The following is a 53820-nucleotide window of genomic DNA, read 5'->3' on the forward strand; positions in this document are numbered from 1 at the left end:
GCCGGTGATGCCCAGTTCAAAGGATACCAGCCTGGAAGCGCATTTTGTCCTTCAGCCGGTCTGATCAGACTGGCGCCGGTGGCAGCCGGATGCGCAACGCCCTGATCTGGACAACTGTTTTTTTGGTCGTAGCCGCTCCTCTGGTCGCAGCTGCCATGAGCCCGCTGCTGCAATGGCGCCAACCAGTCTATATTTTGGCCGGTTTTGCAGGTGTCATCGCACTGGCGCTTTTGCTTTTCCAACCTTTGCTGGCAGGTGGATACCTCCCGGGTTTACCCAGCCTTCGCGGCCGATCGTTGCACAGATGGGTCGGTGCAGGCCTGGTGATTGTGGTTATCGTTCATGTCGCGGGTCTTTGGATCACTAGCCCACCGGATGTGATCGATGTTCTTCTCTTCAGATCGCCGACGCCTTTCTCCCTTTGGGGTGTTGCCGCGATGTGGGCGGTGTTTGCCGCCGCGCTTGTTGCCGCTTTGCGAAAGCGCCTCCGTATTCGGCCAAAGGTTTGGAGGCGGGTGCATACGGCACTTGCCCTGGTGATTGTCGCTTGCAGTGTGGTCCACGCCTTGTTGATTGAAGGCACAATGGAGCCGGTTTCCAAGACGATCCTTTGCGTGCTGGTGCTGCTGGCAACCTTAAAAGCGGTGAAGGACCTGAAAATATGGACACTCCGGCGGCGCAGGCAGGCTTAACTCTCGTCCCTTTCTACTCAGAGGATCCGGTAGAGGGTGTCGTCTTTCCGGATCACGTGATGCATCAGTACGGCGCCCATGTGGACGGCAAAGAGGCCTAACAGGATCCATGCACTCCAGAAATGAATAGCTGAAAAAATCGGAGCGATATCAGGGCTTTTGCCGATAGGACTCCAAACCTGGATCAGGTTGAACCACTTCAGCGGAAAACCATGAGCGTTGGTCGCCAGAAACCCGGAGACCGGCATGATGATCAAAAATAGATAGAGCAGGCCATGGACCGTGTGGGCGGCGATTTGTTCGATGGCCGGGCCATCTTGCACCGGCGGTTTTATGATCAGGCGATTGCCCACTCTGACCAGCATCAGCCACAACACCAGAAAGCCGATGCTCTCGTGAACCAGATAGAAATTGAGAACAACTTCCTTTTTGGCAAAGTCGATCATCAAACCAAGCGGCCAGGTGAGTAGAACCAGAATGGCGATGGTCCAATGCAGCAGCCGTGACGGCGCCGCGTATCTAGTGTGTGTGCCAACGTCTGCCATTCCGTCCCCTCCAGCGCTGGGCGCCATTATATTCCCTCGAAATATACTTTCGGCTGATCACAAAAAATATTCAATCAAAACGGGCGTTGAGAGAAGCCAATCGGGCCGTGATGGCGTCTTACGCGCGCGTTAGATCCAGAATTTTGGAACTTCTTTGGTGGCTTCCCAATAGCCCTTCGCGTGTTGCCACATGGATTGGCTTTGGGCTTCATGCCAGCCGATGGCAAAGCCGATGGCCTGAGCGGCTGCAAGGGCTTCTTTGCCAGTCACCTTGCTGATTTCAGGAAGGCGCTCGGCCATGGCGACATCGTTGAGATAGCCAAAGATGTCTTGCAGCCGTTTCATCCGTTTCAGCAGCGGTTTCACGCTGGTCTTTGGATAAAGGCATTCGAAAAATTCAATGCCATACCGCATCTTTTTCATCGCCTTGCGCATGTCGTGACGCTCGGGGATGGAGAGTTCATCTATGCGTTTTCCGGGTCGGTTGACTTTGTTCCACTGTTTGGCGAGTGCCTTTGCCGCGAAAGTCTCAATCGGCTGTGCCAAAAGTGCAGTCTGGTCGAAATTCTCCGGATCGAGCCAGCCGCGCCCTTCTGTGTAGGCGGCAAGGTCCAAAAGGAAGACGTTGACTTCGGCCGAATTCAGATGGGCGACCAAAGCCGCCTTGGCGGTGGTGTCCCGGGTGGTGATCAAATCGGTCAGAAGGGCGTCAAAGGAAAGACCCTCTGGTGCTATGCTGGTCAGCGGCCGGACAATCTCGTCGATCAGGACATCCAAATCCCGCAACGCGCCGGCTTCTGCGGCAATGGTGCGGGCCAATTGATCAAGTGGAGCCATCGTTTCCGGATTGAGAGCCGGCCGGAACAGCCGGAAAGCGCTGCGCAGGCGGCGCAATCCGATGCGCAGCTGGTGCGGGCCTTCCGGATCATCGCTGGTCAAGATCGCCAGACGGTTTTCTGCAATTTGTGTGAGGCACGAACGGAGCACATCGCGGAATGCATGTTCAACAGTTATGCCTTTTTCAAAGGCCACGGCTTCAGCGAAATAGGGAACCTTTTTGTCGTCCGCATGGCCTTCGGAAAAGCGGTAACCGCGTTCGGCTTTGCTGAAAGGCGAAAAGCGGAAGGGGACGTCCTTTAACAGCTGTTTGGCTGCCTCAAAAAGCGCGGAACTTGGGCCGGACTTCAGCTCCATTTCCAATTCCACCAGTGGATGGCTTTCCGGACCTGCCAGAATGTTGCCCGTGTCGAATGCCAGTTCGATGTGCGTGCCGTCGGCTTCCCGGGTGAGCTGCCGGGTGGTGCGTTTCATCACTGTTTCAAAACACTCTGAAACGCCAGCGTCGCCGATGGTGCTGGTCAGCTTGTCGCGTACATCCGGATCTTCAATCACCGAAAAATCAAGTGCCCGGCCTTTGACGGGATGTTCCGCCTCGATGGGGGACGACAACCCGCCCATCACGCCTGTTCCGAGTTTGGCCGTTTGCAGCCAGCTGCGTCCGGATTTGCGCACTCTGAGTGAGATCTTAGCATTCCGAAGCGCCTGATCCGGCGTGTCGAAATAGATGGATTGCAGGGTCTTGGTGGCGGCTCGGGAAGCAGAAAAGCCTTCGATCACGCCGGATCGTTTCATGGCGTCCTGGGCGGCCGGATCCAGTTCGAGCTTAAGCTCGATCTCACGTGCTGATTTGCTCATGAAAAATACTTAGCCAATCCAAAATTGACTGTCTAGAAATAGCGCACAATTTGCGCCTTTCTTTCCTGGCTAAGCCTCTTCGGCATAACCCACTCGTTCAGCCACCGAGACCGCTGTCACTGGCCACCTCTTGGCCGAGCAGCCGTTGCAGGCGTTCGGTCACACGTGAAATCTTGTGCAGGTACCAGGGGACTGGCTTCTGGTTGAAGGCTATTTTGCGGATGTACGCCGGTACATGCCAGACCGCAGACGTGCCGGCCGGAAAAAACAGGCTGACCCCCGGCCGTCCTTCATAGACCCGGCCGGCATCATCGGTGATGGTCACTTCGCCTTCCAGAAACAGAACACTTTCATCCCAGCGGTACTGCCAGCGGAACGTACCGGCGGTGCAGGACCAGTGATTGGTATAGGCCCAGCCGCGTGTACCGGCAGAAAGGTTTGCGCAAAGAGCCTCTGGTGATCCGTCGAGGATCCAGTCTGGATTGATCGGTGCCGGTGTCAGAGCATCCTTGTCCATCCCGGCGATGGTAAATATCCCGCCGGTTGGGCCTATTGCTGTGCCATTTTCGTTGAGCGTGCTGGATGCAGTCATGGTGATCCCCGTTATTCGGTGCCGCCATAAAGCCTCGAACGTCTTGAAAGGCGATTAATTTCAGTCAGCTATAAACCGCAGCCAAAGGCCTGTGCGGCGGGAAAATGATCCAAGGGTTAGCCACTCGTAAAATTGCCGGGGCTCAAATGCCCTTGCAAATGAGACTTGTTGAGCGCCTCAATCCGCAAGCCAGTGGATATGTGAGGGACATTCCGCGTCTAACCGCTTGCATCGACAGAAGTGCGGTGATATTCACCCACCTCGGTGTCAGTTGCCCCTCTGGCGGAACTGGTAGACGCGCGGGATTCAAAATCCCGTTCCTTCGGGAGTGCCGGTTCGATTCCGGCGGGGGGCACCACTTAATTCTCAAACAAGAAATATGATCGAAACCTATGTTCACCTGGACATGGATAGTACCGGTCGTGACTGGCTTCCTATTTGAGATCAGGTGGATAATTGTCCTGATATTTTGTCCACGAACAGTCGGCTTAGTCCTTGTTTCGGGACATTTGGCGGCCACACGGCATATACGCCGACCGGTTCGACGGACCATTCAGGCAAGACCCGCTCCATAGTGCCGTTCGCCAGGTCCGCTTGCGCTAGAAAATCGGGCACGACTGCAAGGCCGGCACCACAAAAAGCAAGCCGGTACAATGCATGCGCATCATTTACAGTGATGTTGCCATTCGGTTTGACGGTTATAGGATCAGATCCAGTTTTCTTGAACTCCGTTTTTCTGGATCGCGCCGGTGCCAAAATAAGCCATTCCCAATCCACCAGTTGCTCCGGGGACTTTGGGCTTGGCTTTCGTTCTAGGTATTGTTTTGAAGCGACCAAATTGCGGGGCACATCATAAAGTTTCTTGGATATGAGAGAGCTATCCTTGAGCCACCCCATGCGAATAGCAATATCAAACCCGTCACCAATCAACTCCCGGCGCGTGTCCGAGAAATCCAGCGTCAAATTGACTTTCGGATAGGCAGCTGAGAAGGCCGCAATTCTGTCGACGAGCCCGGATTGCGCAAGGGTTGAAGGTATCGTGACGCGAAGATCGCCCGAGGGCGCTTGTCCAATATATGACACTGCCTGAAGGCCAGTTTCTGCCGCAGTGATCATGTCATGTGCCGCAGCCAGAAGCTGTTCGCCATCAGGGGTTAAAGCCAGTTTTCGCGTCGAGCGGTAGATCAGTGCGACACCAAGCTGTTTTTCCAGTTCTGAGACATGGTGGCTGACCACAGATGCAGACAAATTCAATGCCTGTGCAGCAGCTCGGAACGAGCCGTGATCGACTGTCTTGGCAAAGATTGCGATTGCACGAAGTTGGTCAATCATTATTCAATTATTCCAAACACTGAAATCTAATTGAGCAATCTAATCGAATTTAGATCGGGAATCTATCTTGTGTGACAGGCCGTATGCCGGTTCGGCTTCTCGGCGGCCAGTTCACGACAAGAGGAAAACCATGCGTCTTTTCAAATCTCTATTCGCCGCCATCGTATTGGCAACAATTTCACTGAGCGGTACCGCGATGGCCGATGACAAACAGGCCGTGCAAACCCTTTATGATTTTCTGAGCAATCCGGCATCGGAAGAGCATGTTGCCGCTTTCGAAGCCGCAGCATCTGAGGACTGGGCCAGTCTCGGCGACTATTCGGGCAAAACAAAATCCCGGGATGCGTTTGTCAAACAGGTCAGCGGCTTTGCAAAACTGATCCCGGACCTCAACTGGTCGGTTGAAGAAATGTTGCAGGACGGCAACCAGATTGCGGTACGCAGCCGCGCGACAGGAACACCGTCAGGCCCATTCTTTGGTGTGGATGGGAAAGGCAAGAGTTTCGATATTCTGGCGATCGACATCCATACAGTCGAAAACGGTCAGATTGCCCGGACCTTCCATGTTGAAGATTGGGCGGGAGCGCTCCGCCAATTGAGCAGCCAATAACAGTTTACTGCGGCAGAAGGCTCAGAAGAGCCTTCTGCTCCGTTCGGGGCTCTTATTTCCGCGATGATTGAGCGCGTTCCCCAAAACGTTTGATGACTTTTCTGGCCGCAGAGGCTATGGGGTCTCGCATGATCAGACGCCTTTACGACTGGACTTTGTCCCTTGCCGCCGGACCGCGCGCACCCGCTGCGCTTGGATCGGTTTCTTTTGTTGAAAGTTCGGTATTTCCGATCCCGCCGGATATTCTTTTGATCCCCATGGTAATCGCCCGGCGCGAGAAGGCCTGGTGGTATGCGCTGTTATGTACGCTAACATCGGTCGCGGGCGGAGTATTGGGTTATCTGATTGGCATGTTCCTGTTTGAGCAGGTGGCCGAGCCGATTCTCGCCTTTTATGGCAAGATGCATTACGTCGCCGAGTTCAAATCCATTTTTGCTGAATGGGGCTGGTGGTTCGTCTTCATCGCCGGTTTGACGCCATTTCCCTACAAGGTGATCACAATTGCATCGGGGGCAGCCGGTCTCAGTTTGCCGGTTTTTGTTGCGGCAAGCATTGTGTCCCGCGGTCTGCGGTTTTTCATAGTGTCCGGCTTGCTCTATTTCTTTGGCCCGCCGATCAAGGATTTCATTGAAAAGCGTCTGGGCCTTATGTTCACCCTTTTTGTGGTGCTTTTGGTCGGCGGATTTGTTCTGCTGAAGTTTATTTGAGGAACGAGAACAGAATGTCGAGCGAACGAATGGCTCAAGGATTGACCGCTTTGCTGCTCGCGGGCGGCCTGGTGGTGATTGCGACTGCCTGGGGATACCAGCTGATCGGCGGTTATGTGCCTTGCAAACTCTGCCTGGAGCAGCGTGTTCCCTATTACGTCGGTCTGCCAATGGCGGCGCTCGGGTTGCTCTTATTGTTCAGCGGCCGCAATGGCTTGGCAGCTCTGATTCTACTGGGTGTCGCTGTGGTGTTTGCCTATGGCGCCGGGCTTGGCATTTACCAAGCGGGGGCCGAATGGCAGTTCTGGGATGGCCCCAATGACTGCGGCGGTGGCAGCGCGGCGCCTGCATCCGCCGCCAACATGCTGCAAGCCTTGCAATCCACACGCGTGGTCAGCTGCACCGAAGCAAGCTGGCGCATGCTGGGGCTGTCGTTTGCCGGTTGGAATGCGGTCGCTTCAGCCGGTCTCGCTCTGCTTGCGCTTCTGGCGGCGGGCGTTTTGAAATTGCGTGGCAGCATGGCAAAGTCTCTGGCATGAGCGGATCAAAACACCACCAGGACAAACGGCGCGACGACGCGCTGAAAGCGATCGACCGGGTTCAGAGCGAAAGCGAAACCGTTGGCACATCGTCTTTTGTACGCATGGCGGAACGCGCCAAAGACCATATGAGCGCCGCGGACAAAGACGACGACGATCATATTGAGGTATGGGGCACCCGCATCGGCCGAGGCCTTGGTCTGATTTTTGCTGTTTGTCTGGTGATTTACCTCGTAGTCACCTACCTTTAAGTGGTGTGACCTAGAGTCAGTGCGAATTTTGGCTCCTGTGAGCCTGGAACAAGAATTATGGCCTCTATCCACCCGATCAGCCGCAGTCACTGGTCTGATCTCAAAGCGCCGGACCTGAAAGCATTTGAGGCGATGGCCAGTGAGACACTGGCAACCTTGCCGGATGATCTTCTGCTGCGCTGTGGGAACCTGCAGATCCAGCTTGCCGAATATGCGCCCGACGATGTGCTTGATGCCCTGTCGATTGAGGATCCGCACGACCTTCTGGGCTTGTTTGAAGGGCTGGGCTTGAACGAGGGCGAAGATCTCTCGCACACCGGACAGATGCCAAACCGAATCTGGCTGTTCCGCCGTCCGATCTTGGATTATTGGGCGGCGATGGATGAAACCCTCGGTGAGGTGGTCGCCCATGTCTTAATCCACGAGATCGGCCATCATTTTGGTCTGAGCGATCAGGACATGGAACGCATTGAGGCCGCAGCCGACCGGTAAGGGATAGGCTGCGGCCTCAACAATCAAAAGCGGTTCACCTTAACCGGCAGCTTCTGTTTTGGCGCGCTCAATAGATTCTTGGACCATCCGCTTAGCAGCTTCTGCGCCTTCAACGCCGGTGATCTTCACCCACTTGCCCGGCTCAAGATCTTTGTAGTGTTCGAAGAAGTGCTTCACCTGTTCGACGGTGATCTGCGGCAGGTCGGTGATGTCGGAGACGTTGTCATAACGTTTGGTGATCTTGTGGCTCGGAACCGCAATGACTTTCTCGTCCTGGCCGGATTCGTCTTCCATCAAGAGAACGCCGATCGGACGGCAGTTCATAATGGCACCTGGTACCACCGGGCGCTGGTTGACCACGACAACGTCGATCGGATCGCCATCGCCGCACAAGGTGTGCGGAACAAAGCCGTAGTTGCCCGGATAACGCATCGGTGTGTAGAGGAAGCGGTCGACATACATCGCACCGGCATCCTTATCCATTTCATATTTGATCGGTTCGCCACCGACCGGGACCTCAACGATAACGTTGATATCTTCCGGCGGGTTGTTGCCAATCGGCACGGCGTCTATGCGCATCTCTCTACTCCTAAAGGATCGTTGCGCCGTCTATCGCAATCCGCTGGCAGAAGTTCAAGTCTTTAGTTTTGCATTGCACCTAATTGATGACCGTGGCTGAATGGCTCCAGTTTCAGGTTAATCGATTGCGATTGGGACTAAGTCTATGAAGCGTTCAGTTCTTTTCCTTCTGGCATTGGGCCTAATCATAACCGTAGGCAGTAAGTCGGCGCACACGGCAGAAATCACCAGCGTCTACACCAAGATTGATCTGGAGGCTTGTCAGCTCCTCAGCGCGCCCTCTGATGAAGATGCTACGATCGGCGGCACTTGGACGTGTGCTGGTTATCATGGCCAGCCGGTTATGGTTGCCGAAGGTGACTTGCGGATGTTTGTGTCATTTGGACCCGATGCGGGCAACGAGCCGGCTGCAGTCCAAACTTTGCCGCGGTTCAATACCATTAATGAGACATTGGAGTGGCGGCTGCGCGGCGATGTGCCCTTTGCAACGATCTTGCGCTGGTTTCCGAGCAAGGACGATGGAAGCCAAGGCAGTGTCTTGATCGTCACGCAGTTACTGCCGGGGGGCGGCACATGTCAGATCGCTCGTATTGATGCCCAGGCCAACAAAAACGCCAATGTGATGGCCCGGCAAGCGGCCGACACTCTCGCTGGTCAGTTCAATTGCAGCGCCCCGCCAACCGTCTTGGGAAATCCTGGAAGCCTGGCGCAATAATCTCTTATGGATGACGTCAGGTGTTGCGGTTCGGCCAGACATAAATCGACAGCTCCAATCGCCGGCCTCCAACCCGGTGCCAGGATTTGCCAGACAACTGGCCGCCGATCGCTTGGTAAAACGCTTTTGCTGGATCATTGTCGCTTAGGACCTGAACAGCAATGCCGGAGGCTCTCCGGTCTGCGAAGATCTTCTGAATATGCTCAAAAAGCCGGCGGCCAAAGCCGAGACCTTGATATTCCGGCTTTAGGTAAAGCTCGTAGATTTCACCGTCCATTTTGGTGTTACGCAACCGGCAAGGCCCATAGGTCGCATAGCCAGCTGGCACATCGGCAATCGCCAGGATCTTGATGTTGACGCCCCGGGCAAGCGCACCGCGCCACCAACTTTCTCCGCGTCGTGAAATCATTCGTTGGAGTTCGAGGCCATGCAACACACCGCGATAGGCTCCGAGCCAGGCTTCATTGTGAATACCGGCTAGGGCTTTGCAATCCGCGGTTCTCGCCGCGCGCAGATCGATCAGATCGGTGGTCATCGTAGGAAAAAGGATACAACAAGCCATCCTAATAGGAAGGAAAAACCGAAGTTCAAAAGAACCAAGAATGGACTGAGCTGCTGATATGAAAAGGGCCGGCGTGTGGCCGGCCCTTCAGTTGCCTTGATGTTTGACTCAAAAAATCCGGCAGATCTGAGTTCGCCACGGGGGGCTGGGGGGCTATTGCATACCGCGGCGCCCGCAGATCGTACCCATCAAGGTATGATCTTAATATGGGTATGTATTTTGGCTGGCCAAGGGCTGGAATGCGGCGAAATCATGAAATTTTCTGTATTCTTTTTGGAAAAGTTACGTAGCGGCAGAAAGTTGATTGATCTGACCTGAATTAAACTGAAGTTCCGCTGATTTTGATCTTTCTGCAGCCTCGGACTTGCAAATCAGGGCAGACAGGCAGCATCATGACACTGAGATGACACTGAGATGACACTGAGATGACACTGAGATGACACCTGCCGTGGACCTTATCGGCCCGTTTAAGGGTTGTTGATCGGAGCAAAAGGAGGCGGAATGAGCGAAGCCGACGAAAGCGCGTCCGAGCGCAGCGGGAGCTTGAGCCCTCTTGTACATGGGCACAAAGCTCCTCCACCCAAACCGGTGGTGTCCTTCAACCGGCGCGAACTTGACACGATCTTGCGGCTTTACGGCCGGATGGTTGCTGATGGAGAATGGCGCGACTACGCCATCGACATATTGAAAGACCGGGCCGTTTTTTCAGTTTTCCGGCGCTCGTCCGAGATGCCGCTCTACCGCATTGAAAAAGATCCGAAACTGGCACGCCGCCAAGGGGCTTACTCGATCATTGCAGCGGGCGGTATGATTTTAAAACGCGGGCATGACCTTGCTCAGGTGCTCCGCGTTCTGGAAAAGAAAAAACACCTGCGGGTCGTCGACGCCTGATCTGGCTAATCGTCAAGCCTGAGCTCTAATTAAGCCTTTGGCGCTCGGCTGGATAAAGTGCGTTCTGCAAATAGTGAGGAACGCAGAATTGGCGGTCGAGTGTTAACTGATTTGCCTCCAGCCATTTCGACACGAGTTCGATGAGCCGTTCCGGATCCTTTTGATAAAGGGCGCGGCAAAGTTCCATATCGAGCTGACTTTTGGGGCTGTTCTGCGGGACTTCAATCATCGGTCATTTCACCGTTACAGTTTGACAACAGCTAGTGCCCCATTTTTTCATGTGCGGTGCAGTGCTGACAGGAAATAATCAGTATAGAGCTGGCCCGGTTCATAATTCTCAGTTATGGCCATGAAATTCGCCCGCAGGACGGAAAAGTGCCAACACAAAACACAAAAGGCCTGCACTGACAAAGACGGCAGGCAAACCAAATTGCGGTGCCAGATAACCGCCTGCAACCGGGCCGATGCCTTGACCAAGCGAGATTAGAAAAAACGTCAGCCCAAATCCGATGGAAGGCGTGTTGCGGAAGATCCGCATGCTCCACATTCCAAACAATGCTGTCGTGATGATGAAGCCGGCCCCGAAACTGGCAGCAGAATAGTAGATTCCGGACGGAATGCTCGCGGCCACAGGGAGGGTTGCGATCGCGCCGCCAATCAGGATCAGCAAAAGGCCGTAACTGGAACGCAAGCCCCACCGGTTAACCAGACCTCCGGCAAAACAACCGGTGATCCCTGCGGTGCCCAATACAATCCAAAACACTACAGCCGTCGCTGGATTTTCGGTTATCGCTAACAAGAGATCTACTGCGTAGGTCCAATAAATGGCTGTTACGATTCCAAACAACAAAGCGGCGGCAAAAAGAGGCCTGGCCGAGGGATTGAGCAGTTCTGATATTGGGACACCTGACATTTTTTCTTGCCTAGGGCTGTTTCGCGGCAGGATCGCCATATTCCAGATCGTGAAAAGGCCGGCGAGACCAGCAAAAATCAACCAGGCCAGCCGCCAGTCTTCACTCGCAAAAAGCGCCAGAGGGCCGGCCAAAGCGACCCCAAACCCGGTTCCTGAATTTATCCAGGCGTAAATCGCATTTTGCCGCTTGGTTTCGATGTGATGGACGATAACATCTGAAAACGGCGGGTAAGCAAGACCGGGACTCATACCGGCAACAAAAACTCCGATTGCTAGGATTTCAGGACTTTGTGAGATCCCGATCAGGGTCATTCCGGCGGTTGCCGAAAGCCCGCCGAGAAAAATTGGCAGGCGCGGCCCAACCATTGTTGAAAGCCAGGACCCGGCAAAAGTGGCAATCAGATATCCTGCATAGGATAATCCGGCGATAAGGCCGATGGTTTCGGTTGAAAGCGCAAATTCTTGCCGGATTTCCGGCAAGAAAAGGCCGAAGCAATAGCGGGCGAGCCCGTAAGTGGCAGCGACGATTGCCAAACCAGCAGCAGTCAGACCCAGGAGATTCGGTGGCTGGATGTTAGTTTCGGCGGGAAAGTTGGAAGTGAAGTGTTTCGTCACCGCTTGTCGCCTCGCAAAGGATTTTAAAATGGCCGTTTAGCGCCCGGTAGTGACGGTACTGTTCAGGTGTCAGCTTCAGGCAAAAGTTGGAAACGTGCAAGTTTCTTTGTCTGGTTGTGGTTGCGTATTCTTCCGCCAAAATAGCGGCTTGCGCTGTTTGGCCATCATGAAATTGGACAGGCAATAAAAAGAAACGATTTAGACTTGGGGTTTTTGTGCAGATCGCTTTTTCAAATGCAATTCGGGAAAACCTCAACATGGCGGGATGACTGTAAAAACTGCTTATCCGGTCTTGATGTGACTGTATGAGTAGTTGGCTTTCGGCCAAGAGATAATCACCTGGCCGTGCGATTGTCCGGAGCCATTCATTCACGACTGATGGATCATCATTGCCTTCCTGAAATCCAAGCATGGTAATCAGCGCAGGGGTTTCAGACCCAATTTGAAGTTCTGGCATCTGGAACTCTTCAAAGGCACTGGTAACAAATGTCAGAGGCGTTCCATTAAGAACCTGCTCTAAGACCGGCCTCATATGCTCAGCGGATTTTGGATTGATATCGACAGCTATATACTGATCGATCTTAACGTTCATTTCTTGTAGCGTTTTCAGTATGTAAGCGGTCTTGATTGGTTCAGGTCCAAGTTCAACATAGGTCAATGGCCGGGCGCTTGCCGTTTGGGCGATTTGGGAACAAATCTCCAAAAGAGCCTGCCGGAATGAATTGCCGCTGTTCGTGGCCTTTCCAAGCGAGTTGGAGGCCAGACCTTGTTCATTCAGTTGCCGCATAAGATCGAACACTTCGAACAAGTGATCCGAAGATCCACTGCCGGAGGCTTTTTCAGCATATTTTTCCCGATTTTCCTGAGTGAGGATCCGATCCGTACTGAACTCTGTATGCAGGGAAATTGCGGATCGAACTCTTTCGCAAAGCGGTGGCAAAACAATTGCCGGAGTTTCCAGATCGGGCTGTGGCGCAGAATAAGCTAACGACATTTGGAACCTTTTGGGCTTTGGATTACATCCTCCCGTAATAGGGGATTATGCCCATGCAGCTAAATTTATAATTGCAACTCCGTATAATATAATTTTATATTCAACCATAGATAGTGTTGTTGAATTTTGTTTCCTTTTTGTAGGTGGGGTTGGTGGGGTAAATGACTGCCGGACGATTTGACATCGAGCTTCTAGAGGCTTTTGTGGCCGTTGCCGATACTGGGAGTGTTACGCGCGCAGGGGCGCTCATCAACCGAACACAGCCTTGCGTGAGTTCTCAGCTGCGCCGGCTGGAAGACCGAATAGGGCGCCAACTCATAGAGCGGACGTCACGCATCATGGTTCTGACGCCACATGGCCGCATATTGTATGATCACGCCGCTCAAATTCTGAAATCCCACGAAGAAGCCCGCATGCGTCTGTCTGCGCCAGAGCTTACCGGAAAAGTGCATGTCGGTTTGCCTGAGTGGTTTGCAACAAGCAGATTGCAATCGTTGTTCTGCAGCTTCGTGAGGGTTCATTCAAACGTAAAGCTGGAATTGACGGTGGCAGACAGCGCGACGCTGCATGAGCGGCTGGCGACCAATGAAATCAATTTGGCGATTGCCCTTGTGCAATCAGGTTCCGCGGAAGCAAATGCTTGTGTCGAGGAGCTGCTTTACTGGGTGGCCAGTTTGGATTGCGTTTTGTCCGACCCGTTGCCGTTGATCTTGTTTCCTGAGCCGTGCCCCTTCCGCCAATTCGTTTTTACATCATTGGAAGCCGCTGGGCGGCGCTGGTATGAGCAAATCACCACAACCAGCGTTGCAGCTGCACAAATGGCAATCCTCTCGGGAACCGGAGTTGGCTGTTTGCCGGCGGGAGCGGTTCTTGACAGTTTCAAAGTCTTAAAGGAGCAAGCAGGGTTTCCGCCATTGCCGGCGACCCGCTTGGCGATTTACACGCAAGCTCAGAATTCCTCACCCATTGTGCATCACCTGAAGACTTATCTTGAGCAGTTTCTGGAGAGTTCTGTTTCCGGCCAGTCGGTCTTGAACTCCAGCACCCATCCCGATTTGCGGGTCGTGCAAGCTTAGCAACCGTCAAATGTCAAAACAAAAAAGCCCGGCGCAGTGGCCGGGCTTTCGCGTTTCTTTATGCAGAGCGCTTATTCGCGGTTGCCGAACAGCTGCAGCAGCATCAGGAACAGGTTGATGAAGTCCAGGTACAGGCGCAGGGCGCCCATGACGGACTTCTTGGTGGCAACTTCACCAGAGTCGCCTTCGTAGTACATTTCCTTGATCTGCTGGGTGTCGTAGGCCGTCAGGCCGGCAAACACCAGAACACCGATCACGGAGATGGCGAACTGCATCGCAGAGGAGGCCAAGAAGATGTTGACCAGGGACGCGATGACGATACCGATCAGGCCCATGAACAGGAATGAACCCCAAGCGGACAGGTCTTTCTTAGTGGTGTAACCGAAGATGCTCAGTGCACCGAAAGAAGCTGCCGAGATGAAAAACACGCGCGCGATCGAACCACCGGTGTACACCATGAAGATCGATGAGAGCGAGATGCCCATCATGGCGGAGTAGACCAGGAACATGGTCCGCGCAGCAGATGCGCTCATGGACTGGATGCGGAAGGACAGCCACATTACCATTCCAAGCGGAGCCAGCATGACAACCCATTTCAGCGGGCTGCCGAAGATGGCGGAGCCCAGCGGTGTCAGGCCAACAATGGCGCCGGCATCGTTGGTGACAACCGACATCATGTAGGTGCCAATGGCAAAGAAGCCGGTCAGCGCTACGCCGAAGGTCATGTAGTTGTAAACGCCCAGCATATAGGCGCGCAGGCCCTGGTCTATGCCGGCCTCGGCACGTGCGCCGGCAACCGAATAGGCGCCTTGAGATTGACGGTCAAAGGTCGACATGGTCGTGAGTTTCCCCTTTATTCATATTATGCGCATGATATTCCGCATGCAGCACAGCTCCCTCAACATATGGGAGAATACGGATCTTAGCACAAGATTGATTTCGTGAAAAAATCGTAATCTTTCTACGCCAGTCCGTATTTCCGCACCGTATGATTAAGAGAGTGCCTTATTTCATTTCTTTTAGGCGGGATTCAATCTGCCGGTCACATGTGCCTTGTTGCCAGCGGAAGATCTCTTCTGCCTTGAAATCCATCACTTCTTTTGTTGTGTCGCGCATGACTTCCGGTGTTACGCCGTCCTGAAACCATTGCAGGACACCATAATCCCCACCGGCATCGGTGAAGAAGGCCAGTGGTTTGCCATTTTCCATAATGCCAACCCGGCCAACACGAACATCCTCGACGGTCACGTCACGGGACTTGCCGTCGATTGTGAGCTTGGATTTCGAAACGCGCAGTTTTTTGCCTGCTGACTGCGGTGTGCCAACCCAGCCGCCGCCTTTCAAGCGGTTGCCCTTGTTTTCCACGGACAGGCAGGAGTTTTTATAGCTCGGGATAGACAAGCGTTTTGCTGAGACTTCAATCGCGTCTTTGCCCTTTTCCGAGATAGTATATTTCATCTCGTGTTCGCCCGTCCGGTAGACCCGGATTCCAACGGGTGTGAAACCGTTATCACCAATGCTACGGGTGAAAAAATCGAACTGGTTGGCATCATTGGTGCCAGCCCGGCGGTAGAGCCAGCGCTTTGGCAAACCATTTTCGAACACCAGCCAATCACTGACGACCAGGCCGCGTGCGCCCTCAGGCGTATTCAGCTGCCAGACACCGGTGTGAAACGGGCTCTCGGCCTGGGCAGCAGGTGCAGCCATTAGCAGAGATGCGGCAGCAAGCGCAGCGGCGGCAGTGGTCTTGAACAACGAACTCAAATGATTGACCGGCATATTGGTTAGCCCTCCCAGAAAAAAGACAGCTAATCGGATAGCCAAGATAGGCCGGACGCGCAAGGCTCATCGATCGTGAGCAAGCGCCTCCGTGTAGAGAATTTCATGAATTTTTTCTGACGGTTAACGATTATACCGCCAGTTCTAAAGATTCCTAAGGACAGGAGCTGGTTTCTCGCCAAGTACGCGCCATGTGCCGATCAGGCCAAATCCGACGGTCAAAACCAGCGCGATCAGGGCTGCGCTGAAGGCTGTGACCGGCAGCAGTGTGAACGAACCGCCCATGATCCCGGTAATCACATACCAAGCAGCGACCCCGCCCGCCAGAACCGCAAAAACGGCGGTGACAAAGCCCAATATTGCATATTCCAGTCCGTAAGCAACAATCAGCCGTGTCCGGGTCGCACCGATGGTTTTGAGGATCACAGCATCATAGATTCGGCTGCGGTGACCAGCTGCCAATGCGCCAGCAAGTACCAGGATGCTCGCGATCAATGTGATCGAAGAGGCACCGCGTATGGCCCAGGCGAGCTGCGCGACCAGATTGTTCACCTGAGTGATGGCATCCTTTACTCGGACGGTCGTGACAGTCGGATAGGCATTGGACACGGTTTTCAAGAGCGCCAGCTCAGTTTCGGCCGGTACAGCGTTTTCCCAGCCCAGTGTCATCAGGTGAGAGTGCGGTGCGCCGGCAAACGTATTCGGCGAGAACACCATGACGAAGTTGATGCCAAGCGATTGCCATTCGACATCCCGGAGATTGGCGATCGTGGCCGAGATCTCCCGTCCCAGAACGTTGACGGTAATGGTGTCTCCGATTTTCAAGCCGAGTTCCATGGCCGCTTCCGCATCAAAGGACAAGAGCGGCGGGCCTGCATAATCCTGTGGCCACCACTCGCCTTCGGCCAGCTTGGAATTGGCAGGCAGTTCTGCCTCATAAGTGATGCCGCGGTCGCCGCGCAAAACCCAATCTGAGCCTTCTTGTGCGGGAACAAATTCACTGCTGGCAATGCCGTTCAAAGTTGTGATGCGGCCGCGCAGCATCGGAACACTTTGAATTTCAGCGCCCGTTGTCTCGGATTGCAATAGCGTGTCAAAGGCGTCCCGCTCGTGGCTTTGAATGTCGACAAAAAAGAAGCTGGGTGCCTGACCGGCGATGGTTGCCGTGAGTTCCCGGCGCAGATTGCCGTCAATCAACGTTAGGGCGACGAGCAATGACAAGCCGAGGCCGAGCGACAGCACAACTGACGGCGTCAGGGCCCCGGGCCGGTGAATATTGGCAATCGCTAGGCGTAACTCTGTCGAGCGAACCTGTGGCAGCCGTTTGGCCAGCGCCATGATCGCTCGCGCAACGGCGACCAGCAGGATAAACGCACCGGCAGACGCGGCGATGTAGATCGTTGCAATTCGCTGGTCATGAGCTAGGAAAATGGCAATGGCGGCAAGCGTGAGCACGGTAACAGCGGTGGCCGACAAATAGCGTTTGCGCGGCCACTTGTTTCCGCCGGTGACAATGTCCCGGAAGAGGGCTGTCGGCGGGACATCATGTGCACGTCCGAGCGGCCAGAGGGCAAAGGCCAGAGCTGTCAGAAGGCCGTAGATCAGCCCAAGCGCCAATTCTCCCGGATAGATCGACACAGCCAATTTGACAGGCAGCACGTTCGCAAGAGCAGCCCCTGCTGCAAACGGGATGATGGCACCGATAACAAGGCCAATCCCTATGCCGATCAGGGCCAGGATCAGCATTTGGACCAGATAGACCTGGAAGACAAACCCGCCGGTCGCGCCGAGGCATTTGAAGCTGGCTATGACCTCCCGTTTGGTTTCCAGAAACGCCCGGACGGCATTTGCAACACCAACACCGCCGACGACAAGGGCGGTCAGGCCGACCAAGGTCAGAAATTGAGCGAACCGGTCGATGCTACGCTGAAGCCCGGGCGAGGCATTGGCCCGCGAGCGAACCCGCCAGCCGGCATCGGATTGAGTTTGTTCGGCGTCTTCGACAATCTGCCGAAGGGCATTGATGCTCGGGGCCGGATCCATGCGCACACGGTAATGCCAGCGCACAAGGCTGCCGGGCTGGACCAGATCCGTCGCTTCAATTGCTGCGGTAGAGATCATCAGGCGTGGACCGAAGTCCATGCCCCCGGCAAGTTTGTCCGGTTCACTGTCGATGACATCGGTGATTGTGACCGTGGAACGGCCGAGTTCGAGTTTATCGCCAACCTCTAGGTCGAGCCGGGCCAGAAGGGCCAATTCCGCAACGGCGCCCCAAGTTCCACCCTTTTGCGCCAAGGCATCTTGTAAGGTTTGTCCGGATTGCAATTCGAGGGCGCCATAGAGCGGATAAACGTCATCAACCGCCTTTAACTCGACCAGAGTTTGATCGGCGTTATCCGGGCGCCGGGCCATGGCCCGCAAAGTTGCCACTTCCGAGATGGAGCCAAGGCTGTTGATGTAGGCGCGTTCGTCGTCATTTACTTGACGGTGCACCAGCCGGAAAGAGAGATCGCCACCGAGAATGGCTTGGCCTTCCTGGGAAATCCCTTCTGTCAAGGCCCGGGAGACGGAGGTTACGCCGGAAATTGCCGCAACACCAAGCGCTATACAGGCGATGAAGATGTAAAAGCCTTTCAGTCCGCCGCGCAATTCACGCAGGGCGAAACGAAGGGCAAGGGAAAAGGTCTGATTGCCGCGGCTGGCCGGTCCGGAAACAAACCCGCTCATGCGGACACCTGTTCTTGTGTGTGCGGAAGATCGGCTGAGTGTTCTTCGATTTCGCCGGACCGGACGCGGATCACCCGGTCGCATTTCTCGGCAAGAGCTTGATCGTGGGTCACCAGAACAAGGGTGGTATTGCGCTTGCGCTGGGCTTCAAACATTAACTCCACGATTTGGGTGCCCGTGGATTCGTCCAGGTTGCCGGTCGGTTCGTCCGCGATCAAAATCTGCGGTTCGACGACAAGTGCCCTGGCAACAGCAACCCTCTGCTGTTCGCCACCGGACATTTGTGCCGGATAGTGATGCAGCCGATGGCCAAGCCCGACAGCGTCGAGTTCAGCCTTTGCCTTGGCGAAGGCTTCTGAGTCTCCCGCCAGCTCCAATGGAACGGCAACATTTTCAAGTGCCGTCATGTTTGGAACCAAATGGAAAGACTGGAAAATAATGCCGACATTGCGGCCGCGGAACCTTGCCAGCTGGTCTTCCGACAATCCGCCCAGTTCCGAATTGGCGACTTGAACAGAGCCTTCGTCCGCACGCTCCAGCCCCGCCATTACCATCAACAGAGTTGATTTACCGGACCCGGATGGCCCCACCAAACCCACGGAGGTGCTTTGATCGATCTCCAGATCAATTCCTTTGAGAATATGGACCCGGCCAGCGCCTTCGCCGAGGGTCAGGTGGACATTTTTCAAAGCAATTGCTGGTGCAGTTGTCATGTTTGGGCCTTTATAACGGTCATATGCTGGCCATTTTGGCCGTCACATGCCCTCGACAAGTGGTCACTTTGCGACCATATGGGCCTGATGTCGCACGTCTTCCAGTCAGGAAAGTGTAATAGAGTGTATCGATTCTTTCTTTATTTGATGATGTCCCTGGTTTTCGTTGCCGCAGGCACGGCGAAAGCTGCTGATCTCAAGCTGGTGGTTCTGGGCGATAGCCTGTCGGCCGGATATCAACTCTCGGCAGGCGATGGCTTTCCGGAACAATTACAGCGTGCCCTTGATCAGCGCGGCCATTCCGTCGAAGTCGTCAATGCCGGCGTTTCTGGAGACACATCTTCCGGGGGGCTTTCACGCCTCGACTGGTCGGTTGGCGATGATACCGACGCGGTGATCGTTGAATTGGGCGCCAATGACGCGCTTCGGGGTATCCAGCCGGAGGTCACCCGGAAAAACATTCAAGACATCGTCACGCGTCTCAAAGACAAAAAGATTGCTGTGCTTCTGGCCGGAATGCTGGCGCCACGAAATCTTGGTGATGCTTATGCGCAAGCCTTTGATTCCATCTATCCAGATGTGTCAAAGGAGCAGGGAGCTCTGCTTTATCCCTTTTTTCTAGATGGGGTCGCGCTCAATCCAGACCTCAACTTAGCGGACGGTATGCACCCGAATGTAAAGGGTGTTGCGGTCATCGTTGAAAACATCTTGCCTATGGTCGAAGAGCTGCTCTTGGAGGCAGGAAAGTCCTAAAGCGCCTGCCGCTTTTCGCCCAACAGACGAAATACAAAAGGAAAACCTGCATGGAAATGCGCACGCTCGGCCGCACGGATATCAAGGTCAGTGCTTTGTGCCTTGGCACAATGACGTTCGGTGAACAGAACACCGAGGCCGAAGGGCACGCTCAGATGGATTATGCGCTGGAAAAGGGCGTCAACTTCTTTGATACGGCAGAGCTCTATGCGATCCCGCCGAAAAAGGAAACGCGCGGGCGAACCGAACGCATCATCGGAACCTGGTTCAAAAAGACCGGCAACCGCGACAAGGTTGTTCTAGCCACCAAAGTGGTTGGCCGGACTGGTATGGACTGGTTCCGCGAGCACGGCAAAGGCGCGAGCTTGACCCGCACGGAAATCGAGTTTGCCGTCGACCGCAGCCTTAAAAATCTTCAGACCGACTACATCGATCTCTATCAGATCCACTGGCCGGATCGGAACATGAGCAATTTCGGCGCAAATCCGACCCGCTGGGCCGCTCCGGACCGGGTGGAAGGTGAAAACAGTATTGAAAGCACCCTGGAAGTCATGGCGGATCTGGTGAAGAGCGGTAAGGTGCGCCAGATCGGTATTTCCAATGAGAGTTCCTGGGGTGCGATGCGTTATGTCGCGGCATCCGAACATCTCGGCCTGCCACGGGTCGCTTCCATCCAGAACACCTACAACCTGGTGAACCGGACGTTTGAGACCGGACTGGCGGAGATTGCAGACCGCGAGGACGTCGGCCTTCTGGGCTATTCCGCGTTGGCGCAAGGGTATCTGAGCGGAAAATACAAAGGGGGAGCATTGCCGGCTGGCTCTCGCAAACGCCTGTTCGACCGCTTGCAGCGTTACGAGCATCCACGGGCCTTGGCCGCCTATGATGCTTATTTCGACTTGGCCAAGGAGGCGGGTCTTGATCCGGCTCAGATGGCGATTGCTTTTGCCAAGTCGCGGGACTTCATGACTTCTGTCATTTTGGGCGCGACTCGGATGGAGCAATTGGAAACGGACATTGGTGCGGCCGATGTGACGCTGAGCAGCGATGTTCTGGAAAAAATCGATGCCATTCACCAGGAATTTGGTAATCCGGCGCCATAGACGCGGCGGTTCTGATCCAGAGAATCAAACTGAAAACAATTCAGGCCGGACAGACGTTTCTGTCCGGCCTTTTTTTGTCTCTCCACATAAATACCGGTTAAAATCCAATATCTTGGTTTTTTGTCTTGCGAATTTCATGAAGTTGATTCCTCATGGGAGACATCAGCGTTTGGCGGAGGGACCACCTATGCCGCGGCTTTTTACAGGCCTTGAGATTCCGTCTGAGACGGCCCTCATGTTGTCCATGCTCCGGGGAGGCCTTCGGGGCGCCCGCTGGATCGATCCGGGAAATTATCACATCACCCTGCGTTTTATTGGCGACATCGACGATCGCACGGCTGACGAGGTTGTGGACGCCCTTGACCGGATCCATCGGGAGCCCGTGGAAATCCGGCTAGATAGCCTTGGATCTTTCGGCAATGGCAAACCGCACGCGGTCTGGGCCGGGGTTCAATTGACCTCGGCACTGGCAGAACTGCAGGCGGAGCAGGAGAGGATCCTGCAACGGCTGAATTTGCCAGCTGAACGGCGCAAGTATGTGCCGCACGTCACCCTTGCCCGGTGCAAATCATCGACCAACGAGGATGTCGCAAAGTGGCTGTGTGAGCGTGGCAGTTTTCAGGCACCGCCATTTGTTGCCGGCCGGTTTGTCCTTTTTTCTGCCAAATCCAGCGTTGGTGGCGGGCCATATCTTGTCGAAGAAGCCTATCCACTGGCGGCGTGAGTTGGGAAGGCCCGGATTGAATTTCGTTCGCAGTGTCGCGAGTGAAGTCTATTTGGTGTTGATGTTGTGGATTGCAATCTGAAGTATTTATATTGGTACTTTGGCGAATTCCTTTCAGTCAATTTGAAAATTTAGTATCTGTGTTTATGCAGATGCGTCTATCTGTAACTTCGGATCAAATGTATGACGTCAATAACAATTCTGAGGGGGTTATAACATTATTTAGCCAGCTAAGGTTGTTGTTATTTTCTGTTTCAATTCTTATTTCTGTCTTTGGACTATTGAAAATTGTCTCTTTTTTATTTTGGTGTCGTAAAGGAATATTAATTCAAATCAGGTGACCTGTGCCAACTGTGCGTGGATTGAATCCTTCAATCTGCAATTTAAAAAATGGTGCACCTATGAAGTTCATCGCTAATCTGTCAATCGCGGCACGCGTAGGCAGCCTGTCGGTCATCACAATCATTGCTATTGTCGCGTTGTTCTTTATCGCCCGGCACAGCCATGTTTTAGTTGGGGCGGAAAACGACAAGCTCGCCGAATACTCCCAAATGGATTTCTACGTATCGCAAGTTCTGGCGAGAGCTCAGGACATGCGGCGCGCCGAGAAAGAGTTTCTACTCAAAAAGGATCCAGCGCTTCAGGAAACTTACAACAAGAGTTTTGATGAAGCTGTTGAGTTCCTGAAGTCTATTGCGGAAAAACCAGAAGCTTCTGGTCAGATGGCGGCGATTGAGAACCTCGAAAAAACTCTCACAATGCACAAGGAAGAGTTCGACGTCCTTGTTGTTGATATGACCGAAATGGGTCTGAACGAGAAGGTGGGCCTTAAAGGGGAGTTGCGCTCCGCCGTTCATAATGTCGAAGAAAAACTCAAAGCGGCCAATCTTGACGCTCTGACGGTCAAGATGCTGATGATGCGCCGCCATGAAAAAGACTTCATGCTGCGCGGTGCCACCAAATACATCGATCGGATCGATAAGCGTCGTGCTGAATTTGCAAAAATGCTTCCCGAAAGCGGATTGTCTGATGCCGAGCAGAAGGAAATCAGCAGCCTTCTGGATACGTACCAAGCAGCCTTCAAAAAATTTGCTGAAAAATCAATCCGCATCCAAGAGGAAATTGCTCACGCGGATGAGACGTTTGAAAAGCTTACTCCAGATTGGGCAGCTCTGTCTGAGACGGCCTATCTTGGAAAAAAAGCGGCGAGCGAAGGTGTTGTCACGGCGCGTGATCTTTCCCGAAACGTTTTCCTTGTCGTTGGTGCAGTCGGACTGCTGCTTGCGATTGCTCTTGGCTGGGTAATCGGTCGCAGCATCACAGGTCCGATCAACTCGCTTACGACCGTCATGAGCGAACTGGCGGAAGGCAATAACAACGTCGAAGTTGGGTTTGCAGACCGCCAAAACGAAATCGGAAGCATTGCCCGCGCCGTTGAGGTCTTCCGCGCCAATGCGATCCGGACAGAACAGCTTGAGGCAGAACAGAAGGACCAGGAAGCCCGCGCTGAGGAAGAAAAACGGGCGATGATGCAAAATCTGGCAAGCCAGTTCGAAGCCTCTGTCGGCGCGATCGTCGAGCGGGTTTCCAATACAGCATCCAATCTGGATCAAAGCGCGCAGACAATGGCACGCGTATCGGAAAATACCAGCGAACGGGCTGAAAACGCAGCTCTTGCCTCGGCACAAACAACCGAAAACGTCTCGGTCGTGGCCTCCGCCGCAGAAGAAATGACGGCTTCGATTAGCGAGATCAATGAACAGATTATCCGTGCGTCTCACGCGTCAAAGAGCGCCGCACAAGATGTCTCCAGCACGGCGAGCCAAATGGAAGCTTTGGCAAATATGGCTGACCGGATTGGCGAAGTCGTTTCCATGATCTCTGACATTGCCGAGCAGACCAATTTGCTGGCCCTGAACGCAACCATCGAATCTGCCCGCGCCGGCGAAGCCGGTAAGGGCTTCGCGGTTGTGGCCAGCGAGGTAAAGGCTCTGGCGAATGAAACCGCCAAGGCAACGGAAAACATCTCCGAGCTGGTGACGGAAATCCAGGCAGAAACCAAAACAGCTGTTGGATCGATTGCGAAGATCGGCGATGTGATGCGCGATCTTGATCAATCCTCGACCGCCATTGCCTCTGCCATGGAAGAGCAAGGCGCGACCACTCAAAGCGTTGCGGAGAATGTCGCCCAGGCCGCCAATGGCACGCGGGATGTATCCGACAGCATTCAGGTTGTGAAAGACGCGTCGGTCGATTCAAGTGCAGCGACCCACGAAGTGCAATCGAGCATCGATGAACTGACGGAACAGTCGAACCTGTTGCGTGATGAGGTCAACCGGTTCCTCGGTCAGATCAGAGCAGCTTGATGTCTCAGACACGCCCGGCTCTTTTTTGCCGGGCGTGTCCTGTTTCCTTGAACGGCATCCATCAATTGCAATCTTGGACAACGCCGGAATGGCGGACCGTCTCTACACGCGTTCTGTGGACCCGGTACCGGATAGTTTTGGATGGTGTTTCATATATTGAGAGATGACCCGGTTTTAATTGCATCCATCGAGACGAATGTTCTGAACTTTTTGATGTTGCCGTTTTCAAAGAACATCCGGCGTGTGAAATCCTCGTAAGCGGGCATGCTTTCAACAATGACCACCAGAACAAAATCGACTTCACCGGTCACATAAAAACACTGCTGCACTTCAGGCGCTTCCCGAAAGGCAAGTTTTGCGGCATCAATTTCCTTTGGAATTTCGCTTGCAAGCTCGACTTCCACGAAAATTGTCAAAGGAAGGCCGACAGCCGCCGGTTTCACAACGGCAACGTTGGCTGTGATGACACCATCCGCCTCCATGCGGCGGATGCGCCGCTGCACGGATGGTGCCGAAAGATTTACCTGCTCACCAATTTTATGCTGGGGTGTTTTGTTGTCCTTCTGCAAAACACCCAATATGGCTCGGTCATGGCTGTCCAGATTGTTCATGTGAAATAATCTTGCATCTAAGCGCTAGAATTCCAGCGCATATTTCATCGGTAGCAAGTTATTCTCTCATTCAGGTTCTGTAAATCGGGATGAAGAAGAGAGATCAAACGATGGTCCAGTTTGAAAACCGCTTGCGCGCTCTTCGGCACGAGTTTCACCAAAACCCTGAACTGGGGTTTCAGGAACACTGGACCAAAGCCCGTATTGCGCAACATTTGCGGGGTCTCGGCATTGAAACGCACGAAGGCATCGGTGTTGTTGGGGTTCTGCGCGCAGGCAAAGGCAATAAGGCGATCGGCCTTCGGGCGGATTTTGATGCTCTGCCTATCTCAGAGGCTAACACTTTTGCGCACCGGTCGCTGAATGACGGTTTAATGCACGCTTGCGGCCACGACGGTCATACAGCCATGCTCCTGGGAGCCGCGGAACTGCTTGCAAAAGCCCAAGATTTTGACGGTACGGTTGTGCTCCTTTTTCAGCCGAATGAAGAACATGGCCTCGGGGCCAAGGCGATGATTGACGAAGGCGTCCTGACCCGGTTTCCGATAGAGGAAGTTTATGGGGCTCACAATCTGCCAGGAGAGCCGGTGGGCCGTATTTCAACCCGGCCGGGTTTCATCTGTGCCAGCGAGAGTCTTTTTGAAATCGAAATCAGGGGAACAGGCGGACACGCTTCCATGCCTCAGGCTGGCCGGGAGACCTTGACGCCGGGCGCGGAGTTGGTTCTTGCCCTGCAAACGATTGTTTCGCGCAAACTGCCGCCATCGTCGGGCGCTGTCGTGTCGGTGACTGAGTTCATCAGCGATGGGCAGCGCAATGTCCTGCCTGGACATACACGGATCAAAGGTGAGGTCCGGGCCCGGTCATCGGATGACCGCAGCCAGGCAGAATACCACCTGCGCCAGATAGCCGCCGGCATTGGGACAAGCCACGAAGTCGACATCTCTGTTGAATTTCGAACGGAGTTCATTGAAGCAGTCAATGACTATGATGTGGCCACCAGGGTTGCTGAAGTGGCCCGGTCATTGGGATTGGAAACGGACGGCAACCGGCCGCCAATGAGCTTTTCTGAGGACTTTGCTTATTTCGCTGATGCCGTGCCGGGATGTTTTCTTTTGATGGGCAACGGCACAGAAGGGGCGCACGGGCGGCCGCTTCACTCAGCGGATTATGACTTTAATGATGACCTGCTCCCCATCGGAGCAAGTTTCTGGGCAGAACTGGTGCGCCAGCGCCTGCCACTCAACGGCTGACCGGAGATTATGGATGACCAATGTGATCTCACACCGTTCCGGAAAACCGTCCTTCGGGCCAGCTGCTGAAACCGTGCTCCCCAGAGATGCCTATTCAGTTGCTTTTGAAGAAATTGTTCAGTGGCAGGGATATCAGCCGACCCCCCTCCATTCCTTGCCAGCATTAGCAAACGATCTTGGCCTGGGTGCCGTCTACTACAAGGACGAAGGACCCAGGTTTGGTTTGGGCAGTTTCAAGGCTCTCGGCGGCGCCTATGCTGCACTTCGGGTTTTGCAGCGGGAAGTGGCGCGACGGACAGGAAAGGATGTTTCCCTGGTGGACATCCGGGAAGGGCGCTGGTCAGAAGAAGTTGCTCACATCACATTGGCTTCCGCAACGGATGGGAACCATGGCCGGTCACTGGCTTGGGGGTGCCAAAGGTTTGGCGCACCTTGCCGCATCTACATCCACGCCGAGGTCAGCGAAGGCCGGGCTCAATCCATGCGTGAGTTGGGCGCCGAAGTGATCCGGATTGAAGGCGATTATGATGAGTCCGTGGAATTGTGCCGCAAGGAAGCCGCCGAAAACGGCTGGTTCGTTGTCTCAGATACATCGTGGCCTGGCTATACGGATCCGCCACACGATGTCATGTCCGGCTATGGTGTGATGGTTAATGAGATCGTCGAGGAGCTGAAACAACCCCCAACCCATGTATTTTTGCAGGGCGGCGTTGGCGGTCTTGCGGGCTCGGTCGCCGCAAGATTGCGCCAGCACTATGGGTCAGAAACACCTCGTGTTTGTGTTGTCGAGCCAAAACTGGCGGCCTGCTTATATGAAAGTGCCGGTCAAGGAAAGCCGACCTCGGTAGACCTTCATGAGGAGACTGTTATGGCCGGCCTGTCATGCGGTGTTCCATCGCCCATAGCGTGGGAAATTCTTTGGAGCGAAGCGTCCGACTTTGTGGTGATCGATGATGCCCTTGTGGCTCCGGCAATGCGCCGGTTGGCACGTCCGGCATCGGGAGACCCGCTAATTGAGGCAGGTGAGAGCGGTGTTGCCGGTCTGGCTGCGATACTGGCTGCGCGCGACGAAGTTGATGTCTGGAAGCGCCTTGGGTTGAATGCCCGGTCACGAGTGCTTCTCATTGGTTCAGAAGGTGTGACGGACGAGGAGATCTACGCAAAGATCATGGCTGGCGCCTGATTGCTTGCAGCCATTGGCGCAAGAGGCTCTAGATGACGCCTTGTGAGCTGCCCAAAATGCTGCGCTCCATCTCAGGGGCTGTGACCTTAAGTCTTAAGAACTTTACGGTAGACATCCAGTGTCTTGGCGCACATGGTTTCGACCGTGAAATTCTCACTGGCGTGGACAAGTCCCCGGCCGGTCAGCGCCAATCGGTCTTCCGGCGTTTTATCAAGGGAGGTTTGGATCGCAGCCGCCAGGGCGTCGCTATCCCCCGGCGGAACCCGCCAGCCAGTCCTTTCTTTTTCTGTGACATCTGGTGGTGCCAGAACCGTTTCCGGGACAGCTCCGAGGTCTGAGACGATCACTGGAACGCGTGCGGCTTGCGCTTCCACGGCCGCACGGCCAAAAGCCTCCGGTTCAATCGAGGCAACCACAGATACATCAGCCAGCGCCATAGCCGCTGGCACATCGGCGCAATGCCCGACCAGCCGGACTTGATCCTGCAGATTCCAATCGGCAATCAGCTTTTTGAGTTCTGCCACATAGCTGTCCCGGCCCTGAGCATCGCCCGCCAATATCGCAATTGGCGCGGAGTTGCCGCTCGCCTTAAGCGAGCCCATTGCTTCGATCAGCACCTTTTGGCCTTTCCAGTAAGTCAGTCTGGCCATGTTTAGGACAATTGGCCGTCCAGTCGGGACACCCCAGCTGTCTTTCAAGGCTTGGCGGCGCAGGGCGCTGACGTTTTCTGGCGCAAGGCCTTTCAAGTCAGAGCCGCGGTGAATCACCGTGATCCGGTCGCGGGCGAACGGATGACGCTCCTTGATCAAGTTGGCGATGTAATTGGAGTTGGCGATCACCGCATCGCCGCGGGCCATGATCGAATTGTAGAGACCCTTGACGATGTTCGTTTGATTGTAACTGCCGTGATACGTGGTCACAAAGGGGATGTGGGTGCGCCGCGCGGCAAACAGTGAAGACCAGGCTGGGGCCCGGCTGCGGGCATGAATGATGTCGACATTCTGCTCTTTGATCAGACCAGCGAGCAGCCCGGCGTTTTTCCAGAGGGTCACCGGGTTTTTCGATTTCACCGGAAGTGTGAAATGAACGGCGCCAACATCTTCCAGATCCCGCACCATTTGCCCGCCTTGACTGGCGACGAGAGCTTTGCCTCCAGCGTCCACAAGCGCGCGGGCAATGTCGACGGTTGTGCGTTCTGCGCCGCCCGAGTTGAGGTCAGGGATCACTTGCAGGACGGTTGGGGCGGCAGACGAGGACACCAGAGGGACTCCGGACAGGCTTTCAAATGACGGGAAGCTGTGTCAAAGGACAGCAGCAAGAGAAATCAGAACAAGAGCCATAATATGGGGACGCAGGAACCGCAATTCATTGAAGCGGGAAAAAAGGGTTGCACGCGGAAAATCGCCGTTTTGAAAGATGCTGGCCGTCAGCCGGGCCTGATGTGGCTCTCTGGTTTCAAATCGGACATGACCGGCACAAAGGCCGAGGAACTTTCGAAGTTTGCCAGGACCAGCGGGCAGGAAGCGGTGCGGTTCGATTACTCCGGGCATGGGCGATCAGACGGCCGATTTGAAGACGTCTGTGTCTCTGACTGGTTGGAAGAAGCAGAAGCGGTCTTCGACACCTGCCTGGATGGAGACACAATACTGGTTGGCTCATCGATGGGCGGCTGGATCGCTCTTTTGTTGGCACTCGCCCGCAAAGACACAAAACGGATCAAGGGCCTGGTGCTGATCGCGCCAGCTGTCGACTTCACCGAAGAGCTGATGTGGAAACAAAGGTTCTCCGATGAGATCCGGGATACGATCTTGAAAGAGGGGCGCTGGGAGCAACCGTCAGAGTACAGCGACGATCGCTATGTCATCACCGCCAAACTGATCGAAGATGGCCGAAAGCATCTGCTCTTTGGCCAATCTCTTCAAATCGGTGCGCCCATCACGATCCTGCAAGGGGCGCTGGACCCGGATGTCCCGCTGGCCCATGCCGAACGGCTGGTCGAAGCTCTGCCGCAGGACGATGTCACCTTTTCTGTTGTGCCAGATGGCGATCATCGCCTCTCCCGGCCACAGGATATCGATCTGCTGCTTCGATCCGTTGCCAATATGTTGGATCAATAGGGCTCTTAGACTGGCAGTGTTTCCTTGCCTTGTTTTTGAACCCGGTACCAAGCCCAAAAGAGGCGTGCGGCAACGGCCCGGTTTGGCGCCCAGTTTGAGGCGATCTTGTCGAGTGTTTTTGGATCCGGTCTCTCGCCCAACTCCAACGCACCGCCGACCGCGACTTGAAGGGCTAGGTCACCGCTCGGGAATATGTCGGGATGACCGGCGCAAAACAGCAAAAAGATATCGGCTGTCCAGCGCCCTATTCCTTTGATTTCGCAAAGTCTGCTGTGCGCATGCTCGGGAGGTGCTGTGGCAAGGCTTTTTAAATCCAATCCGCTGGCGCAGGCGCTGCTGACAGCTCTCAAAGTCCGGATTTTGGGCCGTGACAAGCCCGCACCAGCAAGATCTTCATCCGAAAACTCAGACAGTTGAGGAGCAGTCAACGGGCTCACCAGGCTTTGGAGCCGGGCAAAGATTGCGCTGGCGCTGGCAACAGAGACCTGTTACCCGGTGATGATCTGCGTCAGACCTTCAAAATCGGCGGCGCGGCGCCGGAGCGGTAACGGCCCTGCCAATTCGGCGATCGGTCGCAAGCGTGGATCGGTATCCAGAAGCTGTGCAAGTCCGCGGTTCAGGTCATCTTCTGTGTGAATTGGCATCATGTCGGAAAATCGTGACCGTCCAGTCTTGCGCGCAGATGCGGGAGTGATAGGAACGATTAGCCGTAAAAGACAAGCAGCCCCTAATCAACCGTTCGCAATCCTTCATGTCCGAGCCCGTTTTCCGTTTCGCCCCTTCTCCGAATGGGCATTTGCATCTCGGCCATGCTCTGTCGGCGCTGCTCAATGCCCGGGCGGCAGTGGCACTTCAAGGGCGGTTTTTGGTGCGGGTGGAGGATATTGACCAGACTCGCTGCACGCCCGACCTTGAGCGCGACATGTTTGAGGATCTGGAATGGCTGGGTGTCCCGCTCGATGAGCCGGTTTTGCGGCAGTCCGAGGCTTTTCCGTTGTATCGGAACGCTTTGGAGCGGCTTCAGGACCTAGGTGTTGTTTATCCAGCTTATTTAACCCGCGCCGAAATCAAACGGTTCGTTGCTGACTATGAGAAGGACGGTGCGGTTTGGCCGAGGGATCCTGATGGAGCTCCGATCTATCCCGGAGATGATGCGGTTCTAAGCCCCAAAGAGCAGCAGGATCGGGCGCAAAGTGATGCGGCCTTTGCCTTGCGGTTGAATATGAAAGCAGCCCTAGCGCGGATAGAGACACCGCTCACCTGGCAGGAGTACGGTGCGGAAGGTCCGGCACTCTTTCATGCGCCGAAGCCGGTTCCAGTGGATGCGCTTGCCTGGGGGGATGTTGTCCTGGCCCGCAAGGATACGCCGACCAGTTATCACTTATCCGTTGTTGTCGACGATGCACGGCAGGGAATTACTGATGTGCTTCGAGGCCAGGATCTATACGCGGCCACCAGCGTGCACCGGGTCTTGCAAAGCCTTTTGGGTCTACCGGAGCCGCGTTACCGCCATCACCGGCTGATCCTTGGTGAGGATGGCCGAAAGCTCTCCAAATCCAATCAAGACACCAGCCTGCGCTCCTTGCGGGAAGCAGGTATCTCCCATGCGGACTTGCGCCGCCGGATCGGGCTTTAGAGCATGCCGCATTTAATTGGATTCTAAAGCATATACTCCAGGAACCAGATCCACAGACTGGTTGTCAGCACCGCCAGACCTGTCGTGACCGTGATTGCGTTGGCGGACATGGCATGACCTGTGCCGTATTTATTGGCAAAGACGTACGCGTTGATCCCGGTCGGGCAGGCAGCCGTCAATGTTGCGACCGCGACCCAAAGCGGCGGTAAGGCAAACACATATTGAGCCAATGTGAAAACAATGGCCGGCATGATGAAGATCTTGATCGCTGACAACATCAATCCCGGCAAGATATTGCCGCGCATGCCGTATTGAACCAGGCTCATGCCCAACGAAATCAGTGCCAGAGGCAGCGCCGTTGCGCCGATCCGGTTCAAAAGGTCGCTTGCAAGGTCTGGCAGCTCCAGGCCTGTCATCCGCCATAAGAACGCCGCGATAATTGTGATGACCAGCGGATTGCGGATCAGACTTGCCGCCGCGCGCTTGATCAAGGTGCTGACGGGTGGGCTGTCACCGCCGCTGTCATGCGCTGCTGCCCGTTCCATGACGATCGCCATGGCGACCGTCATGACAGCCAGGTGAATGGAGACAATCAGAAGGAGCGGTACGAGGCCTTCATCGCCATACACTGCGGCAATCAAGGGCATGCCAACCAGAATGGTGTTTGCAAAAGCTGACGAAATCGCGCCAATCGCTCCAGCCCTGGCGTCTCGGCCGAATCCCTTGCGGATCACCAGCGTTCCCAGGATCCAGACACAGGCCACACCCAAAAAATAGCTCGCCCACAGGTCCAGTGGCAAACCGTCTGATAGATCCGCGGTTGTTAGGGTGCGGAATATCAATAATGGAATTGCAACAACATAAATAAATTCCCCCAGAGCAGTGCCAACAGTTTGGTTTAGAATCTTGGCTTTGGCCAAAACATATCCAAAACCAATCAGTAAGAAGACAGGGGCAACGATGGTCAGAGTCTGGAAAAACATGTCATTGTGAAGGCTGGAGGGCGTCAGGATGGACACCAGGTGGCGGGCAAGGTAAGCACACTTGTCATACTGGTGTGCTGAGGCTGGTCACGCAAGCCTCGAAAGCTGCCGTCTCAACATAAGGTCACGCTGAATGGCAGAGCACGATGAGGACAATGTCAATCTTGCCCTCTTGGCGCATGACTTGCGCACCCCGCTCGGTGCGATGCGCTTGGCTGCAGAACTCATTGGGAATGGGCCTTTAAATGAGACGCAAAAGGATCAACTCGATACGCTGCTGAAGGCGGTCGACGCTTTGGACCAGATGACCGGTGAGTTGATTGTTCAGGCAGAGCCTGATCAACACACCAAAGACAAAGCTGTCCCCATTTCATCTGTTGTCTGTGAATGCGCCGATCTTTTCCAAATGGCGGCGGCAAACAAAGGTTTGAAACTAAAAATTAGGCTTCAGGAGCCGGCCGCGAATGCTCTGACTTTGCATAGCGGGCCACTGCGCCGCGCAATCTCTGCACTGTTGGACAATGCAATCAAGTATACGCACGCAGGCCGGGTGACTGTCGAACTGGTTTCGTGTCCGGAACCTGCAAACACAAAAAAGATCTCCGCAAAAAAGCAGAATGGCGGAGAGAGTTCCTTTTGGGTCAGTATTGCAATTACCGATACCGGGCCTGGAATTGATCCAAATGAACGGGTGAACGTGTTTCAGCCTTTCGTTCGCGGAAAAGAAGTGTCCGGTCAAGCGTCTGGGTCGGGTCTAGGGCTTTGGGGAACAATGCAAACGGTCCGGGAAATGGACGGAGCTCTTTCCTTGAGTACCCCGGCAATCGGCGGTTGCCGGTTCGACATTCAAATCCCTGTTGATTACCCGCCAGCCGCGATGGTTGACGGCGAAGACCTGGTTGCTTCTGCCGGGGACGAAGAAATTGTTTTGCCGGAACACGTCCTTATTGTGGACGATAATGACACGAATTGCCGTCTTTTGGCAGCCCTTTTGGAGTGTTATGGGGTGTCTTCTGACATTGCCAATTCGGGTGAGCAAGCAATCAGTTGCGTCGATGATAAGGACTATGATGCGGTGCTGTTGGATCTCAACATGCCCGGCATGAGCGGTGTTGAAACGGCTCAAGCACTGCAGGCCATGCGGCCGGCGCAGGAATTACCTCTCATCGCGGTAACTGCGGCCCTGGAAGCCTTTGGGGACAAGCGTTTGCGCGAAGCCGGTTTTCTAGAAGTTTTGGCCAAGCCACTTTCTCCATCAGCCCTACATGAAGCTTTGGTTCAGGCCCGGCGGAGCAAAAACGTATTTTGGATCTGAGGGCCTGACCTTGGGCTTCTAGTGGATCGAATCCGACATTTGAATCCCGTTTGCGGATGGGCCCTTTTCAAATGTCATATTCAAAAGATCCACTAGAAACAAAGGCTTGGATAGTGGTCTTTAAGACACCAGCATTTGCAAATTTGTGTGCGTCACGGGGATGAAAATGTTGGACTCAAACCACTATTGCATCAGTCTTCGGCAAAACTGGCCGCCAGCTCGAGTGCATCTTCCAAACGGTCGTTGCCCCAAAAGAGTTCTCCATTTGGCAGAACAAAACTTGGTGCGCCAAAGATGCCTTTGTCTTCTGCTTCGCTGACGGCTGCCCGCAACTTGTCTTTGATCTCGGCCGAGTGCGCTGCTTCCAGGATCTGTTTTGCCGGTGCGCCGGCCTCCAGAAGGAGTCCGGCGAGAAATGCTTCATCGGAAATGTCTTCGCCGGTTCCAAAACCGGCTATGAAAACGGCGCGGGTAAAATCCCCAATCCATGGCTGTGTGCGGCCTGCAAGGGCGATGCGGGCGGCTAGAAGTCCTGACTGCGGAAACGGTTCGGGCCTCACAAGGGGCAAGTAGTATCGCTCGCATTGGCGTTCCATATCCCGCCACATATAGCGGCCCTTGGCCGGGTTGAGGTTAAACGGCGAGGTGTCCCAACCCTGCTTCTTGAAGATCGGTCCAAGCAGGAATGGCCGCCAGGATACGGTCACACCACAGTCGCGCGCGAGCGTTTCGATCCGCATGGCAGACAGGTAGCTGTAGGTAGATCCAAACTCGTACCAGAACTCAAGGACAGGCTGTTTGGCCGCTGGCAGCGGAATAACATTGGAGGGTGCGTCAGGTGTTTCTTGCATAACGGCTGATCGGTTTCGAAGGATGTGCCGATTAAGAAACCGGCAGGAAGGGATTGGACGGGCAGCAGGGATGCGCTAAAGAGCGGCCATGAGCGATTTATCTCCGCCAAACCATACTGTGAAGTCTGTCTCACGCAAAGCGGCTGTCTGGTGCATTGCGCACCCGTTTGTTGCTGTTCTGGCGTACATCCTGGTTGTCTCCCTGTTCTTTTTGACCTTTCCTAAAACCGATCTTTGGATCAGCGGTTTGTTTTTTAGCCAAACAGACGGGTTTTGGGCGCAGCACGATCCTTTCTTGCAAAAAGTCAGGCATCTGGGACCGTTTTTGGTTCGGGTAATCGCTATTTGCGCGGTTGCCGTTCTGGTCATCAAGTTGCTGCTGCCAGGGCGGGCACCGATTTTGCCGTTGCGTCAGCCGCTGTTCTTGATTTCGACGCTGATCCTCGGGCCGGGAATTCTGGTCAATTCCATCCTGAAGAACAATTGGGGACGGCCACGACCGCGCTCGATTGAGGAGTTCGGCGGCGAATTGCCCTTTCAACCAGTCTGGAAAATCACAGACTACTGCGAGCGGAATTGCTCATTTGTATCCGGCGAAGGGTCTGCGGGCATCTGGCTCGTATCGATAGCGTTTCTTGTGCCCGCAAGCTGGCGAAAGGCCGTTTTGGCGTTTGTACTACCGCTGTGCTTGGTCCTGTCCATCAATCGTGTGGCCTTTGGCGGGCACTTCTTTTCAGACACAATGCTGTCCTGGGGGCTGACGTTTCTGGTTGTGCTCAGCGTTTATTGGCTGCTCTACCTGAAAAAAACACCTCTGGTGTCTGACCGGGGGCTCGATGAGTGGTTTACGTTGACCGGTCGGCGGTTCCACCGGATTTTCAGACGGCTTTTTGTACGCGCGCGTTTAAAAGTGCGATCTGCTATCCAGACTGCATCTGAGAAGTAGGCGAAGCCTGCACCGCTTATTTATTCCGGGGCCGGGTGCGTTTGAGGATGCGGGCAAAGCGAAGGGGTGACCGATCTTCGATCCACGTGAAGACACCGTTTAAATGCGGCGTTGATTTTCTCCGCTTCCGCAACAGGCGGGCGGCAGTCCGGCTGCTGCCGATGATGACGACACCTCCAAGCGCCAAAAGCGGCACGCCGGTTGGAATCGGCAACCAGACGGTCGCCAACCCAAGCAAGATTAGAAATGCGGCCAGAGACCACCACAAGAGTTTCATGAATGCGCCAAGTCCTGAAGCTATAGGCTCCTGATTAGCGCAGATAATGAGACGGATTTATGAAGCCGTCAGTGGCATGTTTCACATGTGCTTTGTAATCGTTGTGAGCAAGGAGTGGCTGCCCTGATCAATCAGCTGGTAAACCTGCTCAAACCCATCCTCGCCGCCATAATAAGGATCGGGTACATCCTTCGCTGGATCGTTCAAGAACAATCGAAGGCCCGGGTGGTCGAGTTGAGATCGGGAAGAGAGGGTTTCCAAATTCTCTGTGTCCATCGCGAGGATCAGGTCAAACCTATTAAAGTCCTCTGCAATCACTTGGCGTGCTCTTTGGCGGGAGATGTCGATCCCGTATTTGGCGGCAACTTCAATTGATCTTGGGTCCGGCGGGTTGCCAGCGTGCCAAGCGCCGGTACCGGCAGAATCAATATGAATATGGTCTGTAAGGCCAGCTTTATGAACAGCATCCCGAAACACCCCTTCGGCGAGCGGGGAGCGGCAGATGTTACCAAGGCATACGAATAGCACTGAAGTCATGGGCTAGGGTTCGGACTCATAAATGAGATGGTATTGGCGATAGTTCGCGAGGAAGTGGCCGCTGGCCGGGTCCATACCCTAGACAAAGCGGCCCTTTGCCGAACTGTCAAGACGCTGTGAGCTTAACGGAACTGTGTGCCGCCAGTGTTTCGGGATATAGTCCGCTCCGTGTCCAGATTAGGCGAATGCCGTGAGATCGGTATCAAGGATGCTGGCAAACAGCAGGTAGGACTTTTGCGGGAGAGTGAGATGGCGGAGCGGTTGAAGCCGGAAGATCGTGCTGCAGGATTGCAGGAACTTCCAAATTGGCACTTAGTGCCGGGGCGGGAGGCGATCTCCCGATCTTTCAAGTTTAAGGACTTTCAGGAAGCCTTCGCCTTCATGACAGTTGTGGCCTTTGCGGCGGAGAAAGTGAACCATCATCCTGAGTGGTCAAACGTCTATCGGACAGTTGACATCGTGCTGGCGACCCATGACGTAGGCGGCCTCAGTCAGCTGGATATGGAATTGGCCCGAAAAATCGATGTCATCTCGGGCCGGTTCAAGTGAAGTTATCCAGCGCCTTAGTTATGTGTGGAACTTTTCTGTGCCGACCCCAATAAGTCTATTTGATCTGGTTGGTTTGTAAGCCGGTCGATCCGAATTGGCTGTCCCAGGAAACTTGGGGTGTTGTTCAATAGCTGCCAGTCGGTTCTATTTCGCCGAAACCTTTTGTAAGCGGAACTGGTGACCGGTTTCTGTACGGGCTGCTTCGATCAAGGTGTGCCCATGTTCCTGGCAGAAATGGGGAATATCTATTTCGGCCATCGGATCTGTGGTCAGAATTGTCAGTTCTTCACCGGGGCTGAGTTTTGAGAGCGCTTTTTTGGTCTTGAGGACCGGAAGCGGGCATTTTAGGCCCATCAGATCGAGCAGATTACGTGTCACCTTAGTGTCCATTTTTCAAACAGGCATTTCTCTCAAAGATAAACAGTCAACGATGACTGGAAAAATTGCAGGAATTCCTGAATTTCTAGTGTGCATGTTCCGGTTTCTAGACGCTCAGCGTTCGGGCGTTTCTCCACTTAAGCCTTCTTAAAGGTCTGAGCAATTTACTTATAGGCAAAATTACCAAAGGGAAGGCTCTCATGAGGAACCTTTGCATCGCTCTTTGTCTTTTGTGTGCTTTAGCGGTTCTGCCGGGCAAGGCTCAGTCTGACCCCGTTGGTCTTACGCTCGTCACTCAGAGTTTCGCGCCACTGCAGTTTGCCAAGGATAATGAGCCGGCAGGTTATGTCGCCGATTTTTTGCTTGAGGCTCTTAACCGGGTCAATAATGACGGCCGTCCTGTAGACGTCGAGGCTTTTGAATTCCTGCCGTGGAAGCGGGCCATGCTCATGGCTGAAACGCAGCCCAATACCCTGTTTTTTTCCTTGTCCCGAACACCTGAGCGGGAAGACAAATTCATTTGGTTGGGTGAAGTCTCTCCCTACGGCCAGTACCTCTATCAATTGAAGAGGCAGCCTCCCATTCAAACCGCAGGTTTGAAGGATCTTTTGAAAAAAGACTACCGCATCGGTGTGCAAAGGGGCAGCAGCCAACACAGCTATTTTCAGGATTTGGGCGTGCGGGATGCCTCGACGCTGGTCCATATGACCAGCTACCAGCAGGGCATTGATATGCTGTACCTCGGCCGGATTGATCTTTTGCCGTTGACCGGCTTCCTGTCAAAGGGAACGGTCTGCGCGCGCGGGCATGACGGCACTCAGTTGCAGCCGGTGGTTTACATCAAAGAGCTCGCCAAGCCGCTCTGGGCCGTATTCAGCAAAGGGACTGATCCAGAACTTGTTGCTGCAGTCCAAGAGGAAATGAAGAACCTGCGCGAGGAGGGGTTTTGGGAACAGCGCTTCAATCACCATGTTGGGCTTTGGCAAGAGATTGCCTGCGATGCAGTTGCAATCACTGAGCCGGAAATGGTTTCTGCTGACTAACAGGTTTTTCGATTGTAGGTTCTGCATCAAAGGCGCGTTTCCGCGTTGTCACTCCCTAATATGGTTTTGGAATGTTTGATCATGACTACTGAGCTGCCGTCTTCAATAGATGTTCTCGACTTCTGGTGGGACGCGGGGGCGTCCAAATGGTTCGCCAAGGACGATAAATTCGATGCACGCTGCCGGGACATGTTTCTGCCGGCGATCGAAGCCGCACAGCGCGGGGACCTCGCCAGCTGGACGGAAACGCCAGACGGTGCCCTTGCTGTAATCCTGCTGCTCGATCAGTTCACTCGAAATGTTTTCAGAGGATCTGGACGGGCTTTCGAGGCTGATTCAAAAGCTGTCGAAATCGCCAGGGCTTCGGTTGAGAGGGGATTTGACCGTGCATTTCCCAAAGAAGCCCGGGTGTTTTTCTATCTGCCGTTTGAGCATTCGGAGGATATGGCGGACCAGGAGCTGTCCGTCGACCTTTGTAAAGCGCTGGGCGATATGAGCTATTATCATTATGCGCTCATTCATATGGATGTGATCCGCCGGTTCGGCCGGTTTCCGCACCGCAACAAGGTTCTGGGCCGTCAATCGACCGAGGCGGAAATTGCGTTTCTGGAAAATGGCGGTTTTTCAGCCTAACAGGCAGCCCATCGGTCAGGTTTAGAGCGGCAGCACTTAGTGTGCTGCCGTTTTTTTATGCGTGTTTGCGGCGCACAAAAAATTTGCATATTTTTTAATCGCCTTAATGTTGGCTGGCTATTTTTTGGGCAAATTCCATGCCTGGAAATCGATCAATCCAATTGCTGATACTGGGCCTCTGAACGGTGTTCCGGGTTTCGAACGCGCAGAATTCTGCCATTCCTCATCAAAGAATCCGAAGTTGGCACGGTCCTTGAAAAGAAAGGGGCGACACTGGTTCGTGCGCCGGTCGCCTGGCGCAAGAAAGATCCGAACCCTTCCAGAGGGGATCAAGGACACGAACGGACTGGTAGCTGAGCTTCTTCGCCGGGAAGGGGCGCTACAGAGGGGAATGGAACGAGCAATGAAAATAGTGATGGCCATCATCAAGCCGTTCAAGCTCGACGAAGTGCGCGATGCATTGACCGGCATCGGCATCCAGGGGCTGACGGTCACGGAAGTCAAAGGCTATGGCCGCCAAAAGGGCCACACCGAGATCTACCGCGGCACTGAATACGCGGTCAGCTTTTTGCCGAAGCTGAAAATCGAAGTCGCTGTTGATGCCGGATCTGTCGACAAGGTTGTCGAAATGATCTCCGGGGCAGCCAAAACCGGTCAGATCGGCGACGGCAAGATCTTCGTCTATTCGATCGACCAGGTCGTTCGCATCCGCACCGGCGAAACCGACGCCGAAGCTCTGTGATTTAGGTAAGGAAACGTAACCATGAAAAAACTAGTCGCTAAGGGCGCGGCGTCCCTGGCTCTTCTGAGCCTCAGCGCTTTGCCGGTACTGGCCCAGGATGCAGAAGCTGCGCCGGCCGTCTCTCCGGAAGTCGCTTATATCTTCAACACTCTCCTGTTCCTGATGGGCGGATTCCTGGTCATGTGGATGGCTGCCGGCTTTGCAATGCTGGAAGCAGGCCTTGTCCGCTCCAAGAACGTCTCCATGCAGTGTCTGAAGAACATTACTCTCTACTCCATCGCGGGTCTGATGTTCTGGATCACCGGATACAACCTGATGTACACCGGCGTTGACGGCGGTTTCATGGGGTCCTTCGGCCCGTATTCCTTCGACCCGGTCGGTGGCGATGCACTCGATACCGGGTACTCAACCGCGTCTGACTGGTTCTTCCAGATGGTGTTTGTGGCAACTGCGGCGTCGATCGTCTCCGGAACTCTCGCTGAGCGGATCAAGCTGTGGCCGTTCCTTGGCTTTACCGTTGTTCTGACAGGCTTCATCTACCCGATCGCAGGTTCCTGGCAGTGGGGTGCTGGCTGGCTCTCCGAAATGGGCTTCTCCGATTTCGCCGGCTCTACGCTCGTTCACTCCGTTGGCGGGTGGGCAGCTCTTGCTGGTGCGCTGATCCTGGGTGCCCGTAAAGGCAAATACGGTTCTGACGGTGTTGTGCACCCGATGCCGGGCTCTTCCATGCCGCTGGCAACACTCGGTACTTTCATCCTGTGGCTCGGCTGGTTCGGCTTCAACGGTGCATCCCAGCTCGCAATGGGCACCATCAGCGACGTGACAGACATCTCCCGCATCTTCGCCAACACCAACATGGCAGCAGCTGCCGGTGTGATTGCGGTCGTTGTCCTGACCCAGGTTCTCTACAAGAAGGTCGACGTGACCATGGCGCTCAACGGTGCGCTTGCAGGTCTTGTCTCCATCACTGCTGAGCCGCTGGCTCCAAGCATCTGGCAGGCCGTCTTCATCGGTGCCATCGGTGGCGTAATCGTGGTCTTCACAGTTCCGCTGCTCGACAAGCTGAAAATCGACGACGTTGTTGGCGCCATCCCGGTTCACCTGATTGCAGGTATCTGGGGCACGCTGATCGTACCGCTGTCCAACGGTGACACCTCTTACGTCACGCAGATCATCGGTATCGTTGCCTACGGTGTCTTCACCTTCGTGATCTCCGGCATCGTCTGGTACGCCCTGAAAGCCGCTGTCGGCATCCGGGTATCCGACGAAGAAGAAGCTCTGGGTCTCGACAAGGTCGAAGTTGGCGTCGAAGCCTACCCGGAATTCGGAACCGGTTCCCAGCGCCTCTAAGGCAGGCGCTGGCCAAAGATATCTCCCAGGCGGTCTATTGGCTCGGACCGCAAACTTGGAACCCCGGGGTTTATTCCCCGGGGCTTTTTTGTCTTTTCTAAAGGAGTTTCTTCTTTAGGCTAAAAATTAGGCAAGTGACCGCAAATCAATCACCGTGTTCCGGCTGCGGTGTCAGCGTGGTCTTACTAATTGACGCAAATATCCGCAGAAATCTGCGTAATTTTCGATCAAATGCCTGTTTGGCATCCATTTTGAAAGCAGAGATCCCCGAAAAGCACAAACAAAGGGCTGTTTGCCTAATTGGGGGTCACATATGGATACGCCATCCGTTGGCGGGGACGTCTTTTTTGTTCTCGTCGGAGCCATTCTCGTTTTCGCCATGCATGGCGGGTTTGCCTTCCTCGAAGTCGGGACTGTCCGGCACAAAAACCAGGTGAACGCCCTGGTGAAAATCCTGGTCGACTTTGCAATCTCGACCGTTGCCTATTTCTTCGTCGGCTTCACCTTTGCCTATGGCACGAGCTTGTTTGTCGATGCTGCGACCCTATCCGGCGGTGGGGAAGGTTTTGAGCTTCAGGGCCTTACTCTGGTGAAGTTCTTCTTCCTGACCACATTTGCGGCGGCCATCCCGGCGATTATCTCCGGCGGCATTGCCGAACGCATGAAGTTTCTGCCGCAATGTCTTGCAACAGCTGCTCTGGTCGGCATCGCCTATCCGCTGTTCGAAGGCATGATCTGGAACGGAAATTTCGGTTTCCAGGGGTGGCTTGAAGCGTCTTTCGGGGCGGGTTTCCACGACTTTGCCGGATCCGTGGTTGTTCACGGCGTTGGCGGCTGGATCGCGCTCGCAGCTGTTCTTTTGCTCGGTGCGCGCCGGGGCCGGTATGACAAAAACGGCCGCCCGATTGGCATTCCGCCGTCGTCCATTCCGTGGCTGGCCATGGGCTCCTGGATGCTCTGTGTCGGCTGGTTCGGCTTTAACGTTATGACGGCGGCATCGCTTGAATCTGCTTCCGGTCTTGTGGCGATCAACTCGCTGATGGCCATGGTCGGCGGTATCTTGACCGCGCTGATTGCCGGGCGGAATGACCCTGGTTTTGTTCACAACGGAGCTTTGGCAGGGCTGGTCGCAGTCTGCGCCGGCTCTGACGTCATGCACCCGGTTGGCAGTTTGATCGTCGGCGGTGTGGCCGGTGTCATCTTCGTCAAGGGCTTCGAGTTCTGCCAGAACAAACTGAAGATTGATGACGTGCTCGGCGTCTGGCCGTTGCATGGTATCTGTGGTGCCTGGGGCGGGATCGCTGCCGGTATCTTCGGCTTGGAAGCCCTTGGCGGTATGGGTGGTGTCGCTCTGCCATCTCAGATCATTGGTACGATTGTCGGTCTGGCCTATGCGTTCGCAGTTGGTTTCGTTGTCTACGGGATCTTGAAGGCTGCGACCGGACTGCGCTTGTCCGCAGAAGAAGAACACATGGGGGCTGACCTTGCGATTCATCGCATCAGCGCCAACCCGGAAAGCGACCTTGGTCGCTGATTTCCGGTTTGAAAACAAGAACAGCCACCCTCAGTTATGTTGAGGGTGGCAAATGCTTTATAAGCGAATTCAGTCGATCAATGCCTTCAAAGCTCTCGCTTTTTTCCGCAAGGATTGTTCAACCTTGAGATCGGTTGCTGCGAGCCCCGCCAAAGCCGAGCCAACCGCACCTTTGGCCAGCAAAAGCGTTCCCACTTGAACCCGGCCCCGCCACAATGCGCCGATCATCGGATGTCCTGGAATTGCAAGGGAATCCGCTTTGATGAAGCCGGGTGTCTCTAGGTTTTTTCGGAGCGCAATGATTGCGATCTGAGACCCTGGAGAGGACCGCGCAAAGGTCTCGTCAAAAGCGATCTTCCAGGAAAAAATCCGGCCGTTTTCCAAAAACAGAACAAGTGCAGCAACTAGCGTGTCGCCCGCCCACAATTGATCGATGCGCACTCTGTTCCGGGCTGACAGGTTTTGGATAGCTTCCCGTGAAAAAGTGGCAGTTTCCGGAGTGTTGGCGAGCGCCGTTCCTGCCCGGCCTTTCCATCCTTTGGCTTCCAGCTCTAGAAATGCTTCAAAACCGGCAATCGTTTCCTTGCCCAAAAGATGCCGGACGGCAATCGGTCCATGATCTTCCAAACGGCGTAACTGACGCTGCATTTCCTTGCGCCGTTTGCCATGAAACGCAGCTTCATACTGAGTTGCCCCAAGGTCTCCGGAGCCATGTCCGGCCCGTTCCACCAATTGGCTCCATCCAGCGGTCCAGTCATCGGCTTTTAAGGCGAGTTGGGCAAGTCGGCTGGTCTTGGGCAGAAATGGCAAGGCGAGTGTATTTGAAGAGCCGGCCGCTGATTTTAGGAAGAGGGCAATTGCATCTGCTGGAGCGTCCGGATGGAGGAGCGGTGTCCCGAGCGGGGCATAATGCGATGTCCAGGCAGTATTGATCGGCATGGCCAAACCGGCTGGCCGCCGTCCAATCGGGGCTGTTAGCAGCCAGTCTCCGCTTGACCTGTCCCGTACCACAATGAGTTGGACGCTTTTGGCTGGAAAAGCGCGAAGATAGGGCTGCAGAAAACTCGGTGTGAAAAAAGGATTGGGATCGCATGCAACCCCAGCAAGGCCCTGCCATTGGTCAAGCGGTAAGTTCGCCGCCAATGGATCCAACCAGACAGCTTCAAGCTGATCCTGTTTTTCGGAAAGACCGGTCAAACGGCAGGGTTCCTAGGGTGAAACAACAAGGGGACAATAAAGGTCGTGATATTGAGCTTGTATTTTGCAGCCAATGCAAGCGCTGTGGTTTCAAATAAAATTGCACAACTCGTTGCGATTGCAGCCCCGGCCAAGCCAAGCCACGGGATCATGATCAGATTGAGCACAACATTCAGGACAAATGTCGCTCCATAAATGCCAGCGCAGGTTTTTTGTAAGCCGGTCATGGTCAGCAGGGCATCGGCGGGACCAATCGAGGCCCGGGCCAGTACACCAATCATCAGAAGGGCAATCAGCCAAAACCCGTCTTCAAAACCGGCGCCGAACAGGCGTAGCAATAAGGGGGCAATCAGCAGCAAGCCTGCACCAGCAGCCAAAGAGGGCCAGAACGTCCAGCTGACCGCTTGGCGGACATAGGCAGCAAGGCCGTCCATGTCACCGCTGTGCAGGTAACGCGAAAAGCGGTGCGCGGAGGCCGCACGCACAGCAAAATAGACAAAATGCACCAGTGCTAAAGTTTTGGAGGCTGCAAAATAAACAGCGACCTGATCCGGGTCCTCAAAGAAGCTGACCATGATCACATCTGCGCTTGTGATCAGCTGCAAAAAGCCATCAACCGCAAGCATCGGCAATGAAACCAGGAACCAGAGTTTCAGATCCGTGGTCTTGGCTTTGTCCGGCAAGGAAGGCTTCAAGCGAACGTTGAGGTGCATATGCTGATAAAGCGCGACCAGAAGAGCGGAAAGAACCGCAGCATAGGCGGCCGTCAACGCGGTCGCACCCAAGCCAAAGGCGATCACAATCACCAGAATGATCAAAAGTGCCGCTGGCCGCCAGATATAGGTCGGCAGCATGGCGAGGAATGGCCAATCGTGACTGCGTGCAATGCCATCCTGGGCCATGGCATATGCAAAAAAGGGCAGAGCGAGCAGCGTCACTGACAGCGGTGCCACATAGGACGCATCAATCACCGGACGGAATAGCGCAATCGCGGCGATTCCGAGCGCGGCTATTCCTGTGCCGGCAATGAGAGCAGACAACCGGCTGGTGCGAATGAACCCGCGCAGGCTGGCGGGATCCTCGGCTTGCCGGTACTTGGGGATGAACTTGCTTGCAGAGGCCGAAAAACCGCCACAGGCCATCACGCCAAGGATTATGACGACAGTCCAAGCCACGGCGAATATTCCGTAGTCATGCGCGCCAAGCAACCGGGCAAGAACAACTTGAGACAGATAGGCGAGCGCAGCTCCACCGACGCGGATCGCGAATGTGAACAAGGCCATCAATTGGGCGGCCTGATTGTCCGATCCATTGGCGCCAAGAAGACCGGCAATCCGTTTTGCCACGTCTTCGAGGCGCGCTGCCAAGGGAAAATTTAGCAGGCGGGTAGGTGTCGGATTGTCCGGAGACTGCACGAAAAGGTCCTTTATGCGTATTCTTCCGTATTTATGACATGGGGACATTAACATTCCGTGGCTTCCTGCCGCTCTTGAACTGGCTGCCGAGCGGGAAATTGCATTCGAATTGGCGACAGCTTGACGTGCTGGCTTGCCATATCCCACAAGAAGGCACTAACAAGGCGGACAAACTGGACAAGCCGCCGGAGCCGTGCCCTGACCTTAGTTGCTGAAAACCTGACCATCGACCGCGGCGGGCGCCGGGTGTTTGAAAATCTTTCATTTTCGCTGGATCAAGGAACCGCCCTTGTGGTGACCGGCGCCAACGGCATCGGCAAATCGTCTCTGCTGCGCACGCTTGCCGGGCTTGTTCCGTTGGCTAGTGGGGCGATCCGGTTGACTGGAGGCGACAATGACAAGCCCGCACACGAGCACGCGCATTATTTCGGCCACCAGGATGCAGTGAAACCCGCTCTGTCTGTTCTGGAGAACTTGGAATTCTGGCAGAGTTATACCGCGCCTGCGTTTGTCAGCGGGTTTGACGCAGATCTGAAAAAGCCCATTCAGGCGCTGGAGTTCCTTGGAATTGGTCACACGGCCCATCTGCCGGCTGCTTATTTGTCTGCCGGTCAAAAGCGGCGTTTGTCTCTGTCCCGGCTGTTGGTCACCCCCCGGCCGATCTGGTTGATGGATGAACCCACATCCGCACTCGACAACAAGTCGGAACAACAGCTTCTGGATCTTATGAACGGGCATCTGGCTTCAGGCGGACAGATCGTGACTGCTACTCATACCAAATTGGCCCTTGCCAAAACTCAGGTGCTGCATCTGGAAGCCGCCAAGCTGACCGAGCAGACCTTTGAGGAGACCCTGACATGAGCGGATGGGCAACGGAACTGTTTCAGCGGGACTTGCGTCTTTCCGTCCGGGTTGGCGGCAGCGCCCTTGTTGGGGTTTTGTTTTTTCTCGCTGTAGTGACTGTCATTCCTTTTGGTGTTGGCCCGGACCTTAACCTCTTGGCGCGGATCGGGCCGGCAATTCTCTGGATTGGCGCCTTGCTGGCGACACTTCTCGGATTGGACCGGCTGTTTCAAGCGGATCGGGATGACGGTACGCTCGATCTCATGCTGATGGCCGGGCGCCCGCTGGAGATGGTTGTCCTGATCAAGTGCCTCGCCCATTGGGTGGCCACCGGCCTGCCGCTGGTTGTTGCGGCGCCATTGCTTGGCATCTTTTTGAACCTGGACCCGGTTTCCATGGCGGCGGTCACCGCAACGCTTTTGGTCGGAACACCGGCCTTGACGCTGATCGGCGCTATTGGGGCTTCGCTGACCGTCTCGATGCGCCGCGGCGGATTGCTGCTGGCTGTGCTGGTGGTGCCGCTCGCCATTCCGGTGCTGATCTTTGGGGTCAGCTCTGCTGATGCTGCGATCCATGATCCAGTGCCGTTTCTGACACCATTCTTGATCTTGTGCGCCCTGTCGCTGATCGCGGCGGTGATTGGGCCGATTGCATCAGCAACGGCTCTGCGATTCGCTTCCGATTGAGGGGCGCCTCATAGAAACGAAACCAACGTATCTCATATTTGTGATGGCGTGGTCTTTCTGCGACTTGACCAAACGCAATGCGTATTGTGACGCGCTTGTGCATTGAAGCAGGCACGTCACTAGATTAGAACGGTTCCATGGCTTTCTGGGATTACGCAAACCCGACGCGCTTTTTGAGACTGGTGCAGATCGTACTGCCCTGGCTCATCGGTCTGTGCGTCCTGTTCTTCGCCGCTGGGCTCTACATGAGTTTCTACATGGCGCCCGAGGACTATCAGCAAGGTGACACCGTACGGATCATGTACATTCATGTTCCGGCCGCCTGGCTTTGCATGATGTGTTATACGGTGATGTCGATTTCATCGATTGGCACTTTGGTCTGGAAACATCCGCTGGCGGATGTGTCGGCCAAGAGCGCTGCTCCGATCGGTGCGGCTTTCACCTTCATGGCTCTGGTGACAGGGTCCCTCTGGGGCAAGCCCATGTGGGGCACCTATTGGGTCTGGGACGCCCGGCTGACGTCGGTGCTGGTTCTGCTCATTATGTATCTGGGTCTGATGACCCTGTGGCGGACCATGGATGATCCGATCAAGGCCGGAAAAGCAGCTGCGGTTCTAACCCTGGTGGGCGCCTTGAACCTGCCGGTGATCAAATTCTCCGTTGATTGGTGGAACACACTTCATCAGCCGGCGAGTGTCGTTCGCATGGATGGTCCGACCATTCACCCTGACATTCTTTGGCCGTTGCTGGTGATGGCGACCGCTTTCACGCTGCTGTTCTTCGTCATTCACTTTATGGCGATGCGCAATGAAATCCTGCGCCGGCGCGTGCGTGCCATGCGGATGCGCGCCGCCAGCGCAACACATCCAGGCCCCGCCGGGGCCGCGCAACCTGCGGAGTGACGTTATGGATCTTGGACCACACGCCGGATTTATCATCGCCTCCTACGGTCTATGCCTGTTGACGGTGGTGGCACTAATTGCTTGGGTGCGCATTGACAAAGCCGCCCAGGAAAAAGCGCTCAAGGATCTTGCAGATCAAGGAATTACCCGAGCACGTCCGGAACACGGGAGCACTTTGTCCTCATGAGTTCCATGGAAAATGAAACAAGCACGGCTCCGAAAAAACGCGGGTTTCCGGTTCTTGTGCTCTTGCCGCTGATCGTTTTTGTCAGCCTCGCATTCCTGTTTTTGTTTCAGCTTCTGATGGGCGGGGACCCGAGCAAGATCCCGTCTGCCTTGATCAACAAACCGGCCCCGGAATTCGCGCTGCCGCACTTGGAAGACCTGTCAAAGGACGGTGTGCAAATGCCGGGGTTCTCCCGGGATGATCTGATCGGCCAGGTGTCTGTGGTCAATATCTTTTCCTCCTGGTGCGGTCCGTGCCGCCAGGAACATCCGCTGCTTGAAGATCTGGCCAAATTGGACGGCTTTCAGCTGATCGGCATCAATTATAAGGACAAGCCGGAAAACGCCCGCCGGTTCCTCGGCAGCCTTGGCAATCCGTATGACCGGATCGGTGTCGACAACACCGGACGTGCGGCCATTGACTGGGGTGTTTACGGCGTGCCGGAAACCTTCATCGTCGATAAGACCGGCACCATCCGTTACAAGTTCATCGGTCCGCTGGATCCGACAAACTACGAGACGGGATTTTTGCCTGAGCTTCGGAAGATTATCGCTGAGGGCTAATTTTCCGAAGAATAATCACCGGAATACGGGCTTTATTCACAAACACGCGAAAACAGCGGAAATCTGCCAGTATCACCGGCACGTGACTCGCGATTTACAAGGCTCCCGACTATTTTGATTGAAACAGTTACGGGACATCAGTCAATGGCGGGCAGCTACACCCGGGTGGCAACACAGGCTATCCGAGCGGGTATTTTTGTAATCTGCGGGATAATTTCTACTGGCGCATTTGTTGATGATGCGACGGCAGAACCGCGGAAGGTGATAGAACTCTTTACCAGTCAGGGATGCTCTTCCTGCCCACCTGCAGATCGGCTCGCTGAACAGCTCGTCAAAGAAGACGACAGCGTGCTCACCTTGTTGATGCCTGTGGACTACTGGGACTATCTCGGTTGGAAGGATACACTTGCAAGTCCGGTTCATTCCCAACGCCAGCGGGCCTATGCGCAAAGACGCGGAGACCGGTCTGTTTATACGCCGCAAATGGTCATCAACGGTGAAGAGCATGTGGTTGGCAGCCGGGAAAGCCATGTGCGCGCAGCACTTGATCGAGCGGCCCCGCTGTCCACAGACGTCTCTCTAAAAATATCCGATATGGCCGTGGAAGCGCGGGTTGGTGGTGCGCTGCCAAAAGGCGCCAAAATGGCAACGGTCTATTTTCTGCGGGTTCGGGATGAAGCCACGGTCGAGATTGGCCGGGGTGAAAACGCTGGCCGTGAGATCAAATACGTCAACGTGGTTCGTGACCTCGTCCCGATGGGCATGTGGTCCGGTGGAGACGAAACCTTCCGCATGGCGAAGTCGAAACTGAACCTGTCAGACGATGCCAGGTGCATCATTCTTGTTCAGGTGGAAGGCAATGATGGCCCGGGCCGGATCATCGGTGCGGCTGCCATGGATTGGAAAAAGGGTTTTTAGAACCATTTGCCGTTTCTCGGCGAGGCTTTTCCTTTGAAATCCCGGTTTGCCGGTTGCCTTGACAGCAAAACCTGCTACCCCTTGCAGCGCTCTGCACACCATCAGGCCGCCATGGCCTTAGGGGGGTCTTAATGGCGGATGGTTTCCGGCTCCGGATTGCCTTTTTCAGCATTGTTATCGGTATCATTGTTCTTGGCCTGAAGTTCGGCGCCTATTGGTTGACCGGGTCGGTTGCGCTCTATTCCGACGCTCTTGAAACCATCGTCAACATAGCGTCTTCGGTCGCGGCCCTTGCTGCCATCTGGTTTGCCTCAAAACCTGCAGACAGTAACCATCCTTATGGCCACGACAAGGCAGAGTATTTTGCCGCCGTTTTGGTGGGGGTGATGATTGTTCTGGCTGCACTTTCGATTTTCCGTGCTGCCTGGCTGGGGTTTGTTCAAGGTGAGAGCCCGGATTTTTCCTTGCCCGGCATCGGTATGAACGTGCTGGCCGCTGCCATCAATGGCTTGTGGGCCGCCTATCTTGTCCGATTTGGCCGCAAGGCTCGCTCACCAGCGCTTGTCGCCGATGGTAAACACCTCTTCACCGATGTCATCAGTTCGCTGGGTGTGTTGGTTGGTGTCGTTCTGGTCCTCTTGACCGGCTGGAATGTTCTCGACTCGGTGCTCGCGGTTTTGGTCGGCCTGACAGTGTTGTGGTCTGGCTGGGGCTTGGTCAAGGAATCGGTCGGCGGCCTGATGGATGAAGCCGCGTCTGCCGATGTTCTTGATAAAATCCGGGCTCAGATCTCGGAGCAGGGCGAAGGCGCGCTGGAAGCGCATGACCTTCGAACCCGCATTGCCGGAAGAACGACCTTCATCGATTTTCATCTTGTCGTGCCGGGAACGATGACGGTTGAGTCGGCCCATTCCATTTGTGACCGGATCGAAGAAGCGATCAGCGAAGATGTGCCTGGCGCCCGCATCACCATTCATGTTGAACCTGAGCACAAAGCCAAACATTCCGGCATTGTTGTGCTTTAGAGCATGTTGGACCAAATTGCTTTCAATTGAACCGCGAATAGGTCTAGGTTCGGCGCTTCGGAAAATTTGGATGTCCCATTGATGCTTTCCTGGCAGCGTTTGCGCGCTCAATTCGTTGATCATTTTGTTCTGATTAGTGGCGCGCTTTTCATGAGCCTGCCCGTCTATGCGCTTTTTGCTGCGACCACGCATGCGCCGGGTACACGGGTGATGCCACGCCTGGATCTTGGCTCCCATGTTTTGGACAACTACGGCGCATTTTTAACCGCGAGCTCCGGATTTTCAGGCGATATCACAGCCATTGGCATGTTATGGAATTCCTTTGTGTTCGGGGTCGGTTTTGCCGCCTTGAAAACACTTGTTTCGCTTCTAGCGGCCTTTGCGCTTTTGTATTTCCGCGTCCGGTTTGCGTCAGTCATTTTCTGGCTGTTGCTGCTGACCTTGATGCTGCCATTGGAATCCCGCTTTCTGGCCACCTATTCCGTAGCCGCGGAGCTTGGCCTGGTGAATACGCGGGCCGGCCTGATTCTGCCGCTGGCAGCCTCTGGTCTCGGAACGTTGTTCTTCCGCCAGTTTTTGATGACTGTGCCGGATACGCTTCAAGAATCGGCCCGGATGGACGGTGCCGGCCCGTTGAAATTCCTGGCCGATATTCTCCTGCCCCTCTGTCTGCCGACAGCATCTGCCCTATTTCTGGTTTTGTTCGTGACTGGATGGAACCAATATCTGTGGCCCGTCATGATCACCTCCGAAGAGGCGTCTTATACTGTCGTGCGGGGCATGCAGTTCTTCGGCAGCACAAGCCTTTATGGCGTGACGTTGGCGGTTGTTGCGGTTCTGCCGCCGGCTGCTCTTGTCATCTTGTTTCAAAGACAAGTGGTTAAAGGTCTCTTTGACGGCTCACACTGACAAAATGGAAACCCATGATATTTGAGGCAATTCTGTTCGACTGCGACGGCGTTCTGGTCGATTCTGAAAAAATCTATGTTGAGGTGGAACGGGAACATCTCGCGCGTATCGGCCTGAACTACAGTCTCGATGAGTATATGGGCCGGTTTCAAGGATTGGCTGGAGCCGATTTCTTCGCAACTTTGGACGCCGACCACCGGGCGCTTGGCAAGGGCCCCCTGCCGGAGACGTTTGGTCCTGAGCTGGACGCGGCAACCATGGAACGGATCGACAGGGAACTGGACGAAATTGCGGGTATCAAATCCCTGCTTGATGCCCACAACAGTCCGCGCGCAGTGGCGTCTTCGTCACGCCTTCAGCGGTTGATCCACAAATTGAAGCACACAGGGCTCCATGACTATTTCGCGCCGCATATCTATTCCGGCGAGCAGGTCGCCAATGGCAAACCCGCGCCGGATCTGTTTCTGTTTGCGGCCAGCAAATTAGCTGTTACCCCAGAACGTTGCCTGGTGATTGAAGACAGTGCCAATGGCATTAAGGCAGGCCTGGCTGCGGGTATGACGGTATGGGGCTTTGTCGGGGGTGGCCATTCCCACGATGGCCATGCCGACAGTCTGCATCAAGCCGGAGCTCACCGTGTCGTCGACAGCCACGATAGCCTTTCCACGCTTTTGGCGGCCTAAAAAGAGGCGCCTGTTTTAGGCGCTCTCGTCCCGTGCCTGATTGCGCAGAATGCGGCGGATAATCTTGCCGGTGGTAGTCATCGGCAGGGCATCGACGAACGCGATCTCACGAGGATATTCGTGGGCGGACAGGCGCTGGCGCACAAAGGTGCGGATGTTGTCTTCAAGTCCGGCGTCTGCCGTTTCTTCTGATTTCAAAACCACATAGGCCTTGACGATTTCTGTGCGTAAAGGGTCCGGTTTGCCGACCACGGCTGCCAGAGCGACGGCCGGATGTTTGATCAGGCAATCTTCGATTTCTCCTGGACCGATCCGGTAACTGGCCGAAGTAATGATGTCGTCATCCCGGCCGACAAAATGCACGTAACCGTCCTCGTCCATCACGCCTTGGTCGCCAGTGATCATCCAGTCGCCGATGAATTTTTCTTTGGTGGCGTCCGGCTTATTCCAATACTCCAGAAACATTACCGGATCCGGCCGTTTGATCGCAATCTGGCCGAGGGTTTCGGCTGGAACGGGCTCTCCGGCTTCATCGATAATCGCAACTTCGTGACCGGGTGTCGCCTTGCCGATGGCGCCGGAGCGGGACACATCAAGCGCGGCGCAGGATCCGAGCACGGCGTTACATTCGGTCTGGCCATAGAATTCGTTGACCTGGAAGCCGAATTCTTCTGAAAACCAATCGTAGGTTTCCTTGCCAAGGGATTCTCCAGCGGAACCGACACTGCGCCATTTCAGGTCAAACCGGCTGGCCGGCCGATCGACGGCACGCAGCATTCTGAGCGCTGTTGGCGGAATGAATGCATTCCGGATCTGCTGTTTTTCAAGCAGGCGAAACGCAAATTCCGGATCGAATTTCCGCGTAGCGTGACAGACGACCGGGACACCAAGTTTAAGCGCTGGGAATAGGGCGTTCAGAAGACCTCCCGCCCAGGCCCAATCGGCGGGCGTCCACAGAAGGTCGCCTGGCTGGCCGAGAAAATTCTGCGAGAGCTCAATGCCTGGCATGTGACCGAGAAGAACCCGGTGGCCGTGCAACACGCCCTTGGGTTGGCCTGTGGTGCCGGACGTATAAATCATCAGGGCCGGATCATCCGGGGTGGTTGCCAAAGTCTGGAATTGATCGGATGCCTGTTCCAGGAGGTTGTGAAAACCTTCGACGTCGGCCTCAGGGCCGTCGACGGAGACGATCAAATCAAGGTTCGGAACGTTGTCCCGGATTTGGCTGAGTTTGGTGAGACCTGCTGTATCGGTCACCAAAGCCTTGGCGCCGGAATCCGACAGCCGGTAGCTCAGTGCTTCCAATCCGAAGAGCGCGGCAAGCGGCACTGCAATGGCGCCGATCTTGTAGGCCGCCAGGTGGGCGATCGCCGTTTGCGGAACCTGCGGTAACAACAGCGCCACACGATAGCCGCGTTTGATCCCCTTTGCTAGAAGTGCGTTCGCAAAACGGTTGGCCGCGCGGTTCAGCGCTTGGTGGCTCCAGTCTTCCGTGGTTCCGTTTTCGAGAACGTGCCGGATAGCCAATTGGTCCGGAGATACCGCCGCCCAATGATCGCTGGCAACTGCCGCCATATTGTAAGTAGCAGGCAGTGGCCACTTAAACTCGGTTTTCAGCGATGCGTAGGTGCTTGCGGGTTGCAGCATGATTGTCAGGTCCGGTGCGAAAAATTTAGGCAGCGGAGTTTAGAAGCAGCATTGCTGCGGCGCAACAGAGGAATAACAGTCTGATTAACGGGCCAAAGGATGGGCGCTTTCGACCAATTCCCGCAAGCGTTCATCGAGCACATGGGTATAGATCTGTGTCGTGGAAATGTCCGCATGCCCAAGCAGTTGTTGCACGACCCGGAGATCGGCACCGTTCTGCAGAAGGTGCGAGGCGAAGGCGTGACGCAACACGTGCGGTGAGACTTTTGCTGCGTCCAATCCCGCCGCAATCGCCAGATCCTTGAGTTCCCGAGCAAAATGCTGACGGGTCAAATGCCCGCTGCCACCATGGGAGGGAAACAGCCAAGGGCTGGTCTCATAGGCGCCTTCTGCCGCGCGCAGGCCGACGTAGTCTTTCATGGCCGCTTGGGCCGCATGCGATAGAGGTACCAGCCGCTCCTTGCCGCCCTTCCCCTTGATTTCAATCAGGCGGGCATCTCGCAATGCGGCGGTGACCGGCAGGGCCACCAGTTCGGATACCCGGAGGCCAGTGGCGTAGAGCACTTCGATGAGCGTGTACATCCGCTGGGCGCGCAAGCGCGCGGCGGTTGATGTGTGTGCATTGCCGGTTTGCTGGCGCGCGGTTTCGATCAACTGGTCGACATCTTCCATCGACAGGACTTTAGGCAAGCTGCCGCGCTTTTTGGGGGCTGACAGGGTTCGTGTTGGATCGTCCTCCCGGCTGCCTTCGGAATATAGAAACTTATAGAATTGCTTTAGAGCCGATAGCCGCCGCGCTTGGGAGCTTTCTGCAAAACCGCGCCGGTTCAAATCGCTCATGTAGCCGGAGATGTGATCCGAATTGGCATCTGAAAGTTTCGTCTGGCCGAGAAAACCAGAAAA

General features: G+C 54.9%; 59 protein-coding genes, 1 tRNA gene and 1 pseudogene (2 of these 61 running past the window's edge). 36 read left to right on the forward strand and 25 right to left on the reverse strand.

From position 1 onward, the window contains the following. Both ACOOFE_RS00275 and ACOOFE_RS00280 read left to right on the forward strand, forming a co-directional pair. A protein-coding gene (locus ACOOFE_RS00275) for a twin-arginine translocation pathway signal (protein ID WP_420413137.1) crosses the window boundary here: on the forward strand, window positions 1-64 show its 3' end. It extends 425 nt beyond the left edge of the window; 64 of the gene's 489 nt are visible here — the last part of the coding sequence; its start codon lies beyond the left edge, outside the window; it ends in the stop codon at window positions 62-64. Between the two features lie 25 nt (window positions 65-89). After that, window positions 90-692: a ferric reductase-like transmembrane domain-containing protein gene (locus ACOOFE_RS00280; protein ID WP_420415650.1), complete on the forward strand. Its 603-nt coding sequence runs from the start codon at window positions 90-92 to the stop codon at window positions 690-692. Window positions 693-709: 17 nt separating this feature from the next. Here the strand turns inward: ACOOFE_RS00280 and ACOOFE_RS00285 are convergent, their stop codons facing one another. The 3 genes from ACOOFE_RS00285 to ACOOFE_RS00295 all read right to left on the reverse strand — a co-directional run bounded on the left by ACOOFE_RS00285 (window position 710) and on the right by ACOOFE_RS00295 (window position 3524). Continuing rightward, the gene (locus ACOOFE_RS00285; RefSeq protein ID WP_420413138.1) at window positions 710-1237 is read right to left on the reverse strand and encodes a cytochrome b; all 528 of its coding nucleotides are present in this window, start codon (window positions 1235-1237) and stop codon (window positions 710-712) included. Window positions 1238-1366: 129 nt separating this feature from the next. Next, window positions 1367-2932, reverse strand: coding sequence for a CHAD domain-containing protein (locus ACOOFE_RS00290; RefSeq protein ID WP_420413139.1), 1566 nt, complete (start codon window positions 2930-2932; stop codon window positions 1367-1369). Between the two features lie 97 nt (window positions 2933-3029). After that, window positions 3030-3524 carry a cupin domain-containing protein gene (locus ACOOFE_RS00295; RefSeq protein WP_420413140.1) on the reverse strand — a complete coding sequence of 165 codons (495 nt, stop codon included), beginning with the start codon at window positions 3522-3524 and terminating at the stop codon, window positions 3030-3032. 273 nt (window positions 3525-3797) lie between these two features. On the opposite strand from ACOOFE_RS00295, the gene ACOOFE_RS00300 reads away from it, so the two are divergent. Then, a tRNA-Leu gene (locus tag ACOOFE_RS00300) sits at window positions 3798-3882 on the forward strand. 86 nt (window positions 3883-3968) lie between these two features. Here ACOOFE_RS00300 and ACOOFE_RS00305 read toward each other — a convergent pair. Further along, entirely contained in the window at window positions 3969-4856 is an 888-nt protein-coding gene (locus tag ACOOFE_RS00305) for a LysR substrate-binding domain-containing protein (protein ID WP_420413141.1), read from the reverse strand. A gap of 130 nt (window positions 4857-4986) precedes the next feature. Between ACOOFE_RS00305 and ACOOFE_RS00310 the strand changes: the two genes are divergently transcribed. The 5 genes from ACOOFE_RS00310 to ACOOFE_RS00330 all read left to right on the forward strand — a co-directional run bounded on the left by ACOOFE_RS00310 (window position 4987) and on the right by ACOOFE_RS00330 (window position 7455). Beyond that, window positions 4987-5466 (forward strand): ester cyclase, encoded by a 480-nt coding sequence (locus tag ACOOFE_RS00310; protein WP_420413142.1) that lies wholly within the window; start codon window positions 4987-4989, stop codon window positions 5464-5466. Between the two features lie 128 nt (window positions 5467-5594). Next, a complete protein-coding gene (locus ACOOFE_RS00315; protein ID WP_420413143.1) occupies window positions 5595-6173 on the forward strand; it encodes a YqaA family protein in 579 nt (192 codons plus the stop codon). 14 nt (window positions 6174-6187) lie between these two features. Next, window positions 6188-6712: a disulfide bond formation protein B gene (locus ACOOFE_RS00320; protein ID WP_420413144.1), complete on the forward strand. Its 525-nt coding sequence runs from the start codon at window positions 6188-6190 to the stop codon at window positions 6710-6712. Further along, window positions 6709-6963 carry a hypothetical protein gene (locus tag ACOOFE_RS00325; protein ID WP_141184580.1) on the forward strand — a complete coding sequence of 85 codons (255 nt, stop codon included), beginning with the start codon at window positions 6709-6711 and terminating at the stop codon, window positions 6961-6963. Before ACOOFE_RS00320 ends, ACOOFE_RS00325 begins: the two co-directional genes overlap by 4 nt. A 57-nt stretch (window positions 6964-7020) precedes the next feature. Then, the gene (locus ACOOFE_RS00330; RefSeq protein WP_141184581.1) at window positions 7021-7455 is read left to right on the forward strand and encodes a metallopeptidase family protein; all 435 of its coding nucleotides are present in this window, start codon (window positions 7021-7023) and stop codon (window positions 7453-7455) included. A gap of 39 nt (window positions 7456-7494) precedes the next feature. Here the strand turns inward: ACOOFE_RS00330 and ppa are convergent, their stop codons facing one another. Next, window positions 7495-8034: an inorganic diphosphatase gene (gene ppa, locus ACOOFE_RS00335; protein WP_420413145.1), complete on the reverse strand. Its 540-nt coding sequence runs from the start codon at window positions 8032-8034 to the stop codon at window positions 7495-7497. 145 nt (window positions 8035-8179) lie between these two features. On the opposite strand from ppa, the gene ACOOFE_RS00340 reads away from it, so the two are divergent. Then, entirely contained in the window at window positions 8180-8749 is a 570-nt protein-coding gene (locus tag ACOOFE_RS00340; protein WP_420413146.1) for a hypothetical protein, read from the forward strand. 16 nt (window positions 8750-8765) lie between these two features. Here the strand turns inward: ACOOFE_RS00340 and ACOOFE_RS00345 are convergent, their stop codons facing one another. Further along, window positions 8766-9284 (reverse strand): GNAT family N-acetyltransferase, encoded by a 519-nt coding sequence (locus tag ACOOFE_RS00345; RefSeq protein WP_420413147.1) that lies wholly within the window; start codon window positions 9282-9284, stop codon window positions 8766-8768. Between the two features lie 528 nt (window positions 9285-9812). Between ACOOFE_RS00345 and ACOOFE_RS00350 the strand changes: the two genes are divergently transcribed. Next, entirely contained in the window at window positions 9813-10202 is a 390-nt protein-coding gene (locus ACOOFE_RS00350; protein WP_420413148.1) for a DUF2794 domain-containing protein, read from the forward strand. Between the two features lie 25 nt (window positions 10203-10227). Here ACOOFE_RS00350 and ACOOFE_RS00355 read toward each other — a convergent pair whose 3' ends face one another. From ACOOFE_RS00355 to ACOOFE_RS00365, 3 genes are all read right to left on the reverse strand, one after another. Continuing rightward, a complete protein-coding gene (locus ACOOFE_RS00355) occupies window positions 10228-10431 on the reverse strand; it encodes a hypothetical protein (protein WP_420413149.1) in 204 nt (67 codons plus the stop codon). 108 nt (window positions 10432-10539) lie between these two features. Continuing rightward, window positions 10540-11730 carry an MFS transporter gene (locus ACOOFE_RS00360; RefSeq protein ID WP_420413150.1) on the reverse strand — a complete coding sequence of 397 codons (1191 nt, stop codon included), beginning with the start codon at window positions 11728-11730 and terminating at the stop codon, window positions 10540-10542. Then, the gene (locus tag ACOOFE_RS00365; RefSeq protein ID WP_420413151.1) at window positions 11690-12388 is read right to left on the reverse strand and encodes a hypothetical protein; all 699 of its coding nucleotides are present in this window, start codon (window positions 12386-12388) and stop codon (window positions 11690-11692) included. The genes ACOOFE_RS00360 and ACOOFE_RS00365 overlap by 41 nt, the downstream gene beginning before the upstream one ends. Before the next feature lie 497 nt (window positions 12389-12885). Between ACOOFE_RS00365 and ACOOFE_RS00370 the strand changes: the two genes are divergently transcribed. Then, the gene (locus tag ACOOFE_RS00370; protein WP_420413152.1) at window positions 12886-13800 is read left to right on the forward strand and encodes a LysR substrate-binding domain-containing protein; all 915 of its coding nucleotides are present in this window, start codon (window positions 12886-12888) and stop codon (window positions 13798-13800) included. A 71-nt stretch (window positions 13801-13871) separates the two neighbouring features. Here ACOOFE_RS00370 and ACOOFE_RS00375 read toward each other — a convergent pair whose 3' ends face one another. The 4 genes from ACOOFE_RS00375 to ACOOFE_RS00390 form a co-directional block, all read right to left on the reverse strand. Next, on the reverse strand, window positions 13872-14636 hold the full coding sequence (locus tag ACOOFE_RS00375) for a Bax inhibitor-1/YccA family protein (RefSeq protein ID WP_420413153.1): 765 nt from the start codon (window positions 14634-14636) through the stop codon (window positions 13872-13874). 169 nt (window positions 14637-14805) lie between these two features. Next, window positions 14806-15579 (reverse strand): hypothetical protein, encoded by a 774-nt coding sequence (locus ACOOFE_RS00380; protein WP_420413154.1) that lies wholly within the window; start codon window positions 15577-15579, stop codon window positions 14806-14808. Between the two features lie 144 nt (window positions 15580-15723). Further along, a complete protein-coding gene (locus ACOOFE_RS00385; protein WP_420413155.1) occupies window positions 15724-18306 on the reverse strand; it encodes an ABC transporter permease in 2583 nt (860 codons plus the stop codon). Next, window positions 18303-19019 carry an ABC transporter ATP-binding protein gene (locus tag ACOOFE_RS00390; protein ID WP_141184592.1) on the reverse strand — a complete coding sequence of 239 codons (717 nt, stop codon included), beginning with the start codon at window positions 19017-19019 and terminating at the stop codon, window positions 18303-18305. The genes ACOOFE_RS00385 and ACOOFE_RS00390 overlap by 4 nt, the downstream gene beginning before the upstream one ends. Window positions 19020-19166: 147 nt before the next feature. On the opposite strand from ACOOFE_RS00390, the gene ACOOFE_RS00395 reads away from it, so the two are divergent. From ACOOFE_RS00395 to ACOOFE_RS00410, 4 genes are all read left to right on the forward strand, one after another. Continuing rightward, window positions 19167-19772, forward strand: a complete 606-nt coding sequence (locus ACOOFE_RS00395) for an arylesterase (protein WP_420415651.1) — start codon at window positions 19167-19169, stop codon at window positions 19770-19772. A 50-nt stretch (window positions 19773-19822) separates the two neighbouring features. Further along, window positions 19823-20875 (forward strand): aldo/keto reductase, encoded by a 1053-nt coding sequence (locus tag ACOOFE_RS00400; protein WP_420413156.1) that lies wholly within the window; start codon window positions 19823-19825, stop codon window positions 20873-20875. A 187-nt stretch (window positions 20876-21062) separates the two neighbouring features. Next, window positions 21063-21599 (forward strand): RNA 2',3'-cyclic phosphodiesterase, encoded by a 537-nt coding sequence (thpR, locus tag ACOOFE_RS00405; RefSeq protein WP_420413157.1) that lies wholly within the window; start codon window positions 21063-21065, stop codon window positions 21597-21599. 401 nt (window positions 21600-22000) lie between these two features. Then, the gene (locus ACOOFE_RS00410) at window positions 22001-23965 is read left to right on the forward strand and encodes a methyl-accepting chemotaxis protein (RefSeq protein ID WP_420413158.1); all 1965 of its coding nucleotides are present in this window, start codon (window positions 22001-22003) and stop codon (window positions 23963-23965) included. A 149-nt stretch (window positions 23966-24114) separates the two neighbouring features. Here ACOOFE_RS00410 and ACOOFE_RS00415 read toward each other — a convergent pair whose 3' ends face one another. Then, a complete protein-coding gene (locus ACOOFE_RS00415; protein ID WP_420413159.1) occupies window positions 24115-24576 on the reverse strand; it encodes an Lrp/AsnC family transcriptional regulator in 462 nt (153 codons plus the stop codon). A gap of 110 nt (window positions 24577-24686) precedes the next feature. On the opposite strand from ACOOFE_RS00415, the gene ACOOFE_RS00420 reads away from it, so the two are divergent. After that, window positions 24687-25829, forward strand: coding sequence for an amidohydrolase (locus tag ACOOFE_RS00420; protein ID WP_420413160.1), 1143 nt, complete (start codon window positions 24687-24689; stop codon window positions 25827-25829). Window positions 25830-25842: 13 nt separating this feature from the next. Continuing rightward, window positions 25843-27012 carry a diaminopropionate ammonia-lyase gene (locus tag ACOOFE_RS00425; RefSeq protein WP_420413161.1) on the forward strand — a complete coding sequence of 390 codons (1170 nt, stop codon included), beginning with the start codon at window positions 25843-25845 and terminating at the stop codon, window positions 27010-27012. A gap of 86 nt (window positions 27013-27098) precedes the next feature. Here the strand turns inward: ACOOFE_RS00425 and ACOOFE_RS00430 are convergent, their stop codons facing one another. Next, on the reverse strand, window positions 27099-28271 hold the full coding sequence (locus tag ACOOFE_RS00430) for a glycosyltransferase family 4 protein (RefSeq protein ID WP_420413162.1): 1173 nt from the start codon (window positions 28269-28271) through the stop codon (window positions 27099-27101). 84 nt (window positions 28272-28355) lie between these two features. On the opposite strand from ACOOFE_RS00430, the gene ACOOFE_RS00435 reads away from it, so the two are divergent. Further along, window positions 28356-29129, forward strand: coding sequence for an alpha/beta hydrolase (locus ACOOFE_RS00435; protein WP_420413163.1), 774 nt, complete (start codon window positions 28356-28358; stop codon window positions 29127-29129). A 5-nt stretch (window positions 29130-29134) separates the two neighbouring features. Here ACOOFE_RS00435 and ACOOFE_RS00440 read toward each other — a convergent pair. Beyond that, window positions 29135-29776 (reverse strand): annotated as a pseudogene (locus tag ACOOFE_RS00440) (DNA-3-methyladenine glycosylase family protein). Between the two features lie 104 nt (window positions 29777-29880). Here ACOOFE_RS00440 and gluQRS point away from each other — a divergent pair. Further along, window positions 29881-30765 (forward strand): tRNA glutamyl-Q(34) synthetase GluQRS, encoded by an 885-nt coding sequence (gene gluQRS, locus ACOOFE_RS00445; protein WP_420413164.1) that lies wholly within the window; start codon window positions 29881-29883, stop codon window positions 30763-30765. 23 nt (window positions 30766-30788) lie between these two features. Here gluQRS and ACOOFE_RS00450 read toward each other — a convergent pair whose 3' ends face one another. Next, the gene (locus ACOOFE_RS00450; RefSeq protein ID WP_420413165.1) at window positions 30789-31748 is read right to left on the reverse strand and encodes an AEC family transporter; all 960 of its coding nucleotides are present in this window, start codon (window positions 31746-31748) and stop codon (window positions 30789-30791) included. Between the two features lie 133 nt (window positions 31749-31881). On the opposite strand from ACOOFE_RS00450, the gene ACOOFE_RS00455 reads away from it, so the two are divergent. Beyond that, window positions 31882-33063 carry a hybrid sensor histidine kinase/response regulator gene (locus ACOOFE_RS00455; RefSeq protein ID WP_420413166.1) on the forward strand — a complete coding sequence of 394 codons (1182 nt, stop codon included), beginning with the start codon at window positions 31882-31884 and terminating at the stop codon, window positions 33061-33063. Between the two features lie 191 nt (window positions 33064-33254). On the opposite strand, the gene ACOOFE_RS00460 is transcribed toward ACOOFE_RS00455, so the two are convergent. After that, window positions 33255-33914 carry a 2-hydroxychromene-2-carboxylate isomerase gene (locus tag ACOOFE_RS00460; RefSeq protein WP_420413167.1) on the reverse strand — a complete coding sequence of 220 codons (660 nt, stop codon included), beginning with the start codon at window positions 33912-33914 and terminating at the stop codon, window positions 33255-33257. An 88-nt stretch (window positions 33915-34002) separates the two neighbouring features. On the opposite strand from ACOOFE_RS00460, the gene ACOOFE_RS00465 reads away from it, so the two are divergent. Further along, entirely contained in the window at window positions 34003-34860 is an 858-nt protein-coding gene (locus ACOOFE_RS00465) for a phosphatase PAP2 family protein (RefSeq protein WP_420413168.1), read from the forward strand. Between the two features lie 16 nt (window positions 34861-34876). Here ACOOFE_RS00465 and ACOOFE_RS00470 read toward each other — a convergent pair whose 3' ends face one another. Together ACOOFE_RS00470 and ACOOFE_RS00475 are read right to left on the reverse strand one after the other, a co-directional pair. After that, the gene (locus tag ACOOFE_RS00470; RefSeq protein ID WP_420413169.1) at window positions 34877-35137 is read right to left on the reverse strand and encodes a hypothetical protein; all 261 of its coding nucleotides are present in this window, start codon (window positions 35135-35137) and stop codon (window positions 34877-34879) included. An 81-nt stretch (window positions 35138-35218) separates the two neighbouring features. Beyond that, entirely contained in the window at window positions 35219-35674 is a 456-nt protein-coding gene (locus ACOOFE_RS00475; RefSeq protein WP_420413170.1) for a low molecular weight protein-tyrosine-phosphatase, read from the reverse strand. Between the two features lie 249 nt (window positions 35675-35923). Between ACOOFE_RS00475 and ACOOFE_RS00480 the strand changes: the two genes are divergently transcribed. Continuing rightward, entirely contained in the window at window positions 35924-36223 is a 300-nt protein-coding gene (locus tag ACOOFE_RS00480; RefSeq protein WP_420413171.1) for a 4a-hydroxytetrahydrobiopterin dehydratase, read from the forward strand. 144 nt (window positions 36224-36367) lie between these two features. Here the strand turns inward: ACOOFE_RS00480 and ACOOFE_RS00485 are convergent, their stop codons facing one another. After that, complete coding sequence (locus ACOOFE_RS00485) at window positions 36368-36613, reverse strand: sulfurtransferase TusA family protein (RefSeq protein ID WP_420413172.1); 246 nt, start codon at window positions 36611-36613, stop codon at window positions 36368-36370. A 188-nt stretch (window positions 36614-36801) separates the two neighbouring features. On the opposite strand from ACOOFE_RS00485, the gene ACOOFE_RS00490 reads away from it, so the two are divergent. The 5 genes from ACOOFE_RS00490 (at window position 36802) to ACOOFE_RS00510 (ending at window position 41903) form a co-directional block, all read left to right on the forward strand. Next, the gene (locus tag ACOOFE_RS00490) at window positions 36802-37644 is read left to right on the forward strand and encodes a substrate-binding periplasmic protein (RefSeq protein ID WP_420413173.1); all 843 of its coding nucleotides are present in this window, start codon (window positions 36802-36804) and stop codon (window positions 37642-37644) included. A gap of 81 nt (window positions 37645-37725) precedes the next feature. Next, complete coding sequence (locus ACOOFE_RS00495) at window positions 37726-38277, forward strand: DUF924 family protein (RefSeq protein ID WP_420413174.1); 552 nt, start codon at window positions 37726-37728, stop codon at window positions 38275-38277. Window positions 38278-38680: 403 nt separating this feature from the next. Continuing rightward, window positions 38681-39019 (forward strand): P-II family nitrogen regulator, encoded by a 339-nt coding sequence (locus ACOOFE_RS00500; RefSeq protein ID WP_168206276.1) that lies wholly within the window; start codon window positions 38681-38683, stop codon window positions 39017-39019. A 21-nt stretch (window positions 39020-39040) separates the two neighbouring features. Beyond that, complete coding sequence (locus ACOOFE_RS00505) at window positions 39041-40369, forward strand: ammonium transporter (RefSeq protein WP_420413175.1); 1329 nt, start codon at window positions 39041-39043, stop codon at window positions 40367-40369. Window positions 40370-40682: 313 nt separating this feature from the next. Next, window positions 40683-41903, forward strand: a complete 1221-nt coding sequence (locus tag ACOOFE_RS00510) for an ammonium transporter (RefSeq protein ID WP_420413176.1) — start codon at window positions 40683-40685, stop codon at window positions 41901-41903. A 69-nt stretch (window positions 41904-41972) separates the two neighbouring features. On the opposite strand, the gene ACOOFE_RS00515 is transcribed toward ACOOFE_RS00510, so the two are convergent. Beyond that, a complete protein-coding gene (locus ACOOFE_RS00515) occupies window positions 41973-43100 on the reverse strand; it encodes a GNAT family N-acetyltransferase (RefSeq protein WP_420413177.1) in 1128 nt (375 codons plus the stop codon). After that, window positions 43097-44515 carry a lipopolysaccharide biosynthesis protein gene (locus tag ACOOFE_RS00520; RefSeq protein WP_420413178.1) on the reverse strand — a complete coding sequence of 473 codons (1419 nt, stop codon included), beginning with the start codon at window positions 44513-44515 and terminating at the stop codon, window positions 43097-43099. Before ACOOFE_RS00520 ends, ACOOFE_RS00515 begins: the two co-directional genes overlap by 4 nt. 120 nt (window positions 44516-44635) lie before the next feature. Between ACOOFE_RS00520 and ccmA the strand changes: the two genes are divergently transcribed. From ccmA to ACOOFE_RS00565, 9 genes are all read left to right on the forward strand, one after another. Further along, window positions 44636-45376, forward strand: coding sequence for a heme ABC exporter ATP-binding protein CcmA (gene ccmA, locus ACOOFE_RS00525; protein WP_420413179.1), 741 nt, complete (start codon window positions 44636-44638; stop codon window positions 45374-45376). After that, entirely contained in the window at window positions 45373-46044 is a 672-nt protein-coding gene (ccmB, locus tag ACOOFE_RS00530; RefSeq protein ID WP_141184619.1) for a heme exporter protein CcmB, read from the forward strand. Before ccmA ends, ccmB begins: the two co-directional genes overlap by 4 nt. Before the next feature lie 137 nt (window positions 46045-46181). Continuing rightward, complete coding sequence (locus ACOOFE_RS00535; RefSeq protein WP_420413180.1) at window positions 46182-46946, forward strand: heme ABC transporter permease; 765 nt, start codon at window positions 46182-46184, stop codon at window positions 46944-46946. 4 nt (window positions 46947-46950) lie between these two features. Beyond that, window positions 46951-47133 carry a heme exporter protein CcmD gene (ccmD, locus tag ACOOFE_RS00540; RefSeq protein ID WP_420413181.1) on the forward strand — a complete coding sequence of 61 codons (183 nt, stop codon included), beginning with the start codon at window positions 46951-46953 and terminating at the stop codon, window positions 47131-47133. Continuing rightward, a complete protein-coding gene (locus tag ACOOFE_RS00545) occupies window positions 47130-47735 on the forward strand; it encodes a DsbE family thiol:disulfide interchange protein (RefSeq protein WP_420413182.1) in 606 nt (201 codons plus the stop codon). The genes ccmD and ACOOFE_RS00545 overlap by 4 nt, the downstream gene beginning before the upstream one ends. A 144-nt stretch (window positions 47736-47879) precedes the next feature. After that, window positions 47880-48653, forward strand: coding sequence for a DUF1223 domain-containing protein (locus ACOOFE_RS00550; protein WP_420413183.1), 774 nt, complete (start codon window positions 47880-47882; stop codon window positions 48651-48653). Window positions 48654-48784: 131 nt separating this feature from the next. After that, window positions 48785-49678, forward strand: coding sequence for a cation diffusion facilitator family transporter (locus ACOOFE_RS00555; protein WP_420413184.1), 894 nt, complete (start codon window positions 48785-48787; stop codon window positions 49676-49678). Between the two features lie 81 nt (window positions 49679-49759). After that, on the forward strand, window positions 49760-50587 hold the full coding sequence (locus ACOOFE_RS00560; RefSeq protein ID WP_420413185.1) for an ABC transporter permease subunit: 828 nt from the start codon (window positions 49760-49762) through the stop codon (window positions 50585-50587). Window positions 50588-50601: 14 nt separating this feature from the next. Next, window positions 50602-51270, forward strand: coding sequence for an HAD family hydrolase (locus ACOOFE_RS00565; protein ID WP_420413186.1), 669 nt, complete (start codon window positions 50602-50604; stop codon window positions 51268-51270). Between the two features lie 15 nt (window positions 51271-51285). Here ACOOFE_RS00565 and ACOOFE_RS00570 read toward each other — a convergent pair whose 3' ends face one another. Then, window positions 51286-52917: an AMP-binding protein gene (locus tag ACOOFE_RS00570; RefSeq protein WP_420413187.1), complete on the reverse strand. Its 1632-nt coding sequence runs from the start codon at window positions 52915-52917 to the stop codon at window positions 51286-51288. A gap of 84 nt (window positions 52918-53001) precedes the next feature. Continuing rightward, window positions 53002-53820: the 3' portion of a site-specific tyrosine recombinase XerD gene (gene xerD, locus ACOOFE_RS00575; RefSeq protein ID WP_420413188.1), read on the reverse strand. The gene runs 102 nt beyond the window's last position; only the last 819 of its 921 coding nucleotides appear in the window; its start codon lies beyond the right edge, outside the window; the stop codon is at window positions 53002-53004.

Origin of the sequence: Roseibium sp., from assembly GCF_965216085.1 — a bacterium.
In the GTDB taxonomy this organism is placed as follows: Bacteria; Pseudomonadota; Alphaproteobacteria; order Rhizobiales; family Stappiaceae; genus Roseibium.

What these genes read in the sequence shown, in the direction of transcription:
- ACOOFE_RS00490 (WP_420413173.1), top strand. Translation starts at nt 36,802, where the DNA reads ATGAGGAACCTTTGCATCGCTCTTTGTCTTTTGTGTGCTTTAGCGGTT.
- ACOOFE_RS00310 (WP_420413142.1), top strand. Translation starts at nt 4,987, where the DNA reads ATGCGTCTTTTCAAATCTCTATTCGCCGCCATCGTATTGGCAACAATT.
- ACOOFE_RS00480 (WP_420413171.1), top strand. Translation starts at nt 35,924, where the DNA reads ATGGCGGAGCGGTTGAAGCCGGAAGATCGTGCTGCAGGATTGCAGGAA.
- thpR (WP_420413157.1), top strand. Translation starts at nt 21,063, where the DNA reads ATGCCGCGGCTTTTTACAGGCCTTGAGATTCCGTCTGAGACGGCCCTC.
- ACOOFE_RS00295 (WP_420413140.1), bottom strand. Translation starts at nt 3,524, where the DNA reads ATGACTGCATCCAGCACGCTCAACGAAAATGGCACAGCAATAGGCCCA.
- ACOOFE_RS00560 (WP_420413185.1), top strand. Translation starts at nt 49,760, where the DNA reads ATGCTTTCCTGGCAGCGTTTGCGCGCTCAATTCGTTGATCATTTTGTT.
- ACOOFE_RS00505 (WP_420413175.1), top strand. Translation starts at nt 39,041, where the DNA reads ATGAAAAAACTAGTCGCTAAGGGCGCGGCGTCCCTGGCTCTTCTGAGC.
- ACOOFE_RS00460 (WP_420413167.1), bottom strand. Translation starts at nt 33,914, where the DNA reads ATGCAAGAAACACCTGACGCACCCTCCAATGTTATTCCGCTGCCAGCG.
- ACOOFE_RS00475 (WP_420413170.1), bottom strand. Translation starts at nt 35,674, where the DNA reads ATGACTTCAGTGCTATTCGTATGCCTTGGTAACATCTGCCGCTCCCCG.
- ACOOFE_RS00375 (WP_420413153.1), bottom strand. Translation starts at nt 14,636, where the DNA reads ATGTCGACCTTTGACCGTCAATCTCAAGGCGCCTATTCGGTTGCCGGC.
- gluQRS (WP_420413164.1), top strand. Translation starts at nt 29,881, where the DNA reads ATGTCCGAGCCCGTTTTCCGTTTCGCCCCTTCTCCGAATGGGCATTTG.
- ACOOFE_RS00395 (WP_420415651.1), top strand. Translation starts at nt 19,167, where the DNA reads ATGATGTCCCTGGTTTTCGTTGCCGCAGGCACGGCGAAAGCTGCTGAT.
- ACOOFE_RS00380 (WP_420413154.1), bottom strand. Translation starts at nt 15,579, where the DNA reads ATGCCGGTCAATCATTTGAGTTCGTTGTTCAAGACCACTGCCGCCGCT.
- ACOOFE_RS00465 (WP_420413168.1), top strand. Translation starts at nt 34,003, where the DNA reads ATGAGCGATTTATCTCCGCCAAACCATACTGTGAAGTCTGTCTCACGC.
- ACOOFE_RS00570 (WP_420413187.1), bottom strand. Translation starts at nt 52,917, where the DNA reads ATGCTGCAACCCGCAAGCACCTACGCATCGCTGAAAACCGAGTTTAAG.
- ccmD (WP_420413181.1), top strand. Translation starts at nt 46,951, where the DNA reads ATGGATCTTGGACCACACGCCGGATTTATCATCGCCTCCTACGGTCTA.
- ACOOFE_RS00400 (WP_420413156.1), top strand. Translation starts at nt 19,823, where the DNA reads ATGGAAATGCGCACGCTCGGCCGCACGGATATCAAGGTCAGTGCTTTG.
- ACOOFE_RS00330 (WP_141184581.1), top strand. Translation starts at nt 7,021, where the DNA reads ATGGCCTCTATCCACCCGATCAGCCGCAGTCACTGGTCTGATCTCAAA.
- ACOOFE_RS00485 (WP_420413172.1), bottom strand. Translation starts at nt 36,613, where the DNA reads ATGGACACTAAGGTGACACGTAATCTGCTCGATCTGATGGGCCTAAAA.
- ACOOFE_RS00550 (WP_420413183.1), top strand. Translation starts at nt 47,880, where the DNA reads ATGGCGGGCAGCTACACCCGGGTGGCAACACAGGCTATCCGAGCGGGT.
- ACOOFE_RS00565 (WP_420413186.1), top strand. Translation starts at nt 50,602, where the DNA reads ATGATATTTGAGGCAATTCTGTTCGACTGCGACGGCGTTCTGGTCGAT.
- ACOOFE_RS00340 (WP_420413146.1), top strand. Translation starts at nt 8,180, where the DNA reads ATGAAGCGTTCAGTTCTTTTCCTTCTGGCATTGGGCCTAATCATAACC.
- ACOOFE_RS00410 (WP_420413158.1), top strand. Translation starts at nt 22,001, where the DNA reads ATGAAGTTCATCGCTAATCTGTCAATCGCGGCACGCGTAGGCAGCCTG.
- ACOOFE_RS00415 (WP_420413159.1), bottom strand. Translation starts at nt 24,576, where the DNA reads ATGAACAATCTGGACAGCCATGACCGAGCCATATTGGGTGTTTTGCAG.
- ACOOFE_RS00510 (WP_420413176.1), top strand. Translation starts at nt 40,683, where the DNA reads ATGGATACGCCATCCGTTGGCGGGGACGTCTTTTTTGTTCTCGTCGGA.
- ACOOFE_RS00355 (WP_420413149.1), bottom strand. Translation starts at nt 10,431, where the DNA reads ATGATTGAAGTCCCGCAGAACAGCCCCAAAAGTCAGCTCGATATGGAA.
- ppa (WP_420413145.1), bottom strand. Translation starts at nt 8,034, where the DNA reads ATGCGCATAGACGCCGTGCCGATTGGCAACAACCCGCCGGAAGATATC.
- ACOOFE_RS00370 (WP_420413152.1), top strand. Translation starts at nt 12,886, where the DNA reads ATGACTGCCGGACGATTTGACATCGAGCTTCTAGAGGCTTTTGTGGCC.
- ccmB (WP_141184619.1), top strand. Translation starts at nt 45,373, where the DNA reads ATGAGCGGATGGGCAACGGAACTGTTTCAGCGGGACTTGCGTCTTTCC.
- ACOOFE_RS00290 (WP_420413139.1), bottom strand. Translation starts at nt 2,932, where the DNA reads ATGAGCAAATCAGCACGTGAGATCGAGCTTAAGCTCGAACTGGATCCG.
- ACOOFE_RS00385 (WP_420413155.1), bottom strand. Translation starts at nt 18,306, where the DNA reads ATGAGCGGGTTTGTTTCCGGACCGGCCAGCCGCGGCAATCAGACCTTT.
- ACOOFE_RS00420 (WP_420413160.1), top strand. Translation starts at nt 24,687, where the DNA reads ATGGTCCAGTTTGAAAACCGCTTGCGCGCTCTTCGGCACGAGTTTCAC.
- ACOOFE_RS00285 (WP_420413138.1), bottom strand. Translation starts at nt 1,237, where the DNA reads ATGGCAGACGTTGGCACACACACTAGATACGCGGCGCCGTCACGGCTG.
- ACOOFE_RS00350 (WP_420413148.1), top strand. Translation starts at nt 9,813, where the DNA reads ATGAGCGAAGCCGACGAAAGCGCGTCCGAGCGCAGCGGGAGCTTGAGC.
- ACOOFE_RS00345 (WP_420413147.1), bottom strand. Translation starts at nt 9,284, where the DNA reads ATGACCACCGATCTGATCGATCTGCGCGCGGCGAGAACCGCGGATTGC.
- ACOOFE_RS00555 (WP_420413184.1), top strand. Translation starts at nt 48,785, where the DNA reads ATGGCGGATGGTTTCCGGCTCCGGATTGCCTTTTTCAGCATTGTTATC.
- ACOOFE_RS00455 (WP_420413166.1), top strand. Translation starts at nt 31,882, where the DNA reads ATGGCAGAGCACGATGAGGACAATGTCAATCTTGCCCTCTTGGCGCAT.
- ACOOFE_RS00470 (WP_420413169.1), bottom strand. Translation starts at nt 35,137, where the DNA reads ATGAAACTCTTGTGGTGGTCTCTGGCCGCATTTCTAATCTTGCTTGGG.
- ACOOFE_RS00495 (WP_420413174.1), top strand. Translation starts at nt 37,726, where the DNA reads ATGACTACTGAGCTGCCGTCTTCAATAGATGTTCTCGACTTCTGGTGG.
- ACOOFE_RS00500 (WP_168206276.1), top strand. Translation starts at nt 38,681, where the DNA reads ATGAAAATAGTGATGGCCATCATCAAGCCGTTCAAGCTCGACGAAGTG.
- ACOOFE_RS00280 (WP_420415650.1), top strand. Translation starts at nt 90, where the DNA reads ATGCGCAACGCCCTGATCTGGACAACTGTTTTTTTGGTCGTAGCCGCT.
- ACOOFE_RS00315 (WP_420413143.1), top strand. Translation starts at nt 5,595, where the DNA reads ATGATCAGACGCCTTTACGACTGGACTTTGTCCCTTGCCGCCGGACCG.
- ACOOFE_RS00545 (WP_420413182.1), top strand. Translation starts at nt 47,130, where the DNA reads ATGAGTTCCATGGAAAATGAAACAAGCACGGCTCCGAAAAAACGCGGG.
- ACOOFE_RS00390 (WP_141184592.1), bottom strand. Translation starts at nt 19,019, where the DNA reads ATGACAACTGCACCAGCAATTGCTTTGAAAAATGTCCACCTGACCCTC.
- ACOOFE_RS00435 (WP_420413163.1), top strand. Translation starts at nt 28,356, where the DNA reads ATGGGGACGCAGGAACCGCAATTCATTGAAGCGGGAAAAAAGGGTTGC.
- ACOOFE_RS00320 (WP_420413144.1), top strand. Translation starts at nt 6,188, where the DNA reads ATGTCGAGCGAACGAATGGCTCAAGGATTGACCGCTTTGCTGCTCGCG.
- ACOOFE_RS00305 (WP_420413141.1), bottom strand. Translation starts at nt 4,856, where the DNA reads ATGATTGACCAACTTCGTGCAATCGCAATCTTTGCCAAGACAGTCGAT.
- ACOOFE_RS00425 (WP_420413161.1), top strand. Translation starts at nt 25,843, where the DNA reads ATGACCAATGTGATCTCACACCGTTCCGGAAAACCGTCCTTCGGGCCA.
- ACOOFE_RS00535 (WP_420413180.1), top strand. Translation starts at nt 46,182, where the DNA reads ATGGCTTTCTGGGATTACGCAAACCCGACGCGCTTTTTGAGACTGGTG.
- ACOOFE_RS00325 (WP_141184580.1), top strand. Translation starts at nt 6,709, where the DNA reads ATGAGCGGATCAAAACACCACCAGGACAAACGGCGCGACGACGCGCTG.
- ACOOFE_RS00450 (WP_420413165.1), bottom strand. Translation starts at nt 31,748, where the DNA reads ATGTTTTTCCAGACTCTGACCATCGTTGCCCCTGTCTTCTTACTGATT.